Genomic DNA, 57,671 nt, shown 5'->3' with positions numbered 1-57,671 from the left:
CTCCTGCTGCACCTGCGCACCCGCCTGTTGGAGTCGCCCGGCCAGGAGGTGGTGGTCGAGCTCGACGACGTCGTCGACCACCTGCACGCGTTCCGGCGCCGCAGCGGCAGCGGGGCGTCCGGGTACGGCACCGGCTTCGACGTGGGGATCGCGACCGCGTGGGACCGGCTCGTCGAGGCCGGGATCCTGCGCGCCGTCGGCCCGGGCCGGCGCTGCGTGGTGGCGCCCGTGCTGCGCACCCTGTTCGGAGCCGACGAGATCCAGGCCGTCCAGGCCGAGTACGCACGACTCAGCAGGGAGGGCCTGTGAGCACGCAGAGCAGCACACGACCCGGGCAGTGGCGTCTCGCCCGCATCGAGGTGGTGAACTGGGGCACGTTCACGGGTCACCACCGCATCGACGTCGCGCGCAAGGGGTTCCTGCTGACCGGCCACTCCGGCTCGGGCAAGTCCTCCCTGGTCGACGCCGTGGCCGCGATCCTCACGCCACCGTCCGAACTCCGGTTCAACGCGGCGGCCGCCGCGGCCGTGGCGGGAGGCCGCGAGGACCGGTCGGTGACGAGCTACGTGCGCGGCGCCTGGCGGCACCGTACCGACGGCGCCACCGGCGAGGCCGTCGCCGAGACCCTGCGTCCGGCCACGACCTGGAGCGGGGTGCTGCTGCGCTACGAGGACGGCGCCGGCCAGGTCGTGACGCTCGTCCGGCTCATGCTCCTGCGCCGCACCGCCGCGCAGCCCGTGGACCTGTACGTGTACCAGCCCGGCGAGACCGAGCTCCTCGATCTGGAGCCCTTCGTCCGCACCGGGCTCGACGCGCCCGGGCTGCGCGGGCACCTGCCCGAGGCCACGGTGTCGGACCGGCACGCCGGTTTCGCCGCCGCGTTCAGCGAGCGCCTCGGCGTCGGTGACCCGAGCGCGCTCGTGCTGCTGCACCGCACCCAGTCGGCCAAGAACCTGGGCAGCCTGGACGACCTGTTCCGCGACTACATGCTCGACGAGCCGATCACGTTCGGTCTCGCCGAGGCGGCGGCGCAGCAGTTCGCCGAGGTGTCCCGGGCGCACGGCCGCATCGCGGACGCGCGGCGGCAGCTGGAGGCGCTGGACCGGCTCGCCCCGTTGTGCCGGGGGTTCGACGAGGGCGCCCGGTCCGCGGTCCGGGCCGCGACCCTGCACGGGTCGCTGGAGCCGTACCGGGACGCGCTCAAGCTGGAGCTCGCCTCGGCCGCGCTCGGGGAGGCGCAGCGCTACGAGGACGCGGCGGCGCACGACCGTGACGCGGCGGACGCCGAGGTGGAACAGGCCACGAGCGCCCACCGGCAGGCGGTGAGCGTGCTGCAGGTACGCGGTGGCCAGGCGTTGGCCACGCAGGGTGACCGGCTCCAGCGCGCGGGGGAGATCGCGGCGCTGAGGCGTACCCGGCGCGCCGAGCTCGCGGCGGACCTGGAGTCGGTGGGGCTGACCGTGCCGGAGTCGTTCGGCGAGTTCTCGGCATTGCGGGAGCTGGCCCGGTCGGAGCTGTCGACCGGCGAGGCGGCCGGTACCGCGACCGGGGCCATGCCGGTGCTCACGGGCGCGGCGGCGCAGATGCGCAAGGCACACGAGGCGCGTGCGGCGGTCGCCGCCGAGCATGCCAGGATCTCGGCGCAGGTGCAGGCGCTGCGGACCTCGGGGAGCAACCTGCCGGCCGATCTGCTGGCCGCCCGGCGCGCGGTGTGCGACGCGACCGGGATCAGTGAGTCGACGTTGCGGTTCGCGGCGGAGCTCCTGCGGATCCGGCCCGGTGAGGAGCGCTGGACGGGCGCGATCGAGCGCGTGCTGCGGCCGCTGGCCACCACGTTGCTGGTGCCGTCGGCGCACCGGGACGCCGTACGGGACGCCGTCGACGCGGCGGATCTCGGTACGCGCCTCGAGTACCGCGTGGTGGGGGTGCGCCAGGACGCGCCTCGTGCGGCGTCGGGCCCGGACTCCCTGGTCCACAAGGTCGAGGTGGCGGACGGGCCCGCGTCGGGGTGGCTGCAGCGTCACCTGTCGGACTACGACTACCTGTGCGTGACCGATGCCTCCGGGCTCGACGACGCCGACCGTGCCGTCACTCTCGCGGGTCAGGTGAAGCACGCGAGCGACCACGTGACGAAGGACGACACCGCGACCGATCCGGCCACCTGGGTGCTGGGTACGGACGTCACGGAGAAGCTGGACCACCTGCTGGGCAGGGCTCGCGAGGTGCAGGCCCGCCTCACCGCGGCGGAGGACGCCGTCGCCGCCGCGACGGCCGCCGAGCGGGAGCGGCTGCAGCGGGCGTTCGCCCTGCGGCAGGTGCAGCGGCGGGAGTGGCACGACGTCGACATCGAGTCGGCCGAGCAGGACCTCGCCGAGGCGCAGCGGACGTTCGACTCGCTCCTGACCGGGACGCAGGACCTCGCGGCGGCGGAGCACGACGTGACGGGCGCGGAGCGGCGGCTGTCCGCGGCCCGCACGGCCGCGTCGGTGGCGGCGGACGTGCTCGCGGAGGCGCGGGCGGCGCGGCGGTCGATCGAGCGGGTGGTGGACGAGCTGCGCGGGACGGTGGCGGGCACGATCCCCCAGGAGCATCGCGCCGAGCTGGAGCGGCGGTACGCGGAGGTCCGGGAGACGGTCACGCACGACGTGGTCGACGAGGTGTCGCTCGTGGTGTCGCGGGCGCTCGACGGCGAGCGCGAGGCCGGGCTGCGCAGCTCGGGGGCCGCCGAGCGCCAGATCACGGAGCTGCTCGGTGAGTTCCGGCGGACCTGGCCCGCCCTGACGCGGGACATCGGCGCCGGTGTCGGGGACCGGGGGCGTTACCTCGCGCTCGCGGAGGAGATCCGCACCCGTCGGCTGCCCGCGCTGGAGGACGAGCTCGAGCAGATGCTGTCCGGCGGGGCGCAGCGTGCCCTGGACCGGCTCGCGGCGGAGATCCGCCAGGCACCGTCGGTGATCCGCGAGCGGATCGTCCCGGTGAACGAGTCGCTGCGCCGGTCGGAGTACGCGCCCGGACGGTATCTGGAGATCCGCGTCAAGGAGCAGCAGCCGGCGGCGGTACGTGAGTTCCTGGACGTGCTGGACGGCCTGGCGGCGGACCGGGGCACCGCGATGCCACGGCTGGAGCGCCTCATGCGGCGGCTGGCGTCGGCGGACCCGGCCGACCGGGCGTGGCGGGCGCTGTGCCTGGACACCCGGCGGCACGTCCGGTTCACGGGCGTGGAGCTCGACGGGGCGGGCCTGACGCTGGACGTCCACGAGTCGTCGGCCGGGCTGTCCGGTGGCCAGCGTCAGAAGCTCGTGGTGTTCTGCCTGGCCGCCGCCCTGCGCTACCGCCTCTCGACCCTGGAGGACGGGACGACGCCGGCCTACGGCTCGGTCATCCTGGACGAGGCGTTCGACAAGGCCGACACCGAGTTCACCCGCACCGCGATGGACACCTTCCGGGACTTCGGGTTCCACATGATTCTCGCGACGCCGCTCAAGCTGCTGCAGACACTCGAGGAGTACGTCGGCGGCGTCGGCCTGGCGACCTGCCCGGACGGCCGGGAGTCGCGCGTGGACGTGGTCGCCCTCGACCCGACCCCGGTGGTGGAGCCCACGCCGGCGGCCTAGAGGTCGCGGGCGTCCTTCAGGCCCCGTTCGTAGGCCTCGCGGGAGCCCTCGCGGAACAGGTCGTCGGTGCTGGGGCGCACGAGCGACCGCGCGCCCGGGCCGTCGTCGTCGGACACGTACCGGGCCAGGCCGCGCACGACCGCGACCGCGCGGCCCGTCGCCTTGCCCCGGACGAGCTCGGTGGCGGAGGCGACCTCGTCGGCGACGGCGGTGACCGTGACGTTCAGGGGCCGGCCGTGGCTGTCCGTGCCGCCGCGCAGGTCGTCGGTGGGGGTGATACCGGCGGCACCGATCGCGATGTCGACGAGGGCGTCGCGCCAGGGCCGGCCGGCGGTGTCGGTCACGACGACGCCCAGGCGCGTCAGCCCGAGCCGTTCTCGCAGCGCCGCGCGCAGGCGGCGCGCGGAGGCGTCGGGGTCGCGCGGCAGGAGCAGCACCGTGCCCTCGGGTGTGTTCGACGCGTCCACGCCCGCGGCCGCCATCACCAGGCCGAGGCCGTTCTCCACGATCCGCAGCGGGGGGCCGTCCGGGCGCTCGCGCACCGCGACGACGCGAACCGTCTCGTCCGTGATCGCCTGTTCCCGGTCCGCGGCGGCGACGGCGCGCCCCTCCGCCTTGGACACGATCTTCGAGGTCACGGCGACGACGTCGCCGTCGGCAGGACGGTCCTCGGGGTCCTGCGCGGCGAGCAGGTCCCCGATGGCGGCGCCGAGGTCGGTTCCGGGCGTGATCTCGGGCAGCCCGTCGGGCGCCCACACGGTGAGGCGGTGCATGGCGGCATTGTCTCCCGGCGGGCACGCCGTCGGGCCAGGCAGGCACGCCGGCGGCCCGGCGGGCTAAGCGGTCAGGTGCGGGAGCACGTCGGATGCGTAGGCGTCGATCCAGGCGCGCGGGTCCGGACCGGCGTCGTGCACGTAGACGCGGTCGAAGCCCAGGTCGAGCAGGCGTTGCAGGTGGGCGCGGTGTTCCCCGAGGTCGTCCGAGACGAGGACCCGGCCCGCGAAGTCGTCCGGCCGGAGCAGTCGGGCCACGGCGGCGACGTCGTGCGGGGACCGCAGGTCCGACCGGGGCAGACGCGCCGCACCGATCGGCGGATTGGCCAGGAGCTGCTCCTGTGCCCGCGTGGCGTCCGGTGCCCAGGAGACCGGGACCTGGACCACTTTCGGCATCGCGTCGGGGTCCTTGCCGGCTTCTCGCGCGCCCGCGCCGAACCGGTCGAGCAGCACCTCGAGCCGCTCCGGTGGCGCGGCCATCGTGATGAGGCCGTCCGCCTGGCGGCCGGCGCGGCGCGCGGTGACCGGGCCGCCCGTGGCGACGAGAACCTGCGGCGCGGTCTCGGGCGCGGTCCACAGCCGCGTCGCCTCGAGCCGGAAGTGCTGTCCGGCGAAGCGGACGTCCCGGCCGGCCGGTGCCGCGAACAGCTTCCTGATCAGGTCGACGGCCTCGAACAGCCGCGCGATGCGGCCCGGCGCCTCGGGCCAGTAGTCGCCGGTGACGTGCTCGTCGACGGCGTCGCCACTCGCCACGCCCAGCCAGTGGCGCCCGGGGTTCATGGCGGCCAGCGTCGCCGACGCCTGCGCGAGCACGGCGGGATGCATCCGGCTCCCGGGCACGGCGACCGGGCCGAGGTCTCCCTCGGTCCGCTCGCCGAGCGCGCCGAGCACGTTCCACACGAATCCCGCCTGCCCCTGGCGGGCCGTCCACGGCTGGTACCGGTCGGTCGCCATCACGCCGCCGAAGCCACGCTCCTGCGCGTAGACCGCCAGCTCCACCGCGTCCCGCGGATGCAGCGCCTCGAGCATCGCCGCCAGACCGATCGTCGCCACGACGCCGACCCTATAGGGATCCCGCGGACGTCACGGGGTCGCACGGGCGTCGGCCGACGGTCAGGCGTCGGCCGACGGCGAGAAGCGGCGCCGGCGGACCGTCCGGCGGGCGACCGGCCACTGCTCCGGTGCCGGGTTCCGGCGGGCCGCGCGAGACGCGAGCGGACGTCTCAGGATCCCGCGCGGGACGGGGCGCGCTGCCGGACCCACACCGCGGCCTCCGCGGGGTCCGCCCCGGAGGCCTCGACGTAGGCGCGAGCGGCGTTCCTCGTCCGGCCGGCGGCGAGGAGCTCGTCGATCTCGGCGAGCGCCGTCGCCGGGACGACGGCCGTGGCGGGGTCGGGGACACCGAGACGGTCGAGCAGGACGTCGAGCCGGCGTTCCAGCCTGCGCAGGCTCCTCGCCGACGGCCCGAGGTTGCCGGTGACGTTGACGACCAGGAGGGTGAACAGGACGATCAGGATCATGGTGAGGAGCAGGTCCATACCACCACGCTAGCGCCACGATCCCTCGACCCGGAGACTTTCCCGGTCCCGGCCGTGACCCGGGGCGCGCCGGCGGGCCCCGTCCTCGCGGGGCGCGCGAGGGTATGGGGAGAGGTCCCCACCACGCATACCTCCACGAGCCACGACAGGGAAGCGTTCGCGCTGGTAGCGTCCCGGGACTGAGGGCCGGGACGGGCCGGCTCGACGGCCGGTGGCCCGGCCCGATGGCTGGTGAACGCGACAAGGAGACGGATGCGGTCCATGTTCCAGGTACGACGGACCGGCGCGACCCTGCTCGCCGTCGGCGTGCTGTCCTCCTGCACGGCCGGGGCCGACGGCAACCCTCCGGAACCGGCGCCCCCGGTCGACACCGCGAGGACGGAGTACTCGGCCGCGTACGACGACGTGGTCGCCGCGCTCACGCGGGACGTCCCCCAGGTCGAGTGGGTGCCCAAGGACCGCTTCCCTCACCTCACGGAACAGCCCGACGGCCGGTGCGTCCTCGCTCTCGCGGAGAGTCTGGGCGAGGGCGACCTGTACGAGCCCAGCGGCGGACTCGCCGATCTCGCGGCGCTGCTCGACCCGGTCCTGGACGAGCACGGTTTCGACCCGCTGTCCGAGGTGGTCTACCCCGACGACGGAGGGGACGTGTACGTCACGGCCACCGACGAGGCCGGATGGGAACTCACGGTCTCGGCCTACCCGCCGGTCGTCGGCATCTCGGGACCGGTCGACACCGACCGGTGCGACGAGAGCGCCCTCGACGAGGGCTGAGCGGCCGCGCCGGCGGCCGCCTCCGGGCCTCACCGCGCGGCGCGCGGAGCAGGCCGGGGATCTCTTCCAGGCTGTGGATATCCGGGCGCCGGGACGTGCGGGATCTGGGACACTTGACCCATGAGTACTCCGATCCCCGCCGGGCACACGGACCCGGCCACGACCCCCACGAACGCCACGACAACACCCGCCGCTCAGGTAGCCGGTGCCGACGTCGTCCGCGCGGTGGTCAAGGGAGTACCGGACCGGGTGAGCGCCGACGGCCTGGAGGAGAAGCTCGACGCCCGTTGGAGCGCCGAGGGCACGTTCGCGTTCGACCGCAGCAGGACCCGTGAGCAGATCTACTCGATCGACACGCCGCCGCCGACCGCCTCCGGCTCCCTGCACGTGGGGCACGTGTTCTCCTACACCCACACCGACCTCGTCGCCCGGTACAAGCGCATGCGCGGGTACGAGGTCTTCTACCCCATGGGCTGGGACGACAACGGCCTGCCCACCGAGCGCCGCGTGCAGAACTACTACGGCGTGCGGTGCGACCCGTCGCTCCCCTACGTGGAGAACTTCGAGCCGCCGCACGAGGGCACGGACGGCAAGAACGTGAAGCCGGCCGATCAGGTGCCGGTCAGCCGCCGCAACTTCATCGAGCTGTGCGAGCGCCTCACCACGGAGGACGAGCAGAAGTTCGAGGAGCTGTGGCGCCGCCTGGGCCTGTCGGTGGACTGGTCGCAGACCTACCAGACCATCGGCGCGGACTCGATCGCCACGGCGCAGCGGGCGTTCGTGCGCAACCTCGCTCGCGGTGAGGCCTACCAGGCCGAGGCCCCCGGGCTGTGGGACGTGACGTTCCAGACGGCGGTCGCACAGGCGGAGCTGGAGGCGCGGGACTACCCGGGGCACTACCACAAGGTGGCGTTCGGGCGGCCCGGCGGCGAGAAGGTGTTCATCGAGACCACGCGGCCGGAGCTGATCCCGGCCGTGGTGGCGCTCATCGCCCACCCGGACGACGAGCGCTACCAGCACCTTTTCGGTACCACCGTCACCTCGCCGCTGTTCGGCGTGGAGGTCCCGGTGCTGGCACACCACGCGGCCGAACCCGACAAGGGCGCGGGCATCGCGATGTGCTGCACGTTCGGCGACCTCACGGACGTGCAGTGGTGGCGTGAGCTGCAGCTGCCGACGCGCTCGATCGTGCAGCGCGACGGCCGGATCACCCGGGAGGTGCCCGAGTGGATCGAGGGCGGTGCCGGCGAGGCCCTGTTCGGTGAGATCTCCGGCATGACGACGTTCAGCGCCCGTAAGGCGATCGTCGACGCGCTGCGCGCCTCCGGTGACCTCGCGGGCGAGCCCGTGGCGACCCAGCGCAAGGCGAACTTCTACGAGAAGGGCGACAAGCCGCTGGAGATCGTGACGTCGCGCCAGTGGTACATCCGCAACGGCGGCCGCGACGGCGACCTGCGTGACGAGCTGCTGGCCCGGGGCAAGGAGCTCGACTTCCATCCCGACCACATGCGCGTGCGCTACGAGAACTGGGTGGGCGGCCTCAACGGCGACTGGCTGATCAGCCGTCAGCGGTTCTTCGGCGTGCCCATCCCGCTGTGGTACCCGGTGCTGGCCTCGGGCGAGGTGGACCACGAGAACCCGATCGTCCCGTCCGAGGACCGGCTTCCGGTGGACCCGACGTCGCAGGCACCCGAAGGCTTCACCGAGGACCGGCGCGGCGTCCCCGGAGGATTCGTGGGCGACGCCGACGTGATGGACACCTGGGCGACGTCGTCGCTCTCCCCGCAGATCGTGGGCGGATGGGAGCGCGACGAGGACCTGTGGCAGCGTGTGTTCCCGATGGACCTGCGCCCGCAGGGCCAGGACATCATCCGCACCTGGCTGTTCTCCAGCGTGGTGCGCGCGCACCTGGAGAACGGCACGCTGCCGTGGAAGAACGCGGCGATCAGCGGCTGGATCCTCGACCCGGACCGTAAGAAGATGTCCAAGTCCAAGGGCAACGTGGTGACGCCCATGGACCTGCTCGTGGAGCACGGCTCGGACGCGGTGCGCTACTGGGCCGCCTCCGCCCGTCTGGGCGCGGACGCCGCGTTCGAGGTGGGCCAGATGAAGATCGGCCGCCGCCTCGCCATCAAGGTCCTCAACGCGTCGAAGTTCGCGTTGTCGTTCGGGCTGGACCCGGAGACCGGCGAGGGCGAGGTCCTGCTGGACCCGGCCGCCGTGACGGTGGACCTGGACCGCGCGATGCTCTCCGGTCTGGCCGCGGTGACCGAGCAGGCGACGGCCGCCTTCGAGGCGTACGACCACACCAGAGCGCTCGAGGTGACGGAGACGTTCTTCTGGACGTTCTGCGACGACTACCTGGAGCTCGTGAAGGACCGCGCCTACGGCGACGGAGCGGGCAGCACGTCCGGCTCGACGGAGACCATGTCGGCGCGGACGGCGCTGGCGATCGCGCTCGACACGCAGCTGCGCCTGCTGGCGCCGTATCTGCCGTTCGCCACGGAGGAGGTGTGGTCCTGGTGGCGCGCCGGCTCCGTGCATCGCGCGCCATGGCCCACGGCGGAACCGTTGCGGGCGGCCGGCGGCGGTGTCGACGCCACGCACCTGACGGCAGCCGGGAACGCACTGGCCGCGATCCGTAAGGTGAAGTCCGAGGCGAAGACGTCGATGCGGGCCCCGGTCCTGGCGGCCACCCTGGCGGTGCCCGCCGCGGACCTGCCCGCGGTCCAGCTGGCCATCGGGGACGTGCAGGCCGCGGGCCGCGTGACCGGGAACCTGACGCTGGTCGAGGCCAGCGAGGGTCAGGGCGATCCGAACGTCCAGGGCGGCATGGTGACGTCCGGCGTCGAACTCGGCGAGCCGGAGCCACGCAAGAAGGGCTGAGGCCGGACCAGGGCCGGGCCCGGCCGCGTCACCTCGGCGTGACGCGGCCGGAGCCGTCAGTTGAGCATCAGGACGACCGCGTCGCCGGCATCGGCGGCGGCGGTGAAGAACCGGCCGAGATCCTCGTAGGCGTTGGCCAGGGCGTCGAGCCGTTCCTCCGGCGGATGCTCGGTCGGGTCCGGGCAGCCGTCGCAGACGGCGGCGTCGTACAGCGGCGCCAGTTCCGCGAACGGTGTTCCCGTCAGGAATGCGGCCGCCGTGGCCACGTCGGACGACGGGAGCAGCCGGGCGTTGCCGATCGCTCCGGCGACGCCCAGTGGCTTGCCGCCCTGAACCACGTCGACCGACAGTCCTCCGTGCTCCCGCAGCAGCCCGTGCAGCCCGCCCCAGGTCAGGCCGATGGTGAAGTACTGCGCCTCGCCGGGCGGGACGTCGCGTTCCACCCAGTCGTCCGCGAGTGTCTCGACATGCGATGCCACCCAGTCGTCGTTGCCTGCGGCCCTGGCCTCGTCGTCCGCGCCGAGTCGTGCGTATTCGCACTGCACCCCGCTCAGCGCCGCGGTGAGGCTCGGCCGGTACCCCTCGTGATTCCCCATGGCCGGGCACGCTAGCGACTCACGCCACACGGCGGGTCGGGCATAACGAACAGACCAACCGCAAGGGCCCTGAACGCCAGCACCCTTCACAAACGCTTCACATTCAAGGGCGTGCGAGAAGCACGTTCACAGAAGGCACACCGGACCAACCGGTCATCGCCTGTGGACGACACGAACGGCGCTCAGCCCCGGGCGCGTTCACCCCGGAGCCGGACGTCGTCCCCCGACATCGTGGCGGCGAACTCGTGCGGCGTGTACCCGTCGTGCCAGCGCAGCGTCGCCGCCACACCGTCGACCAGCCCGCCCGCTCCTGCGCCGACCGAGCCCTCGGGCGCGAAGGTCAGCCCCGCGTCCTGCGCGATCGCGGCCCGCACCAGCGCCACCGCGGCCGGCAGCTCCTCGAGCCCGTCGTGCGGCGCACCGAGGGCCTCCAGGTCGGAGCGGTCCGACGCGATGTGCGCGGGCTCCGGTCCGATCCACAGGGTTCGCCCGTTCAGCTGGCCGTTGCCCGCCCCGTACTCCTCCGCGAGCACGAGCTCGGCCACCTGCGCGCGGCGCAGCACCGCGACGACGTCGTCGACCGAGGACACCGCGCCCTCGTCCCGCCCGAGACCCTGCCGTAGGTCCGCGAGCACGCGCTCCCGCCGCCGTTCGCGGTAGCTGTCCAACGCCTCCGCGACCCGGTCGGCGAAGGCGCCGCCGTTCGCGACGCCGTTGGCCGCCGCAGCGCCGCCGACGGTCGCCGGCCCGCCCCGCACGCCGCCGGGGATCTCGACGCAGATCTCCGCCAGGGGGCGGGTGACGGCCTCCCGCACGCCGGGCACCATGCGCACGTCGCCCGTGAGCACCACGAGTTCCGGCGCCGACTCGGCCGCGCGACGCTCCAGCTCGGCCGCGATCGCCGCCGCGTTCCGCTCCCAGGAGTCCTCCGCGCGCGACTCGATCGTGGCGCGCTTGGTCCCGGTGGACCCTGTCTTCGCGATCTCGTCGTCCGGGGCCGTGAACTGTTCGTAGACCCGTCCGCCGACGCCGGTGCGGGTGAAGTCGGCGCCCTTCCGGTCGATCACCACCACGAGCAGCTCCACGGACTCGTCCGCGGCGCGCACCGCCTGCAGGAGCTCGGGAACGTTCGACCACGAGGCCACGTCCGCCGTCGGAGCCTCGTGCAGGACGCGGTCCACCAGCACGCCGGTGTCGTCCGCGATGACGACCCTGCCGTGCAGGCCCGGCTCCCACGTCGGCCGGCGGGCCGCCTCCTCCATGCTGTCCAGCACGCCCTCCGGGGCGCCCTGCGCGGCCAGCGACTTGCGCGCGGCCCGCCACCGGTTCGCGACATCGCGGTCGGCGACGGCCTTGTCGGACGGGGTGGCGTCCAGGTAGACGGTGGCGAACGGTCCGGGGTGTCCGAGGAGCGGCTTGAGCCAGTCGATCTTCATTCCGGCCTCCTGTCCGAGGGTCATCCTCACAATCCATCCAGCGTCCGCCGAATCACGCGCGGGCGCCACCCCTGGGCCAGGTTTTTCCTTGACGATCTCGTGACGATTGCCAGCCGGTTCCTCGGACGGCACGCGACCGACGGTCAGAAGGCATCCCTTCAAGCGTACGTATCGAGTTCCGGCATGGTCTCGCCCGCGTGCTCCCGGGCGATCAGCTCGTGTCGTCTGATGACCTCGCTGACGATGAACTGCCGGAACTGCACGGCGAAGTCGGGATCGAGCCCGGACGCCTCCGCGATGGCCGTGAGCCGCTCGATCTGCTGTGCGTCGCGTGACGGGTCGGCGGGCGGCATGTTGCCGATGGCCTTCAGCTCCCCCACCTGACGGGTCAGCTTGAACCGTTCCGCCAGCAGGTGCACCAGAGCGGCGTCGATGTTGTCGATGCTCGCCCGCAGGCGCAGGATCTCCGAGGGCATCGCCGAGGCGGCAGGGTCCGAGGTCATGGGGACGAGGCTAACCCGGTGGGAGCCCCGGGGCGCCCTCGTGCCGACCATCGGACGCCGCGCGGATCATGCGCGGAAACCTGAGCGGGGCCGGAGCCGACGTTGACAGAAGCGCGAGTTCTGTCACGTTGGATCCCGGGAGTACAGTCTCTCTCGCACTTCCGCACTGGAGCCCGGTGCCCGGGAAGTGAGTCCCACCCCTTGACACACCGCGGAGCTCACCACCATGACAGTCGTCTCCACGCCGGCCCTCGTTGACGTGCCGGAGGGCACCAGCATCAACACGATCCTGCGGGACCGTGTCGCCCGGGCCGGCGGAGAGACCCTGATCGAGCGCCGCGACACCCCGCAGGGGCCGTGGATCCCGGTCACCGCCGCCGAGTTCGAGGCGGAGGTCCTGGCGGTGGCACGTGGGCTGATCGCCCACGGCGTCGGACCGGGAGACCGCGTGGGCATCATGTCCCGCACGCGCTACGAATGGACGCTGCTCGACTTCGCGATCTGGGCGGCCGGGGCGGTTCCCGTGCCCGTGTACGAGACGTCGTCCGCCGAGCAGGTGCAGTGGATCTGCTCCGACGCCGGAGTCAGGCTCGTCTTCGCGGAGTCCGCCGCGCACGCCGAGACGATCGGGCGGACCCGGCACGCGCTGCCGGCCCTGGAGGACGTGCTCGTGATCGACGCCGGTGCGGTGGCGGCCCTGCGCGGTGCCGGCTCCCACCTGCCGCTGATGGCCGTCACGGAGAGACGTGACGCGGTCCGCCGGGACGACGTCGCCACCATCATCTACACCTCGGGTTCCACCGGTCGCCCCAAGGGCGTCGAGCTGACCCACGGCAACTTCGCGCACCTGACGATGAACGCCGCCGTCGCGATTCCCGAGATGCTCGACACGCCTGGGTCGCGCACCCTCCTGTTCCTCCCCCTAGCGCACGTCTTCGCGCGCTTCGTGGAGGTGGCCGTGTTCGCCGGGAACTCGGTGCTCGGTCACGCACCGGACATCAAGAACCTCGTCGCCGACCTCGGCACGTTCGCGCCCACCTACCTGCTCGCGGTCCCGCGTGTCTTCGAGAAGGTCTTCAACTCTGCGGAGGCGAAGGCGTCGGGCTCAGGACCGCGGCGCCGTGTCTTCGCCTGGGCCGCCGACGTCGCCGTCCGGTACTCCCGCGCGCTCGACACGGACGCAGGTCCCGGAAGCAGGCTGCGTCTGGCGCACCGGGTCGCCGGCAGGCTCGTCCACGGCCGGCTCCGTGCCGCCATGGGCGGGAACCTGCGGTGGGCGGTGTCCGGCGGGGCACCGCTCGGGGAACGTCTCGGCCACTTCTTCCGCGGCATCGGCGTCACGATCCTCGAGGGGTACGGGCTCACCGAGACCGCGGCGCCCACGTCGGTGAACCTGCCGAGGCACACGAAGATCGGGACCGTCGGCCCGGCGCTGCCGGGCACGTCCATCGCCATCGCCGACGACGGCGAGGTCCTCCTGCACGGGCCCCACGTCTTCCGCGGCTACCACAACCAGCCGCAGCTCACGGCAGAGGCCCTGGCCGGCGGCTGGTTCCGCACCGGGGACCTCGGGTCGATCGACGAGGACGGGTTCCTGCGCATCACCGGCCGCAAGAAGGAGATCATCGTCACCGCCGGTGGCAAGAACGTCGCGCCGGCGGTCCTCGAGGACCGGCTGCGTGCCCACCCGATCGTGAGCCAGGTCGTCGTCGTCGGTGATCAGCGTCCGTTCATCGGGGCCCTGGTGACGCTGGACGCCGAGATGCTGCCGGGCTGGTGCGCCAGCCACGGGCTGCCGAACCTGACCGTCACCGAGGCCCGGGTGCACCCCACGGTGCTCGAGGCGCTGGACGCCGCCGTACGGCAGGCGAACGAGGCCGTGTCCCAGGCCGAGTCCATCCGCAAGGTCAGCGTGCTCGACTTCGACTTCACCGAGCAGAACGGGTACCTCACGCCGTCGATCAAGGTGAAGCGGGCGAAGGTCGTCCACGACTTCGCCCACCTCGTGGACGAGCTCTACGCGGCGAAGCCCTCGGCGGCCGCCCCGGCCTGAGCCCCCGCCGTCGCGCGGGCGCCGCGCCTCAGGCCGACTTCTCGCGCGGCTGGCGGCCCCGGACCGCGGTGCGACGCGGGACGACGGTCGGGTTGACGTTCTCCAGGACCACGTCGCGGGTGATGACCACGCGTTCGACGTCGTCGCGGCTGGGGACGTCGAACATGACCTGCTGCAGGACTTCCTCCATGATGGCGCGCAAGCCGCGTGCGCCCGTGCCGCGCAGCAGGGCCTGGTCCGCGATCGCCTGGACCGCGCCGTCCTCGAACTCCAGCTCGACCCCGTCGATCTGGAACATGCGCTTGTACTGCTTCACGAGCGCGTTGCGCGGCTCGGTGAGGATCCGCACCAGCGCGTCGCGGTCGAGCGGAGACACCGACGCGACCACCGGCAGGCGCCCGATGAACTCGGGGATCAGGCCGTACTTCTGCAGGTCCTCGGGACGGACCTCGGCGAACAGGTCGTCGTCCGCGCCCGTCTCCATCGGCGCGGCGAACCCGATGCCCCGCTTGCGGGCGCGGGAGGCCACGATGTCATCGAGACCGGCGAACGCACCGGCGACGATGAACAGCACGTTCGTGGTGTCGATCTGGATGAACTCCTGGTGCGGGTGCTTGCGCCCGCCCTGCGGCGGAACCGATGCGCTCGTGCCCTCGATGATCTTCAGGAGCGCCTGCTGCACCCCTTCCCCGGACACGTCACGGGTGATCGAGGGGTTTTCCGCCTTGCGGGCCACCTTGTCGACCTCGTCGATGTAGATGATCCCCGTCTCGGCCTTCTTCACGTCGAAGTCCGCGGCCTGGATGAGTTTGAGCAGGATGTTCTCGACGTCCTCGCCGACGTAGCCCGCCTCGGTGAGTGCCGTGGCGTCCGCGATCGCGAACGGGACGTTGAGCATCTTCGCGAGGGTCTGGGCGAGGTAGGTCTTGCCCGTCCCCGTGGGGCCGATCAGCAGGATGTTCGACTTGGCGATCTCGACCTGGTCCGTGTCCTCCGGGCTGCCCGGCGCCTTGGGGCCGCTGCTCGCCTGGATCCGCTTGTAATGGTTGTAGACCGCGACGGCCAGGGCCCGCTTGGCGGACTCCTGGCCGATGATGTACTGCTCGAGGAACTCGAAGATCTCGCGCGGCTTGGGCAGCTCGGTGAGCCCGACCTCAGCCGCTTCGTTCATCTCCTCGTCGATGATCTCGTTGCAGAGTTCGATGCACTCGTTGCAGATATAGACGCCGGGGCCCGCGATCAGCTTGATGACCTGCTTCTGGGACTTGCCGCAGAAGTTGCACTTCAGCAGCTCAGCGCCGTCACCGATACGCGCCACGTATTCGTCTCCTCGCTCCTGCGCTCTTCCGAGCGGTCCGGGCTCTGGTCGGGCGATTCTGTCTCTTCGGGAAAGCTTCCAGATCTCCAGGCGGGGCCGGCGGCCCCTCGTCGGTCACCTTCCATTGCACACCACCGGGGGCCCGGTTGTCAGCCGGTCTCACGGCGGGTCGTCCAGGTGAGATTCTCGCCAGCACTGGCAAGATTGCCATGATTTCAACCGCGTGTCTCGTTTTTCCGGCTACCGCCCCGTCCGCCGGGGCAGCGGGCCCTGACCGGCACCCGCTACCCCGGACGTCAGCGCGCCGCCACGCCGGGCCGCTCAGGAAGCGGGGATGACCTGCACCTTGCGCGACTCCAGGACCTGGTCCACCAGGCCGTAGTCCTTCGCCTCGGCGGCCGTGAGGATCTTGTCGCGCTCGATGTCGTCGCGCACCTCCTCCTGCGGCTTGTTGGCGTGCCGGGCGAGTGCCTGCTCGAGCCACTCGCGCATCCGGATGAGCTCGTTGGCGTGGATCTCGATGTCGGACGCCTGGGCGTAGCCGCCGCCCTCCATCGCGGGCTGGTGGATGAGCACGCGGGCGTTCGGGAGTGCCAGACGCTTGCCCGGCTGGCCGGCCGCGAGCAGCACGGCCGCCGCGGAGGCGGCCTGTCCCAGGCACACGGTCTGGATCTGCGGCTTGACGTACTGCATCGTGTCGTACAGCGCGGTCATCGCGGTGAACGAGCCGCCGGGGCTGTTGATGTACAGGATGATGTCGCGGTCCGGGTCCTGGGACTCCAGGACGAGCAACTGTGCCATGACGTCGTCGGCGGACGCGTCGTCCACCTGGACACCCATGAAGATGATGCGGTCCTCGAACAGCTTGGTGTACGGGTCCTGGCGCTTGAATCCATAGGCGGTACGTTCCTCGAACTGCGGCAGCACGTACCGGCTCGACGGCGCGCCGTACGGCAGTCCGATACCGCCGGGCCGTGCTGCGGACGCACCGGCAAGGCGCTCGGCCGCTGCCAGGAACTGGGCTTCAGGGCTCACTGTGGTCTCCTCGATCGTCGAAGTGTGCGGGCGTCGTCAGGACGCGGTGTTCATGCCGCCGCCGCCGGCCAGGGCCGCGTGCTCGACGACGTGGTCGATGAAGCCGTACTCCAGCGCCTCGGGCGCCGTGAACCACTTGTCCCGGTCGCTGTCCTTGACGACCTTCTCCACCGAGTGGCCGGTCTGCTCGGCCGTGAGCCCCGCGAGCACCCGCTTCATGTGCATGATCAGCTCGGCGTTGATCCGCACGTCGGTGGCCGTTCCGCCGATGCCGCCGGAGGGCTGGTGCATCATCACCCGTGCGTGCGGGGTCGCGTAGCGCTTGCCCTTCGCTCCCGAGCTGAGCAGGAACTGGCCCATCGAGGCCGCCATACCCATCGCCACGGTCGCCACGTCGGGCTGGACGAACTGCATCGTGTCGTAGATCGCCATGCCGGCCGTGATCGAACCGCCGGGGCTGTTGATGTAGAGCCAGATGTCCTTGGTCGGGTCCTCGGCCGCGAGAAGCATCATCTGGGCGCAGATCGCGTTGGCGTTCTCGTCACGCACCTCCGAGCCGAGCCAGATGATGCGTTCCTTCAGGAGCCGGTTGTAGATCGAGTCGTTGAGGCCGAAGTTCGACCCCTCCGACCGCGCCACCGGCCCAGCGTCTGTCCGCAGATCGTTCACGTCCCACTCCTCAGTGTCCGGTAGGTTCCTGCGCAAGCATGTCGATCGACCCTAACGCGCCCGCAGCCGCCGGAACTCCCTAGTAAGGCCCCGTTTCGCCGACAGCGCACGGCCGCTGCCCTGGGCGTAAATCGAGCGGTCGCGCACCGCCCCGCACCACCCGCACGGGCGTTGCTCCCGGGCGCGCCGGCACCGGGACACCCCGCACCCGGTCGTTCGTCAGGTGCTGCCTTCGCGGCCCCGGACGACGACGGCGCCCAGGGCACCCTCCGTTCGGAAGGCCACCCCGGGCGCCGTCGTCGTCCGCGAACCGGTGGCCGGCGCGTCAGGCCTTGGCCGGCTCGGCCGGGCCCTCGGTGCCCTCCGCCTCGCCCGCGGCCTGGGCCTCGGCCATGGCCTGCTCCAGCGCCGACTGCTGCTCGTCGATCTCGTCGGAGCCGATGAACTCGCTCAGGTCGACGGCGGCTCCGTTCGAGTCCTTGACCTCGATCTGGCGCAGCGCCACGGCGAGCGCCTTGGAGCGCGCCACCTCACCGACCATCGCCGGGATCTGGCCACCCTGCTCCAGCGTCTGGATGAACTCCGACGGCTCCATGCCGTACTGGCGCGACATGCTGACCAGGTACTCGACCAGCTCGCCCTGGCCGACCTTGACCTCGAGCTTCTCGGCGAGCGTGTCCAGCAGGATCTGGTTGCGCAGCGCCTTCTTCGCGTCCTCGGTGACCTCGGCGCGGTGCTCGTCGTCCTCCAGGCGGCTCTCCTGCTCGAGGTGGCGGTGCACCTCGGCCTCGACCACGCCGGACGGCACGGGCACCTCGACGGCCTCGAGCAGCTTCTCCAGGAGGGCGTCGCGTGCGGCGACGGCCTGGTCGGAGCCCTTGCCCTGGGCGGCCTGCGTCCGCAGGTCCTCCTTGAGCTCGTCGAGCGTGTCGAACTCGGAGGCGAGCTGCGCGAAGTCGTCGTCCGCCTCGGGCAGGTCGCGCTGCTTCACGCTGGTGGCCGTGACGGTGACGTCCGCCTCCTCACCCTCGTGGTCGCCGCCGGCGAGCGGCGCGCGGAACGTCGTCGTCTCCTCGGCGGACAGGCCGGTCAGGGCCTCGTCCAGGCCCTCCAGCATGTTGCCGGAGCCGATCTGGTAGGAGACGCCGGAAACGGAGTCGACCTCCTCGTCGCCGATCTTGGCCGTCAGGTCGATGACGACGTAGTCACCCTCGGCGGCCGGACGGTCGACGCCGACCAGCGTGCCGAAACGCTCGCGCAGGGCGTCGAGACGCTCGGTGACGTCCTCGTCGGTGACCTCGGCCGGGTCCACGGTCAGGTCGATCGTGCTCAGCTCGGGCAGGTCCAGCTCCGGCCGGACCTCGACGTCGGCCGTGAACTTCAGCTGCCCCTCGCCGGCCTTGGCCGGGATCTCGGTGACGTCCACGGCGGGCTGCGCGAGCGGGCGCAGCTCGTTCTCGGTGAGCGCCTGGCGGTAGAAGTCGTTGAGGCCGTCGTTCACGGCGTGCTCCACGACGGCGCCCCAGCCGACCCGCTGGTCGATGATGCGCGGGGGGACCTTGCCCTTGCGGAAGCCGGGGATGTTCACCTGCTCCGCGATGTGCTTGTAGGCGTGGTCGATGCTCGGCTTGAGCTCGTCGTAGTCCACCTCGACAGTCAGCTTGACCTTGGTGGGGTCCAGGGTCTCGACGGCGCTCTTCACTTCGTTGGTCTCCAGATGATCGGGGGTGCGCTCACCCGGTACCTGGGGCGTGAGGAACTCACGACGGCAGGAGCCACCTGGCGGGCGCGGGGATGCAGGATCGTGCGACAGATGCACGGCAATCCCGATCATCTTACGCCCCACCGCGTCTCCTGCCGAATGCGCCGGACAACACGCCGGCCGGTGCCCCCGGCAGCGCTCCCGACACCACCCCGAGCGGTCCGCCGACGACGCCGGACCGCGGTTTGCACACTCCCCCGGCGCGGCACACCATGCGCACATGGACGAGCTGAACCGGGCGATCGTCGAACGCCTGCTGCGCGACGGACGGGCCACGTACCAGGAGGTCGGGAACGCCGTGGGGCTGTCGGCCCCGGCGGTGAAACGGCGCGTGGACCTCATGCTGGCACGCGGGGAGATCGCCGGGTTCACCGTGCACGTCACGCCCGCCGCGATGGGCTGGACCTTGGAGGGCTACGTCGAGATCTTCTGCGACGGCATCGTCGCCCCGGCCGTGCTGCGGCGCGACCTGTCGCCGATCCCGGAGGTGGTCCGGGTGGCGACGGTCACGGGCGACGCCGACGCCATGGTGCACGTGGTCGCCGCCGACATGGCCGGCATCGAGCGCACCGTGGAACGGATCCGTTCGGCCGCCCACGTCGTCAAGACCCGCACCTCGATCGTGATGTCCCGCGTCGTGGACCGCCCGGAGGCATGAGCGGGGCCGGTCACCGTGTGGTCGGCCTCACCCGTCCGAGACGGTGAACCGCGCCGTCGCGATGCTGCCGTAGCCGTCGTCCACCAGCAGGTGCACGTCGTACTCGCCCGGCGGCAACGGCCACGTCGTGCCCTGTGCGGACCCGTCGACCACGCGGGTCCCGCTCGACTCGCCCGAGACGTACAGCCAGCGGTAGGAGGGGATGGAGCCCGGGGCCGTCCCGGCGGGGTACACGCCGACCCAGTCGCGCTCGCCGCCGGGGCCGCCGTCGAACGTCACCTCGATCGGGTCGCCGGGCGCGTACGACTCGCGGTCCGTCGCGACCGTCGCCGGCGCCGGCTCCTCGACGTCCGGCAGCGGCGCGGCCTCGACCTCGAACGTCGTGGCCACCGCGCGGTGGTCCGACGGCCACGGGCTCACCTCGACGTCGCTGTGCGGCGCGCCGAAGTCGCCCGGCAGCGGCGACGCCGAGGCCGGCTCGCCGACCACGACGCTCTCCTCCGTCTCGGTCGCCCCGGCCGCGTACACGAAGTCGATGCGGTCGTGCACCTCGTCGCCGGTGACGGTGCCTGCCGGGTACCCCGGGGTCCAGGTGTAGCCGGGCGACGCGACCGGGTCGGGGTTCGCCTCGCGGTAGGTGTCACGGAACCCGAGCTCGTCCAGGCGCGAGGACACCGGCCACTCCAGCGCCCGGTCGAACGTCCGCGGCGTGGCCGCCGCCGTCGTCGCGGTCCAGTCCAGGTGCGACGGCACGTTGAAGTCGCCCGTGAGGAACACCGGGAACCCGGACCCCGCGAGCGCTCCCAGGGACTCGAACCGGCCCGCCATCTGCTCCATGTGGATGCCGTTCTCGTTCGCCAGCACGTGCGCGGTCGACGCGCCGTCACGCAGGTCGTACGGGCCGTACGGATAAGCCTGCAGGTGGACGTTGCTCATGGCGACGCCGTGGTCCGGCGCCGTCTCCACGAACACGTGATCCGCGCCCGACCCCGGCCGCAGCGGGTACCGGCTGATGATCTGCAGGGGCTCGTTCACGTGGTCCCAGCCGAGCGCGTCGGCGATCCGGCGCAGGTTCCCGCCCGACTCCTGCACGCCGACGACGTCCGCCCCCGCCGCCTCGATCGCCGCCGGGACCTGGTCGAGGTCCACCCGGGTGCCGCCGACCCAGATGTTGAACGTCATGACCGTCAGCTCGGTCGCCGCGTCCGGGCCGGCCTCCCGCGCGGTGAGGAACGCGTCGAGGCCCACCAGGTCGTCGGTGTTGACGTGGTCTACCCCGGCGTCGGCGAGCTCGGTCCACACGGCCTCGCGCGCCGCCCCCGGCCGGTCCGGGGTGGCCCAGAACCGGACCCGGTAGCCGGCGGTGTGCGCCTCGGCGACGAAGTCGTGCAGGCGCTCGCGCTCCGCCGCAGGCATCGGGCCCTCGCCCTGCCAGTCGAACAGGTTGTTCCAGTTGTCGCTGACCAGCGGCATCACGCTCGCCGGAAGCCCCGAGCCCAGGTCGCCGGACCGCCCGTCGTAGAACGCGAACCGCACCCGCTGCGAGCGCATCGTCTCCAGCGGCCGGTTCCCGCTGATCACCGCGGTCACCGGGCCCGGCCGCACGTGGCCGCGCACCGAGCGGGCCATGATCCTGCGGTGCTCGGCGAGCTCCTCGTGGATCGCGGCGTAGGTGGCCTCGCCGTCGGACTTGATGTCGATCAGCAGCTGGAGGCTGCCGTCCCACCCGGGGTACACGCTCGGGCCGCCGTGGCGGGCGTTCTGGCGCACCAGGTCGCGCAACGGGTCCAGGTAGAGGCTCTGCAGGGTGCGGGCCGGGTCGACGTCCTCCCGGTCGTGGGCGACGAGCAGCTCGCCGTCGACCAGCCACACGTCCGCCTCCACGCTGGTGAAACCGTGGGCCAGTGCGTCGTACAGGGGACGCTCGTGCTCGTAGTCGTTGTGGGCGTGCGCCGCGTCGAGCGGGTCGCCGAGGACGACGTCGCCGCCACGCGGCCCGCCTCCCTCCGGCACCGCCGACGACGGCGCCGCCACCCCCGCGAACAGGGTCGCGACCGCGAAGGCCGCGCCGACGATGGTCCTACCGCGCATGGCATCTCCCTTGACCGGACGAACGGGGTCAGCCCATGCAAGCGCCGGGCCCTGACGACGGGATGAACACACGACGGCCGGAAGACGACGACGAACGGAACCCCACCGCGCCCGCTCGGCGACGCCGACGTGCCGCGACCCCATGACCCCGGCCTCGGCTGCGGGCCGGACGCCGAAGGCGTCGCGCGGTGCACGCGGACCGACGACGTCGACCGCCCGTGGCCGGGCGATCAACAACCCCCGCCGCACGATCAACAACGGCGGGCGTGCCGCGCTCAGGCTCGGAGCATGCCAACACAGAGCACCACCTCGACCGGCGCATCCGCGCGGACCGCCCCGCCGGGCGCCCCGGCCGCTCCCCGGCCGATCACCCCGGCCGGCACGAACTGGACCCCGCTCGTCGCGCTCTCCTCCGGGATAGCGATCCTGGTCGCGAGCGAGTTCCTGCCCGCCGGCGTCCTGCCGGCGCTCGCGGCCGACATCGGCGTCAGTGAGGGCACTGCCGGCCTGGCCGTGGCCGCGACGGCGATCGCGGGGGCCCTCACGGCGCCGAGCATCGCGGTGGTGCTCCCCCGCACCGACCGGCGCACAGTGCTTCTCGGGCTGCTCGCGGCGGCGGCCGTGTCGAACCTCGCCGTGGCCGTCGCACCGAGCTTCGCGGTGCTGCTGGCGGGCCGGCTCCTGCTCGGCGCCGCCATCGCCGGGTACTGGTCCTTCGCGTTCGGTGCCGGCACGCACGCCGTTCCCGGCAAGGAACGCGTGGTGTCGGCGGCGATCTCGTTCGGCGTCAGCATCGCGACGGTGCTCGGCGTACCGCTCGGCTCTCTCGTGGGCGACGCCGTCGGCTGGCGAGCGGCGTTCGGGGGTGCCGCCGTCCTCTGCGGCCTCAGCGCCCTCGCGCTCGCCACCGCCATGCCGTCCGTCCCCGCCCACCCGGCGGCGGGCCTGCGGATGCTGCGCGAGGCCCTCCGCAACCGGCGGCTCATGGCGGGTATCGCCTGCGTCGTCCTCGTCGCGTTCGGCAACTTCGCGGCGTACCCGTTCATCCGTGTCGCGATCGAGCGCGTCGCGCCGGGCACTGCGACCTGGATGCTGCTGGCGTGGGGTGCGGGCGCAGTCGCCGGGACGGTCGTGGCGGGCATGCTCGCGCGCCGGCTGCGGCCACTGGCGGCGGCCGCACCGATCGCGCTCGGCGGTGCCCTGGTGCTCACGGCGATCGCCGGGTCCGTGCCGGTGCTGGCGGTCGCGGTGGTCCTGTGGGGCTTCGCCTTCAACATGGTGCCCGTGGTGACCCAGCTCTGGGGAGCGCGGGTCGAACCCGCCCGGGCGGAGTCGGCCATGGCGCTCACCGTCACCGCCTTCCAGGTGGCGATCACCGTAGGCGCCGCCCTCGGCGGGGCCCTACTGGACGGGTACGGGGTCCGGCCGCTGCTGGTGGTCGGCGCGGGTGCCGCGGTGGCGGCGGGGCTCGGCTGGGCGTTCCTGCGGATTCCTCGCGCCTGAGGTCCTGGCGGGCGGACGGCCGGGCGGGGCGGCGACCGGCGTCGTGCCGCCCTGCCGGGCCGTACCCGACGGCGCCGCAGGGTCCACCGCGGTGACCGACGGCGTCCGGGCGCCCGCTACGGTCCCCGGCGCCGTGCGCCATGCGAGCGGTGAGAGGCCGTGGTCCGCGGCGAACGCCCGGCTGAACGCGGCCACCGAGCCGTACCCGACCTCGAACGCGACCCTCGTCACCGGCAGGCACTGCTCGGTGAGCAGCGTGCGCGCCCGGTTCATCCGTACCTCACGCAGCATCCGCATCGGGCTGTGCCCGGTCGCGCGGCGGAACCGCTCGGTCAGCGCGGAGCGTGACAGGTGCACCAGGCCCGCCATCCGGTCGAGCGTCCAGCGCTCGCCCGGCTCGGCCGCGAGGGCGGCGACCACCTCGGCGACCTCGGTGTCGCCGGCCGCGGCGCGCGTCTCCCCGGTGCGGTCACCGGAACCGGCCACGCGCCCGTCCATCCCCTCCGCCTGGTGCCAGACCGACGAGACCGCCGCGCCGATCAGCCGTGCGTAGGCGTCGGCGAACAGGTCGGCCTTGCACTGCACGGTGAGGGGGCAGGCCGTCACGAGCGCGACGATGCCGCCGTGCTCACCGGCGAAGCCGCGCAGGACCAGCGGGCCGGGAAGCGGAGTGGTGGGACCGGTGCGCCGCAGGTCCCCGTGGACCAGGTCGGTCTCGACGTCGGCGGTGACGCGGTGTGCTGTTCGGGCTTCCACCAGGACCGCGTCACCGGGCAGCACCGTGCGCCGGTCGTGCGCCGTCTCGAGCGTCACGGCTCCGGACACGACCAGGGCCCAGAGCGCCCCCGGCCGGGCCAGGACCGCCTCGGAGGGCATCTGCTCGCGCCGCAGCGCCGTCATCTCCCATTCCACAAGAACCGGAGCCACGACGACCTGCCGGCTATTCCCGGCCCGAGCCGTTCCGGACGGCTGGATCACCGAGTGGTCGGTCCGTTGTCGGTGCGGTCGGTCGCTTGAGGGACCGACCGCACCGACGTCGGACCGACCGCTCGACAACGGACCGACCGCTCGACGTCGGACCGACCACGTTCCCGGACGACGGGCGCGGTCACGGGGGCCGAGGGCGTCTACCGCCGGCCCGGACGTGACCGGGAGCCCGCCGTCACGGCGAGGCATCCTCGGCCGCGGCTGCCGCGAGGGCGGCCTGGAACGCCGCGACGTCGCCTCCACCTTCCTGGACCTCGCGGTTGAACCTGGTCGTCGCGTCCGTGATCGCCGTGAGGTGGTCGACCGGGATGGCGGCACCGTGCGCCATGGAGGAGACGATCGTGTCCTCCTGGAAGGACTTGATCGCCATCTTCTGGTACTCGGTGAACTCGTTCTCGTCGATGTCCGAGCGGGCCGGGATGGCTCCCTTGACCTTGTTGAACCTGATCTGGGCCTCCTTGGAGGCGATGGTCTCGAGCCATGCCTTCGCGCTGTCCTCGTCGAGGATGCCCGTGGACAGGGTGAACGAGTCGGCCAGGAAGTCGAACGTGCCCGCGCTGCCCGGGGACGGCACCGCGAGGTAGTCCTGACCGAACTCCTGGTTCGAGTTGTCGAACCCGCTGACGGCCCAGTCGCCCATGACGTTGAAGGCGGCCTCGCCGTCGATCACCCGCTGGATCGCCAGGTCCCAGTCGAGGTCCATCCGATTGGCGTTGGTGTATCCCAGGATCGTCCGGAAGTCCTCGAGCGCGGCGGTCACCTCGGGGCCGTTCCAGTCGGTGGTCCCGTCCCAGAGGCCGCTGTAGGCCTCGGCGCCGAGGCTCCCGAGCAGCACGGTCTCGAAGAGGTGGACCTGCGTCCAGGTGGTGCCGAGCGCGAGCGGGGCCTCGACCCCCGCCTGCCGCAGCTTCTCCAGGTCCGCGATGAAGGCGTCGACGCTGCCGTACCGGCCCGACGGGTCGATATCGTTTTCCCGAAGCACGGACGGGTTCACCCACATCACGTTCGCCCGGTGGATGTTCGACGGGATCGAGTAGATCTTGCCGTCCTCGGTGGCGAGGAGGTCGATGAGCCCCTCGGGGAAGACGTCCGTCAGGCCGTACTCCTCGTAGAGGCCCGAGACGTCCTGGATGTAGCCCTCGTCGATGTAGTCCTGCAGCTCCGCGCCCGCGTGGGCGACGAAGGTGTCCGGCGGGTCCTGGTTCTCCAGCCGCGACTGCAGGTGCTCCTTGGCCGCTCCCCCGCCGCCGCCCGTCACGCCGTCGTCGACGAAATCGATTTCCGGATGTTGCTTCTCGAAGACCTCCACCAGCGTGTTCAGTCCTTCGTTCTCGGAGCCGGTGGACCACCAGGTGTAGACGGCCACGTCCTGGTGGGTGTCGATGGACGGAGCCGGGTCTCCCGTCCCGGCGGCGCATCCGGCCGAGGCCATACCGCACAGGGCGGTGGCCGCGAGTAGTGCTGCGGTCGTTCTGCGAGTGTGGTGCATCGTGTGTCCTGAGATTCCTTCGTCATCGAGGGGCCAGGGCATCACCGGCCCGGACCGCGATGTCCGGGCACAGGACGCTGATCGCACGAGGGTAGCGGATCCGTCCGGACGGAGAACACGGGCGCGCGGGTCCCGGACCGCCGACGGCGCACCGCGCCCACCCCGCCGCCAGGGGGCGTCCACCGCGGCCCAGCCCGTCAGCGCCCGAGGGCCGCGGCGCTCGTGCAGCGGCGGGCGTACTCGCCCGGCGCGACGCCGATCGCGCGCGCGAAGTCACCGGTGAAGTGAGCCTGGTCGTAGTAGCCGACGACGGCCGCCACCTCCGCCAGGTCCCGCCCGGGATCGCGTCCCAGCAGTTCGGCGGCGAGATGGAGCCTGTGCCGCCGCAGCACCCACTTGGGGCTGACGCCCACCCAGCCCGCGAACAGGCGCTGCAGGGTGCGCGGGGTGGTGCCGGCCTCGCCGGCCAGGGATGCCACCGTGGCACCTGGCGCGGCATCGGTGATCGCCGCGAAGACCTCCCGCAGTGCGCCCAGCGCGGCGGTGGACCGTGGTGTGCGGTGGCGGCCGGCGACGGCGCGGAGCAGCGGTGTGATCGCTCCGGCGGCGGCTTCCGCCCGGCCCGACGACGCCTCGCGGAGCGACTCACGGACGGCGTGCGCCATGACGTCCGGGGGTCCGACCTGTCGCACGTCGCCGCGGTGGCCCGGGCCGGAGAGCCCCAGCAGCGCCCGGAAGCCGCCGGGGCGCAGCTTGGTGCCGACGACCCGGCCGGTACCGGTGAGGGCGCGCTCGAAGAGACCGGCGGGCATCGCATGGGCGAGGATGCCGTCGTCCTCGGCGACGACGTTGCCGACCGGGTGCGGCACGACCGTCTGGGTGAAGGTGAGCCCCGGTGGCAGGTCCCACGTGATGACCCAGTGCCAGTCGACGAGGTCGGCGAGATCGGGAACCGGCGCGACGCGCGTGAGACGGAACCGGGCCCGGGCCTCCGCGGGATTCACGATGCCGAGCGTGGGCCCGGCCCCGAGGACATCACCGGGGGATGTCGCCGGTTCGAACGTGTGTCGCATTCTTCCAAGACTGGCACACCCGGGCACCGACAGCATCGGCGCCATGAGGAACTCAGCCCTGCACCCCAACATCTGCGTGTCCGACGCCCGCGCGGCCATCGCCTTCTACGAGGCGGCGCTGGGCGCCGAGACGCTCGACGTGATCACCACCGGCGACGTCGTGATCCACTCCGACCTCGTCCTGCGGTCCGCGGCGGGAGAGTCCACGTTCACGGTCGCCGCCGCGTTCCCGCCGGACTCCGTCGCACCCGGGCCCGGCGAGCCGACGCACGTCAGCTTCACGGTGCCCGTCCCGGACGCCGACGCCGCTCACGCCCGCGCGGTCGGTGCCGGTGCGACCAGCCTCGTCGAGCCGGCCGACTGGTTCGAGGGATTCCGGCAGGCCGCCGTGCGCTGTCCGTTCGGCCACCGCTGGTACTTCGTCACGGTGGACGACGCCGTGACTGCCGACGACGTGCAGCGCGCGAGCGACGCCTGGGTGGCGGAGCGCGGCTGAGGGCACCGGGATCCCCCGGTGCCGGTGAGAGGATTCTCATCCGTATCGGCGGGTTCTTGCCACTCCCGGCTGCGAGGATGAGCCGGTGGACACGGCACTCGATCTCCTGACCGGTGGCGCCGCGGCGGATCTCCTGGAGGCCGCGGTGGCGACCACCGGCGGGGAGCTCGTGGACTGGCGGGTTCGCCAGGTGGACCATCGTCCGGGATCGGCCACCACGGTGGCATACCGCGCGTCCGTGCGCCGGAACGGCGTGACGCGTTCCGAGACCCTGGGCGCGAGCGTCGGCCGCAGCCGCGACGGTGCGAGACCCGGTGTGGTCACGCTGTCCGACGGCGACACGACCGTCGCCGTCTGGCAGTTCCCCGGCGACCCGGCCCTGCCGGCCCTGCCACGCGCGTTCGACCCGGCGGCGGTCGAGGAGCTCCTGGCCGGCATGGGAGTCGCGCCGGACGGCCGGACCGGCCCGGAACTCACGATCCGGGCCTACCGCCCGACCCGCCGCGCGGTGGTCGAGGCCAGGTCGGCCTCGGCCCGGGTGTTCCTCAAGGTGCTGCGCCCCCGCAAGGTGGCCGACCTGCACGCGCGGCACGCGCTGCTGTTCGGGGCCGGTCTACCCGTTCCGCGGCCTCTCGGCTGGTCCGACGACGGGTTGCTGGTGCTGTCGCCGCTGCACGGCACCGAGATGCGAACCGCCGCCCGCGACGGAAGTCCGCTCCCCTCCCCCCATGACGTGCTGCGTCTGCTCGACCAGCTGCCGGCCGGCGTGTGCGAGCTGCCGCGCCGGCCCGCCTGGAGCGAGTCGGCCGGGCACTACGCGGCGGTGATCGGTGCGACCCTCCCCGACGAGGCGGGCCGCGCCGCCGATCTCGCCGGGACGATCCGGGAGCGCCTGGCGGAGCGCGGTACGGGGACGGACCCGACCCACGGAGACCTCTACGAGGCGCAGATCATGCTCACGCAGGGCCGGGTCACCGGGCTTCTCGACGTCGACTCCGCAGGACCGGGCCATCGCGCCGACGACCTCGCCTGCCTGGTCGCTCATCTGGACGTGCTGTCCCTCGTGAGCCGTGCCGATCCGGCGAGCGCCGCCCGGGCCGCGCGAATGCGCCGGCTCGCGGACGAGTACGCCGCGGGGTTCGTGGCCGCGCCGGCGGACCGGGGGGCCGATCCGCGCGACCTCTCCGCGCGGGTCGCGGGGGTGCTGCTCTCCTTGGCCACCGGGCCGTACCGCGTCCAGGAGCGGGAATGGCAGGCGGCCACGACGCGCCGTCTGGACGCCGTCGCCGGCTGGCTGGACGGAACCCGGTTCGCCGGATCCCGCGCAGGCCGGGCATGAGCCTGCGCCGGCCCTCGGTACGGGCCAAGGTCGTCTCGGTGGTCGTGGCGGTGACCGCGCTCGGCCTGCTCGGCGCGGGCCTGCTCACCCACGCCATCCAGACCCAGCAGATCGTCGACGACATCTCCGAGGACTTCGACCAGGAGTACGCCGAGCTCCGGCAGCTGGCCGACACCGGCGTGGACCCGGTCACCGGCGAGGAGTTCCACGGCGCCGGGCGGCTGATGAGCGTGGCCATGGAGCGCAACGTGCCGGGCACCAACGAGGCGTTCGTCAGCTACCTCGACGGCGCTTACCAGCAGTCGAACCCGCCCGCACTGGGCCGGGTGGTGGCCGGCCACCCGGCGGTCCGGGAGGCCGTGGCGGGTCTGACACCCGAGTCGGAGCGGACGTACCAGCGCGAGATCGACACGGAGGTGGGCCGCGTGTGGTTCGTCGTCGTGCCGGTGACCGTGGCGGACCGCGGTGAGGTGGGCGCCTACGTCATGGCGGCCGCCCTCGACCGGGCGCTGGCGCCCGAGACGGACGTCATGCGCACCTACGCCGTCGTCTGTTCCGTGGCGCTGGTGCTGCTCGGGCTGTTCGCGTGGTTCGTGGTGAGCCGCCTGCTCCGGCCCCTGCGGCAGCTCGGCGCCACGGCCACCCGCGTGACGGAGACCGACCTGTCCGAGCGGGCCGCCGTCGCCACCGACGACGACCTCGGCGACCTCGCGGCCGCCTTCAACACCATGCTCGACCGCCTGTCGACGGCCATCGAGACGCAGCGGCAGTTCCTGGACGACGCCGGGCACGAGCTCCGCACCCCGCTGACGGTACTGCGGGGCCACCTGGAGGTCCTCGATCCCGACGACCCCGGTGACGTGCGCGAGACCCGCGACCTCCTGCTCGACGAGACCTCCCGGATGGGGCAGATCGTGGAGGAGCTCGTGCTGCTCGCCAGGTCGGAGCGGTCCGACTTCGTGAATGCCGCGCCCCTCGATCTCGGCCGGTTCACGGACGACGTGCACGACAAGGCCCTCGCCCTGGGCGCGCGGCGCTGGGTGGTCGATGCCCGGTCCGACGCCGAGGTGGTCGCGGACGCGCACCGGCTCACCCAGGCCGCCCTGCAGCTGGCGGACAACGCCGTGAAGTTCACCGGCCCCGCGGACGAGGTCGGGATCGGCACGGAGGTGGTCGACGGTCCGGCCGGGCCGTACGCCCGGCTCTGGGTGCGGGACACCGGCCCGGGCGTACCGCCGGAGGAGGCGGACCGCATCTTCGACCGGTTCGCGCGGGGCAGCACGACGGGAGGGATACCCGGTTCCGGCCTGGGGCTCGCGATCGTGCGCGCCATCGCGCAGGGCCACGGCGGTGACGTGGCGGTGGAACCGTCGCCCGGCGGCGGAGCGCGCTTCGTGGTCACGTGGCCCGCCACCGGTGGCGGGCAGGCGTCCGCGGGCCGGGGAGCCATGGACACGCCGACCGAGGAGGCAGGGTGAACCAGATCCTGATCGCGGAGGACGAGGACCGCATCGCGCAGTTCGTGCGCAAGGGCCTCAAGGCGCACGGATTCCAGCCCACGGTGGTGTCCGACGGCGCCTCCGCGCTGGCGCACGCCATGTCGGGCGGCTACGACCTCATGGTGCTGGACATCGGACTTCCCGTCGTGGACGGGTTCACCGTCCTGCAGCGACTGCGCGACGTCGGCTCCACGCTGCCGGTCGTCATCCTCACGGCACGGGACTCCCTCTCCGACCGGGTGGCCGGTCTGGAGGGTGGCGCCGACGACTACATGTCGAAGCCGTTCGGCTTCGAGGAGCTGCTCCTCCGGATCCGCCTGCGGCTGCGTCCCGCGACCACGGACTCCGCGCTCGCCGACCGGCTGGAGCACGGCGGCGTCGGGCTCGACCTGCGCGCCCGTACCGTGAGCGTCGACGGGCGGGAGACCGAGCTGTCGGCACGGGAGTTCGCTCTGGCCGAGGTGTTCCTGCGCCATCCCGGGCAGGTCATGTCCCGTGAACAGCTCCTGTCGCGGGTCTGGGGGTACGACTTCGACCCCGGCTCGAACGTGGTCGACGTGTACGTGCGGTACCTGCGCAAGAAGCTGGGCGCGGACCGGATCGAGACCGTTCGCGGGGCGGGCTACCGCTTTCGGGGCTGAGGAGCGGCCGATCATGGGAACCGTCTCATCCTGCTCTCCCGATCACCTCATCCTGACGGCACAGACTCGTGGCAAGCGGCACCCGGCCGGGTGCCAGGACAGGAGGACGCTCGCATGAACCGCTCGACCATCAAGAAGCGCTGGGCCGTCGTCGGGACGGCCGCCGTGATGGGCATCGTCGGCACGGGTACGGCCGTGGCCCTGAACGATCCGGCACCCCGCGCCGAGTCCGCCGCCGCTGTGGCGCTGTCCGGAGGGACGCCGTCCGACGACGGCGCCGGCGCCGCGCCGGCCGACGATTCGCCGGAGTCCGCGGACTCCCCGAACGAGTCCGCGCGCGACACGGCCGGCTCCGCGCAGTCGGCCGACTCCCCGGGTGACGCGAACTATGACCCCTCGCCGGAGTCGGCCGACTCCCCCAACGAGTCCGCGCGCGACACGGCCGGCTCCGCGCGGTCGGCCGACTCGCCGGACGACGCGAACTACGACGACACCGCCGACGACCGCGACAACTCGCCCGACGACCGGGACGACTCGCCGAACGACACGGCGAACGACCGGGACGACTCGCCGAACGACCGGGACGACGACTGAGTTCTCGGTCCTCCGGGGCGGGCTCGGGTGCCCGTCCGGCCACCGGCCGGGCGGGCACCTCTCTCGTCCCGGATCGGTCGGGGCCCGCGGTTCCCACCCGGGGAACCGCCCGACGCTCAGCCGGTCACGGGCCAGAGAAGGGCTGCGATGAGGAAGATCGTGAGACCGAGGGTGGTCTCCAGCACGGTCCACGTCTTGAGCGTTGTTCTGACGTCCATGCCGAAGAATCGGCTGACGAGCCAGAATCCGGAGTCGTTGACGTGGGACAGAACGGTGGCACCGGCGGCGACCGCGAAGACCAGCAGTGCGATCCGCACGTCGCTGAGCCCCTCGGCCGACACCTGGGCGGAGATCAGACCGGCCGTCGTGGTCAGGGCGACCGTGGCGGAGCCCTGCGCGACGCGGAGCACCGTCGCGATGACGAACGCCTGCAGGATGAGCGGCAGCCCCAGGCCGGACAACGCGTCCGTGAGAGCCGTGCCGATCCCGCTGGCCCGCAGCACCCCGCCGAACATGCCGCCGGCCCCGGTGATGAGGATGATCGAGCAGATCGGTCCGAGCGACTCGTCCAGAAGACGTGTCGCCTGACCCGCCGAGAACCGTCCCGGTGACAGCACCACGAGCGCGACCAGCACGGTGATCAGCAGAGCGACCGGGGTCTGACCGATCAGTGTCAGGCTGTTCGCCCAGACCGCGTCCTCGGCGACGGCTCCCGTGGTGACCAGCGTGCTGATCACGGTGTTGAGGGAGATCAGCACCAGGGGCAGGAGCAGGATGAGCAGGACGGTGCCGAAGCGTGGCGGGGCCTGGGTCGCGGTCCCCGTCGTCGCCCCGCTCGTCCCGCCCGGAACGGCCGCGGCGTCGTCGTCCCGGCCACCGTTCATCCGGCCGAACACCGCGTCGGGGATGTCGACGACATGTCGCGCGCTCAGGAAGCGGGACACGTGGTAGACGCCGAGGAACCAGGCGAGGACCGCCACCGGGGCGCCCACCAGGAGCGTGATGCCGACGCTCCCGTTCATCAGGTCGGCCGCGGCGACCGGCCCGGGATGCGGTGGCACGACGGCATGCATGACGGCGAACGCCCCCGCGGTCGGCAGACCGTAGCGCAGGATGCCGCCCCCGAACCGGCGGGCGACGGTGAAAATGATCGGCAGGAACACCACGAGGCCTGCGTCGAAGAAGATCGGGAAGCCGAAGATGAGCGCGGCGACGCCGAGGGCGAGCGGCGCCCGCCGTTCCCCGAACCGCGCGATGAGGGTGTCGGCGAGAACCTGTGCGCCGCCCGTCGTCTCCAGCAGTCTGCCGACCATGACGCCGAACCCGACCAGCAGGGCCACCGCGCCCAGAGTCCCGCTGAAGCCGGTGACGAGTGCCTCGGGAACGTCCGCGACCGGTATCCCGGCGGCGACCGCGGTGAGCAGGCTGACGAGCACCAGGGCGACGAAGGCATGCAGTTTGACCCGGATGATCAGGAACAGGAGCAGAGCGACCGCCGCGGCGGCGATCAGGAGCAGGGTGCCGGCTCCGTAGACGGGCTCGATCTCGGTCACAACCGCCTCCTCGCGGTCAGTCCTTCAGGATCCCGTCGACGCTAGCAGGGTGAATCCGAAAAATCGTATCGACACGCCCGGCCCGGCCGAGCGCCCGGGAAGCCTTTGCCGGACGACGTCCCACCCCGGCCGGGCTTCCCCGCGGCGGCCCGCGAGAACGCACGTCAACGCCCCGCACGGAGCGGGTGAAATCGGCGCAAACAGCTTTTTCGCGTCCACCGCGCTGTGCGATCATGCGACATCGGGACGGCCACCCGGTGCCCGTTCGTCCGCTCGATCGGGGAGTCAGAGAATGCTGCAAGGCCTGGGCATGTCCGGTACCGCCGAGTCGGTCTATCTCCAGATGCTGAGGGACCGCGACGCGGGGCCCGACCGGATCGCCGAGGCACTCGGGCTCGACGAGGCCAGGGTGCGCGACGCGTTGGACGAGTTGTCCCGCCTGATGCTCGTCGAGGAGTCATGGGCGGGCGACGACGGACTCCGCCCGGTCAGCCCCGAGGTGGGGCTCGCCGCGCTCCTCGCCCGCGAACAGGCCGAGATCGCCCGGCGCAACCAGGAGATCGAGGAGGGCCGGGTCGCTCTCGCCCGCCTCGTCTCCGAGTTGCAGAACGTGCGCAAGGGACCCGACGTCGAGCTGCTCGAGACCGCGGAGGAGGCGAGGGACCGCCTGGCCACGCTCATCGGGAGGTGCACGCACGAACTGTGTACCTTCGTACCGACCCGGGCGACGTCGTCACGCGCGCTGGAGTCGAGCCGCACGCTGAGCCGGACCCTGCTGGAGCGGGGCGTCCGGATGCGCACCGTCTACCTGGAGAGCATCCGCAACGACCAGGCGACCTGGGATCACGCGACCTGGCTCCGCAACAACGGCGCCGAGGTCCGCCTGGCCGCCACCGTCCCGGTCCGGCTGCAGATCATCGACCAGGACCACGCGATGGTTCCGTTGAACGACACCGAGTCCGGTTCCGGGGCGGTCGTCATGACGTCCCCGGGGATCGTGGCCGCCCTGATGGCCCTGTTCACGCAGGCCTGGCGTACGGCCACCCCGCTCGGCGCGGACCGTCGGCGCGACGAGGACGGACTGTCCGTCCAGGAGCACGAGCTGCTGCGGCTGTGGGCCAAGGGAGCGACCGACGAGGCCGCCGGCCGGCGGCTCGGCGTCTCCCTGCGGACGGTGCGACGCCTGAGCAGCGCCCTCATGGAGCGCCTGGACGCCAGCAGCCGCTTTCAGGCCGGCGCGCGAGCTCTGGACTGCGGCTGGCTGCAGCCGGCCGACCTCAGCTGAGCACGTCAGGACCCCACACCCGAACGGTGCCCAGCGTCCAGCCGGACAGTTCGAGCGCGTCGGCGGCGTCGAGGACCAGACGGCACGCCGTCGCCGCGGCCTGGTCCCGCGGGACCAGGAGAAAGACCACCACACCGAAGCCCGTGGGCAGCGGGCCGGCATAGACGTGCACCAGCTCGTCCCGGGGTGCGGCGGCGGCCTGAACCGCCTCGACGACCCTCGCCGACGCGATCCGGGCCCCGTTCCGCGGCGCCTCGACGGTGATCTTGACGATGCGCATCGTTCAGGGACGGGCCGCCGGCGGCGCGGTGGCGTCCCACCGGGGGCCGGACTCCCACTGCGGGTCCGACGCCGACGGCGAGGCCACCTCCCACTGCGGGTCCGCGGTGGCGGTCACCGCTCCCTGGCCGGCGGCGAGCAGGACGGCGGTGAGGACGACGGCGGCGCCACGCCGGGCGGCATTGTGCTGCACGATGATTCTCCGTTCGACGGGTTTTTCTGGTGTCCTCATCCTTTCCCGGCACGGACCGACCGACAAGGAAATCCGGCTGTCACGGACGTGCCGGGGAAATTCCTGCCGTGACAACCAGAAATGGCAGGGTCGTGCCACCGTATTCGGTGGCACGACCCTGCCGGTCCCCGTTGTCGCTCAGGATCACATGTTCACTCGGATCCCGAAATCACCACCGTACACATTGGTCACGTGCACACTGTCCGAGGTGCGGGGCCACGATGACTCGACCATCTGCCCGTTGCCCAGATAGATCGCGACGTGGTACGTACTCGAGTAGCCGCCCCACATGATGAGGTCGCCGCGGCGCAGGTTGCTCATCGACACCACGGTCCCCTTGCCGACCTGGGCGCCGGTGTACGTCCCGATGTCGATACCGGCGCCCTGCCAGAACGCGTACTGCGTCAGGCCGGAGCAGTCGTAGCCGTACCGGCTCCGGTCGTCGTAGCCGCTCGGGCTGCAGCAGATGCCGTAGGTCGGCCCGTACTTGTTGCCGCCGCCCCACGAGTAGGTGTAGCCCTGGCCGACCTGCGACAGAGCGGCCGCGATGACCCGCTCGACCTTCTCGTCGTAGTCGCCGCTGGTGTCTCCACCACCGCCGCCACCACCGCCACCGCCGGAGACGGGGCACTCGGAGCCGGAGATGAACTTGTGGGAGGCGTTGTTGTTGTACAGCGTGCCGTTGAGCTGCCCCTTGAAGCCCGGGGCCAGAGCCTGTGAGGACCCGCCGTAGTAGCTGTTGTAGAAGACGCAGACCGTCTTGCCCGAGCGGTTCCACACCGAGGCCGCGTTGTTCTTGATGCACTCGCCCTGGCCGTTGCCCGAGCCCTTGAAGTCGTAGCACGACGGCTGGGTGGTGCCGTAGTCCCCGACCGAATCGGTGAAGTCCGAGATCGAGCCGGCGTTGCCGCTGTTGTAGTAGTAGCAGAGCTCGCCGCTCTCGCAGGTGCCGCTGCGCGACCCGCTGCCCGCCCCCGCCGTACCGACGAACTCGTGCGACGCGTTGTTGTTGTAGACCGTGCTGTTGAGCTGCCCCTTGTACCCCGGCGCGACGTCCTGGTACGAGCCCTCGTAGTAGCTGTTGAAGTAGACGCGGACCGTCTGGTCGGACCGGTTCCACACGGACGCCGCGTTGTTCTTGATGCACTCGCCCTGGCCGTTGCCCGAGCCCTTGAAGTCGTAGCAGGTGGGCTGTGCCGTGCCGTAGTTACCGGCGGACTCGGTGAAGTCGGAGATCGATCCCGCGTTGCCGCTGTTGTAGTAGTAGCAGAACTCACCGTCCTCGCAGGTGCCGCTCCGTGCCCCCGTGTCGGTGCCCGCGGTACCGACGAACTGGTGCGACGCGTTGTTGTTGTACAACTCCGCGCTGAGCTGCCCCTTGTAGCCGGGCCCGATGTTCTGGTAGACGCCTCCGTGCCCGGTGTTGAAGTACACCCGCACCGTCTCGCCCGAGCGGTTCCACACCGAGGCCGCGTTGTTCTTGATGCACTCGCCCTGGCCGTTGCCCGAGCCCTTGAAGTCGTAGCACGACGGCTGGGTGGTGCCGTAGTCGCCGACCGAGGCGGTGAAGTCCGAGACGGACCCCGCGTTGTTGCTGTTGTAGTAGTAACAGAACTCGCCGCTGTCGCAGACCCCGTCACGTGCCGCGGCGGACGCAGGCGCCGCCACGCCGACCGCGATCCCCAGGATCGAGGCCACCAACGAGATCACCGCGAGAAGCGCGGACGCTCTTCTCATCAATATTCCCCTTCCATCGGGGTGCCAGGCACCCCGACCATTTCTCCCCCGGTTCGGGTCTCGAACCGGACAGAGAGATGCTCACAATTCCTGGAAGGCGCGGGAAGTGGGAGAAAAGTGCCACGAATTCTCGACGAGGGCGCCGGACAGACGGCGAGATCACGGCAGCATGCTGCAAGGAACTCCGCTGTCACCAAAGCGCCATGGTGCTTCGCCGGTCAGCCCGTCACGGCTCCACGAGCCCGGACCGGATCGCGTACCGCGTCATCTCGGTCCGGTCCCGCATCCCGAGCTTGGTGAGGATGTTGGCACGATGCCGCTCCACGGTCTTGTGGCTGATGACGAGCTCGGCGGCGATCTGGCGAGAGGTGCGGCCCTCGGCGATGAGCTTGATCACCTCCTCCTCGCGGGGCGTGAGCAGGGGTCGGGGCACGTCGTCGCCACGCCGCATCCGCTCGAGGAAGTCCCCGACGAGGGTGCTGGTCACACCGGCGTACAGGAACGGCTCGCCACGCATCGCGGCCCGGCAAGCCTCCACCAGATCGTCGTCGGCAGCCGACTTGAGCACGTAGCCACTGGCGCCCGCCTTGAGCGCGGCGAAGAAGTACTGCTCGTTGTCGTGCATGGAAAGCATGAGCGTGCGCACCTCAGGGACCCGGCGGGAGATCTCCCGAGCCGCCTGGAGCCCCGTCATCCGCGGCATCGAGACGTCGAGCACCGCCAGGTCGGGGCGCGCCGAGCAGCACAGCTCGACCGCCTCGGCACCGTCGGCCGCCTCGGCCACGACCCGGAGGTCGTCCTCGGCGTCCAGGATCCGGCGGACACCACCACGTACGAGCGTGTGGTCGTCGGCGAGGAGAACCCGTACCGTCATGGCGATGCCTCTCCCTGCCCGGGCGCCGGCAGCGGGAGCCTGAGCAGGACCTCCGTGCCCGCGCCCGGACCGCCGTCCTGGCGCGGGCGGACGTCCAGTTCACCGCCGATCATCCGCGCGCGCTCCAGCATCCCCTGGATCCCGGCGCCCATCGCGCCGCGGGGAATGCCGACGCCGTCGTCCACGACCCGCAGCAGCAGGCCGCCGTCCGACACACTGAGGCCGAGATCGACCGTCGCGGCCCCGGCGTGGCGCATGACGTTCGTCAGGGCCTCCTGCGCGACCCGGTAGATCACCAGTTCCGTCTCGGAGGAGAGGCCGGGGACCGCAGAGGGCAGGCTCCGCCGGACGCGCGGTCCGTTCCGCGCCGACGTGGCCCGGGCAAGGCCGGCCAACGCGCTGACGAGACCGAGGTCCGTGAGGTCGCCGGGACGCAGCCGCTGGGAGATCCGGCGCACCTCCTCCAGGCTCGTACGGGTCGTACCGCGTAGTTCGTCCAGCTGGGAACGTACTGCCTCGGGCGCGGCGTCCATGGCATGCCGAAGGCCCAGCAGGACCGCGGTCAGGCTCTGGCCCACCTCGTCGTGCAGTTCCTGGGCGATGCGCTGACGTTCCGCCTCCTGCGCCTGCAGCGCCCGCGTGGTACTCGTCGAGCGCTCCACCTCCAGCCGCTCGAGCATCGCGTTGAACCCGCGGACCAGGGGCCGCGCGGGCCCCGACCCCTCCTCGTCCAGGCGCAGGCCGGGATGGCGCAGATCGATCTTCTCCGTCACGGCCGTCAGCCGGTCCAGCGGCCGCAGCACCGTACGCAGCAGAGCGCCGTTGACCAGCACTATCGCTGTCAGCCCGCACAGGAGCACCACCAGCTCCGACAGCAGCGGCCGAGCCGAGACCGTGGCGGGCGACAACGCGAGAACCAGTGTGCCCACCAGGAACACCGCACCGTTGATCAGGCTGACCCGCCAGAACAGCGGCATCGACATGCGCGCCATGCCATCCACCCTCCCAGATCGTCATCCCTGAAAGATGAGGGACAGACCCCATTGTCCGGCCCCGTCCCGGCCGGAAAGCATGGTGCATGGACCTGGCAGCACTTCTCGTCGCCGGCGTACTCGTCCTCGTGGCACTGGTCATGCGCCATGCCATGACCCGAGCAGGGCTGGGCGACCGGCCTCCTCGGGACCGCCGCGCCCACCGGCGCCGGCAGGGCGGGGCATCGGCGGCTCGCGGCTGGTACCGATGACCGAAGGAGTCCCCCGGCGGCAGGCATCCGCGTGCCGACCGGCTCACCAAGGAGAACCAGCCGTTTGCCGAGCCATCCGCCACACCGGGTCCCGCATCCGTCACGATCCCGTCTTGCGGATATAGTGGCCGCATCGCCCAGCCGCCCGCGCTCACGCGGCAGACGCCCCGTACCTGGTCGAGCTCCGGCCCGACCCCGTGGCACGATGTCCCGCCGACGAGCCTGACAGGACGGAGCGGACGTGCTTTCGGTACTTCTCGCGCACACGCTCGTCGCCCTGGCCGCGCCCACCCTCGTCGCCCGCCTCGGACGACGGGCTTTCTGGGTACTCGCCCTCGGGCCCGCGACGGCGGCCGCGTACGCCCTGTCGCAGACGGGAAACGTCCTCGCCGGCCGCACCCCGGCCGAGCACCTTCCGTGGATCCCGGCACTGGGTGTCGCCATCGACCTCCGGCTCGACCCGTTGTCCTGGATGATGCTTCTGGTGGTCGGCGCGGTCGGCACCCTCGTGCTGCTCTACTGCAGCGCCTACTTCGCCCGGGACGCACACGGTCTCGGCCGGTTCGGTGGGTTCCTCGTCGCGTTCGCAGGCTCCATGGCCGGCCTGGTCGTCGCCGACGACATGCTCGTCCTACTGGTTTTCTGGGAGCTCACCGCGGTGTTCTCCTACCTGCTGATCGGCCATTACATGGACCGCGCCTCGTCACGACGCGCGGCCATGCAGGCGCTCGTCGTGACCACCGCCGGCGGGCTCGCGATGCTGGTCGGCATCGTGGTGCTCGGTGTGGCCGCCGGCACCTGGAGCGTCTCCGCGGTCGTCGCCGCACCGCCGTCCGGACCCACCGCGACCATCGCCGTGGTGTGCCTCCTGGCCGGCGCGGCCACCAAGTCCGCCCTGGTACCGACCCACTTCTGGCTGCCTGCCGCGATGGCGGCGCCGACGCCGGTGTCGGCCTACCTGCACGCCGCGGCCATGGTGAAGGCCGGCGTCTATCTGGTGGCGCGGTTCGCACCGGCGTTCTCCGACCTGACGACGTGGCGCGTCCTCGTGCTCGTCCTCGGAGGCGGCACGCTGCTGCTCGGCGGCTACCGTGCGTTGCGTCAGCACGACCTGAAACTCGTCCTCGCGTTCGGCACGGTCTCCCAGCTCGGGCTCCTCACACTGCTGCTCGGCTACGGAACCCGCGCGACCGCCCTCGCCGGCCTCGCCCTCCTGGGTGCGCACGTCATGTTCAAGGCGTCCCTGTTCCTGGTCGTCGGCATCATCGACGCGGCGACCGGCACCCGCGACCTCCGCCGGCTCTCCGGCGTGGGCCGCAGACTGCCCCTGACCGCACTGGCCGCCGCGCTCGCCACGGCCTCGATGATCGGCCTGCCGCCCTTCGCGGGCTATGTCGCGAAGGAGGCGGCGCTGGAGGCCTGGGCGCATGACGGGGACGTCCTGGCCTCGGTCATGATCGGTGTCGTCGGCGTCGGGTCGGCCCTCACGGTGGCCTACGGCCTGCGCTTCCTGTGGGGCGCCTTCAAGCCCCGCCTCGCGTCGTCACCGGGGCAGCAGGCGCCGGGGCAGCAGGCGCCGGGACCCGCCGCGCCACGCCGCTCGGAAGACCCGGAGGAACCGGCCCGCCCCCAGCCGTTCTGGATGGCCGCTCCCCCGTTCGTCCTCGCCGTGCTCGGCCTCGCCGTCGCGCTCGCACCCGCGGTCGGTGAGCGGCTCCTCGCGCCCTATGCCGACACCTACCCCGTCGGGGAGCCAGGGCACCTCACCCTCTGGGGAGGGTTCACCCCGGTCCTCGCGGTCACCGTCGCCGTCCTGCTCGCCGGCTTCCTGGCCTTCCGGTACGGCGACCGTGTCGAGCGACTGCAGGGCGCGCTCCGGTCCCCGGCCGGCGCGGACGTGGTCTACCGGCGGCTCACCCGCCGCCTGGAGCGGTTCGCGGGCGCCGTCACCGCCGGCACGCAGCGCGGATCCCTGCCCTTCTACCTGGGCGTGATCCTCGTCGCCCTGGCCGTGGGTCCCGGACTCGCCCTCGTCTGGGGGCTCCTCGACCGGCCTGCGCACACCGCCCACGCCGCGACCGCTCGCGCCGACACGAGTGAGGTACTCGAGTTCGGTCCCTTCGCCGTGGTGCCGTGGGACCGTCCGGCGCAGTTCGTCGTCGTGATCGTCGTCGCCGTGGCCGCCGTCCTGACGGCCAACGCACGACGGCGGCTGAAGGCGGTGATCCTCGTCGGGGTGGCGGGATACGGCAACGCCGCCCTGTTCGTGCTGCACGGCGCTCCCGACCTCGCCCTGACGCAGGTACTGAGCGAGACGCTGATCCTGATCGTCATGATCCTGGTGCTGCGCCGCCTTCCGCCCTACTTCTCCGATCGACCGCTGGCCGCCAGCCGGTGGGTGCGGCTCGCCATCGGCGTGGCCACCGGTCTCGTCGTCATGGTCTTCGTCGCGTCCGCGCCCCTGGCTCGAACGCACGTACCCGTGTCGGTCGACTTCCCCGAGGAGGCCGAGGCGTTCGGAGGCGGGCACAACGTCGTCAACGTCACGCTCGTCGACATTCGCGCCTGGGACACGGTCGGCGAGATCTCGGTGCTCCTCGTCGCCGCCACGGGAGTCGCGTCGCTCGTCTTCCTGCGCCAGCGCCGCAGCGACGTGCCGCGGCTCGACCGGGCAGTCACCCTGCAGAGCGCCGAGCGGCCCGAGGGCTCCGCCACCCCGTCGGCGCCGCAGCGCGACTGGCTGCTCGCCGGACCCACGCTCGATCCCGGCCAGCGGTCCATGCTGTTCGAGGTGCTCACGAGGATCATGTTTCATCCCATGATCCTGTTCGCGTTGTTCCTGCTGTTCAGCGGACACAACGCGCCGGGTGGCGGCTTCGCGGCCGGTCTCGTGGCGGGCCTCGCCCTCACCATCCGGTATCTGGCCGGCGGGCGCTACGAGCTCGGAGAGGCCGCTCCCGTGCACCCCGGACTGGTGCTCGGCACCGGACTGTTCCTCTCGGCCGGCGTCGGTCTCGCCGCGCTGCTGGCCGGCCAGGCGGCCCTGGAGAGCACGATCGTGGACCTTCATCTCCCCGTTCTGGGTGACGTGCACCTGGTCACCAGCCTCTTCTTCGACATCGGCGTCTTCCTTGTCGTCATCGGGCTGGTCATCAGCATCCTGCGCAGCTTCGGCGCGGAACTCGACCGTCAGGCCGAGACCGGGTCCCGCCCTCCCGGGTCGGACCGGCACACCGGCGCCCTCACCGGAGGTGATCGCGCGTGACCGTCCTCGACACCGTGCCGTCGGCCGCTCTGCTCCTCGCCGTCGGAGTACTGTTCGCGGCGGGCGTCTACCTGCTCCTCGAACGGTCGCTGACCCGTGTGCTGCTCGGCTTCGTGCTGGTGGGCAACGGCGTGAACCTGGCGATCCTCGTCGCGGGCGGCCGCGCCGGAACGCCGCCGATCACCCGGGCTGACGCCGGCGCCGAGCCGATGAGTGACCCGCTGGCCCAGGCGATGATCCTGACCTCCATCGTGATCACGCTCGCCCTCGTCGCGTTCGTGCTGGCGATGGCGTACCGCTCGTGGCAACTGCACGGGCACGACGAAGTCCAGGACGACCTGGAGGACACGCGCATCGCGCAGCTCGCCGACCGCGACGCGCCGTCGTACGCCGACAGCGACGCGATCGATCCCCGCGTCACGCTGGACGAGGAGGCGGCGACCGTCCGCGACGAGGTCGCGCTCCCGGAGCCGGCCCCCGGACGGCGGCCCGGCACCGGCACCCGGGGTGGTGGGGACACGTGAACCTCTGGTCCGTGCAGACGCTCGTCCCCCTGCCCGTCCTGGTGCCGTTGTTCGCCGCCGGCCTGGCCCTGGCGCTCCACCGGCACGCGCGGGCCCAACGGGTCATCTCCGTGGTCGCGCTGTCGGTCGTGGTGGCAGCCGCCGCCGGCCTCGTCGTCGCCGCTCGCGAGGCACCGGTCGTGATCGACGTCGGCGGATGGGCCGCCCCGGTCGGCGTCAACCTGGTGGCCGATCCGCTCACCGCCCTCATGCTGCTGGTGAGTGGTGTCGTGCTGCTGTGCGTGCTGCTGTACTCGATGGCACAGGGCATCGCCGACGGCGACGGCCGGAAGGCACCAGCGGTCCAGGGCACGGAGGACATCCGCCGGATCCTCGAGGCGCAGGACCCCGACGCCGACGAGGCCCGGCGCCGCGACGTCCTGCCCGTGGCGATCTTCCACCCGACATTCCTCATCCTGGCGGCCGGGGTCGCCGACACCTTCCTCGCCGGCGACCTGTTCAACCTGTACGTGGGGTTCGAGATCCTGCTCGCTGCGTCCTACGTCCTGCTCACGCTCGGCGGCACCGTCGAACGCATCCGCGCCGGCAGCGTCTACGTGGTGGTCGCCCTGGTCAGCTCGCTCGTGTTCCTCCTGGCCGTCGGGCTGACGTATGCCGCCACGGGAACCGTGAACATGGCGCAGCTCGCCGAGCGTCTGCCCGACGTCGACCCCGGCATACGGCTGGGGATCCAGGCGCTGCTGCTGCTCGCCTTCGGGATCAAGGCGGCCATCTTCCCGCTGTCCGCGTGGCTCCCCGACTCCTACCCGACGGCTCCCGCCCCGGTGACCGCGGTGTTCGCGGGCCTGCTCACCAAGGTCGGCGTCTATGCGATCCTGCGCACGCAGACCCTCCTCTTCCCCCGGAACGAGATCCTCGAGGTGGTGCTGCTCGTCCTCGCGCTCGCCACGATGCTCGTCGGCATCCTCGGCGCGGTCGCGCAGGACGACGTGAAGCGGCTGCTGTCGTTCACGCTGGTGAGCCACATCGGATACATGATCTTCGGGGTGGCGCTCGCCACCACGGCCAGCACCGCGGCGGCCATCTTCTACGTCGTCCACCACATCACCGTGCAGACAGCGCTGTTCCTCGTCGTCGGACTCGTGGAACGCCGGACCGGCACGACGTCGCTCGAACGCCTGGGAGGTCTCGCGACCCTCGCGCCCGGTCTGGCGATCCTGTTCTTCGTTCCCGCGATGAACCTCGCGGGCGTCCCGCCGCTCTCCGGCTTCCTGGGCAAGGTGGGGCTCCTGGAGGCCGGTGTCCTGGACGGCTCCGCTCTGGCGTGGGTCCTGGTCACCGGTTCGGTGATCACGTCGTTGCTGACGCTCTACGCGGTGATCCGGGCGTGGAACAAGGCCTTCTGGCAGCCACGCCCCGACGAGCAGGAACTGCCCGAGGAGACCGGCCTGCCCTGGGGCATGGTGGGCCCGACCGCGGCGCTCGTCGCCGTCAGCGTGGCGCTCACGGCGGTGGCCGGCCCCCTGTACGACTACGCCGAGCACGCGGCACGCGTCGTCATGGGCGACGCCATCTACGTCGATGCGGTGTTCCCCGACGGAGCACCGCGCGGTACCGGCGAGTCGGACGAGGTCACCACCGAGGAGGGAGGCCCATGAAGCTGACGGAGCCCACCGGGACGCCGCAGCGCCGCCGCCGTGGCCGGTTCGTCACCCTGGTGCCCACCATGGGACTGGGCGCGCTGCTCTGGACACTGCTGTGGGGTGACCTCTCCTGGGCGAACGCACTCTCGGGCGCCGCGCTCGGCGCCCTCGTGGCCCTGGCCTTCCCGCTACCCGCGCTGCGGTCGGGCGCGACCGTCCGGCCGGGCCCCCTGGCCGTCCTGCTCGGCCGGTTCGTCAGGGACCTCGTGCTCGCGTCCTTCCAGGTCGCCTGGACCGCCGTACGGCCGGGCCCGACACCGCGCGGCGGGCTGGTGACGGTACCGCTGCGCACGACCTCGGAGCTCTTCGTGGCGACCACGGCGGGCTTGTCGTCGCTCGTGCCGGGGACGCTGGTCGTCGACCTGGACGTCTCGGGCCCCGCGCTGCGCGTCCACGTCCTCGATCTCGCCGGATCCGGCGGGCCCGACGCCGTGCGGGACACCACCCGGGCCCTGGAGGAGCGGCTGCTGCGCGCCTTCGCCTCCCGGTCGGAGCTCGTCCGTACCGGGCTGGCCGCCGGAACCGGAGCCCCGCCCGCCGGAACGGACAGGGAGGAACGCCCATGATGGTCGCCGTCGGCGTGGGGGCCACCGCCCTGCTCGCCGTGGGTGCGGTGCTCGCGGTCGTCCGGATGGAGCGGGGGCCGTCGATGCTGGACCGCACGGTGGCGTTCGACGTGCTCACCACGACGCTGGTGGGGGCCATCGCGGTGGAGGCGGCGCTGAGCCGACGCGTCGAGTCGGTCCCGATCCTCGTCGTGCTGTCCATGGTCGGCTTCATCGGGTCGGTCACCATCGCCCGTTTCGCCTCCGTCCCGCCGCCTCCGGCCACCCCGCCCGATCGCGAAGCGGGCGACCACGGCGGCGAGCGCTCCCCCCGGAAGGAGGAACCATGACGGGAGTGTGGTGGGATGCCGCGTCCGCCCTGTGTCTGCTGCTCGGCGCGTTCTTCTCCTTCTCGGCGGGCGTCGGCGTCCTGCGGTTCGACAACCTGTACTCGCGCATGCACGTCGTCGCCAAGCCACAGGTCCTGGGCCTGCTGCTGCTCCTGACCGGGCTCGCGCTCCGGCTGCAGGACCGCACGTCCGTGACGATGCTCATGCTGGTCGCCGTGTTCCAGCTGATGACCTCGCCCGTGGCCGCCCACATGGTCGGCCGGGCGGGCCTGCGCACCGGTGCCGCCGAGCCGGTCCCGGGAGCCCCTGACGAGGAGGCGCCCGGCACCGGCGGCGAGCGCTGAGCGCCCCTCCGACGGTCGGCCCGGCGGAGCCGGAGCCCGCGAGGCCGGCCCCGTGGGCCGCATCGCTCAGTTCGGCGCGACCCGAGGTGTGCCGAGCAGGAGCGTCCGCTTCGCTCCGGACGGCATCGTGACGTGCACGAGATGCGAGGAATCGGTCACCGGCTCCACCACCACCTGCGGGTCGCGGCCGAGGGCCGGGCCCGTGGCCGTGCCGGAGAGGCCCACGAGGACCGCGACGACGCTCACGTCCCCGGCACGACGCGGGGCGATCACCGTGGGAACGCACGTGAACGCCCCCAGCGCGTTACCACCGGCCACGTGCTCGGCGATGGGTTCGCCCGGCTGCCCCAGGACGGGTACCAGCGTGCTCACCACACCGTCTCGGCCGACCACCCGCAGCCGGCGGCCCTCCCGCTCGACACGGGGCGGAACGTCGTCGGCAACGGCCCAGCCCGAGTCGACGACCGGTAGGCCCTCACCGTCCTCGACCCGGTGGACCCGGAGCTCCCAGGGTCCCTCCAGGATGCTGACCGTCTCGATGCGTGCACCGGTGGCCTCGACCACGGTGTCGTCGTCGACCCAGGTGGGGACATGCCAGGAACCGGCGAGATCGTCACCGGTCACCGTCCGGTGGATACGTCCGCGCCGGGACCGCCGTCCCGCCGAGACGAGGCCGACATGGTTGTCCGGCACGACGGCCGCCGCGTCGCCCAGGACCGGTGCCGTCGCGGTGGAGTACGCGAACCGTGAGTAGAGCGCGTCGTCCCGGAGCCCGGCGCGGTGGTTGTCCGTGCCGTGGTTCGCCACCCGGACGATGCCGTCCTCCGCCGTGGACGAGACCACGAGCCCCGGTGCGCGCAGTGCGAGGGTGCGGTCCTCCCGGGCCGCGGGCAACGGCTCCTCGGTGGCCGTCCAGAACGGGTCGTCCGCGTCGATCAGAAGGCAGACGAACGCCTTGGAGAGCCAGAACGGCGACGCAGGGGCCGAGTAGCCCTGCACCATGGGCAGATACGGCCCGAACCAGCCCAGGCTCGGTACTCCGCCGGCGCCGATCGCGCCTCCCTCCAGGAAGTACCGGAGCATCGCGCTCGCGAGGTGTCTGGTGGCTCCGGGCGCCCGGCGTGGAGCGCCGTCGAGCACCCCCGCGAGCGGCGCCGCCGCGGCGGCCCACCGATAGGTGAGCGACCGGCCCAGAAACAGCGGGGCGCCGTTCCCCCCGACGAGGCGCTCGTACTCCTCGAGGAAGTCGGCCAGCCGAGCCCGGTGGGTCTCCCTGGACGCGGACGAGGCCCTCGCGATCGGCGACGCCACATCGAGCGTCTCGCACATGCGGTGCCACAGCACGGGGTAGAAGTGCATGGCCCAGCCGGCGTAGTGGTCGAACCGGTCACCCTCGCCGGCCCCGTCGCGGTACCACCCGTCACCGACGTAGAAGTCCTCGATCCGCGCGAGATCCGCGGCGACGACGTCGTACTGGTCGTCACTGAGCTGATGTCCGGTCGTCTCGACGAACGTCGCGACGACGACCCGGAACCAGTGCCAGTTGTTGTCGGGCACCTCCAGGCTGAAGGCACCGAGCAGCCAGTCGACGACAGCGTGCCGGTGACCGGGCGCGAGCCGGTCCCAGATCCACCGCCGCGTCTCGTGCAGGGCGAGTGCCACGGACGCGGACTCGACGAGCGCCTGCTTGCAGTCCGGCGAGATCCTCGGCCACGCCTCGGGATGCCGGGCATCGGTACCGGCGACGAGCCCGCGGGTATAGGCGTCGAGGAGCCCCGGAGGCGCCTCGCCCGTCCCCGACAACCGCCAGCCGAAGAGGAGGAACGTGCGGGCGTAGCCCTCCAGCGCGTCCGAGGCCGCTCCGTTCCAGGAGGGCCGGCCGTCCAGCGGGATCCCGGCACCGCCCTGCGTGGCATGGCGCGATGCCGACCGGAGCAGGCCGTCGGCCGCCGCGATCCAGTGCTCCCGGGTGAACCCGGTCAGCGGGCTCGTGTCGAAGTCCCCCGGAGGTGCGGATCCCCAGCTTCGGGGCCAGGTCTCTCGCACGGTCCGGGGCGCTTCGGCGGGAAGCCGGCTGGGCTCGGTCATGAGGCGATCGTGCCCGCCACCGGCCGGAGGAGTCCACCGTGGTGATCACTTGCGATCACTTTTCGATCGTGCGCGGGCCGCGAAACGGCTCGGACTCGGCGTCCAGCTCGCAGGAGCCTCCGAGGAAACGATCGATTACGATCGAAAGCGCCGTACGGTGGGCGTCTTCAGCCGCTGGTGCCGAAGGTGCTGCTGGGGGAAGGATCGCCATGAACGCCTCTGAACGGGACCTCGCCGCCCGCCGACGTGCGGCGATCCTGACGGAACTCGGACTGCACGGTTCCGTACGGGTACCGGAGATCGCCGCCCGGTTCGGTGTCTCGCTGGTCACGGCTCGTCGTGATGTCGCGGCCCTCGCGAAGCAGGGCAAACTCCAGCGTGTCCACGGGGGCGGGGTCCTGGTCCCCCACGAAGGAGACGACGGAACGCGCCGTGGCGTCATCGGCATGGTGATCCCCTCGGGGCACGGGTACTTCCAGGAGATCCTCGCCGGCGCACGTCACGGCGCCCGCGAGTCGGGCGTCCGGCTCGTGCTCGCCACGTCCTACTACGACGAGGCCGAGGAACTCCGGATCGTCGAACGTCTGCGCCGTGCGCGGGTGGACGCCCTGGTGATCGCCACGGCCAACCCCACCGACGAGCACCTGCCCTCCTGGTTCGACACGATGGAGAAACCCGTCGTGCTCGTGGAACGTCAGTGCGATGCGCGGTCCATCGACTACGTCCGGTCCGAGCACGAGGTCGGCGTGGAGGTCGCGTTGGACCACCTGGCACGGCAAGGGCACGCACGCGTCGCGCTCGCGGTGCGGGAGACGACGCCCACGTCGATCCGGCTGATCGACGGGTTCGAGACCGTGCTCGGCCGTCGCGAGGGAATCGACGCCCCGTTCCCACCCATCCGTTTCGCCTCGGCCGACGACGCGCCGGCGCAGCGGAACTCGGACCTCGAGTCGGTCCTGGACCGGTGCGAGTCCACGGGTACGACCGCCGTCATCGTCCACTCGGACCATGACGCCGTCGCGTTCCTCGGGCTCGCCCTCGATCGAGGGCTCCGGGTACCGGAGGACCTGTCGATCGTCGCCTACGACGACGTCATGGCGTCCCTCGGGTCGGTGGCGCTGACCGCCGTCGCTCCGCCCAAGTTCGACGTGGGCCGCCTGGCGGTCTCGATCGCGGCCCGTCGGGCCGGGAGCGGCAAGCGTGACGCGACACAGCGGATCCGCCTCATACCGCGGCTCGTCCGGAGGCGCTCCACCGCACCTCCTGCGGCCGCGGCTGCCTCCCGGCCCTCGTCGGCGTGATCGGTTTTGATCGTCTTCCGGCAGCGATCATGCCCCGCCGGTACCGCGGCGACATCATGACCGGATGAACGTGGACGACCAGGTGCTGCCGAACTCACGATCCGTTCCGTGGGCGATCTCCTTCGCCATGCGTCCAGAACTCAGGTCGCGCCTGTTCGACGAGGCGGCCGAGCACCGGCTGGCGGCGCTGGGCAGCGTACGCGCGGAGGTCATCGACGACTTCACCTCCCCGGCGGCACGGGAGGCCTTGCGGACCAGTGACGTCCTCGTCACCGGGTGGGGCTGCCCGGTGCTCGAACCGGATGTCATGGCGGGAAGCCGGCTCCAGGCCGTCGTGCATGCCGCCGGGACGGTGAAGAACCACGTGCCCGACGCCTTCTGGAGCTCGGGCATCGCGGTCAGCTCGGCCGCCGACGCCAACGCCGTCCCGGTCGCCGAGTACACGGTTGCCCAGGTCCTGCTGGCGAACAAGCAGGTCGGAGCCATTCAGGCCGCCTACCGCAGTGAGCGTGCCGGCGCGGACTGGTCCGCCCGCTTTCCCGAGGCGGGGAACTACCGACGCACCGTGGGCGTCGTGGGCGCGTCGAAGATCGGTCGCCGCGTGCTGGAACTCCTGACTGCCTTCGACCTGGACCTCCTGCTCCACGACCCCTACGTCGACGCGGACACGGCACGCCGGCTCGGAGCGCGTCAGGCCGGCCTGGACGAGGTCTTCCGCACGAGCGACATCGTCACACTGCACGCCCCGGACCTCCCGGAGACGCGGCACCTCGCCGACGCGCGCCGCCTTGCCCTCATGCGCCCCGGCGCCGTCCTGGTGAACACCGCGCGGGGCGGCCTCGTGGACACGGCGGCACTCACCGACGCGGTGCTGTCCGGCAGGGTCCGCGCCGTCCTGGACGTCACCGAACCGGAGGTCCTCCCCGTGGACTCTCCGCTGTACGACCACCCGGGGGTCGTCCTCACACCGCACGTGGCCGGATCGGTCGGGGGCGAGCTCCGCCGACTCGGCGACGCCGCGGTGAGCGAGGTCGAGTCCTGGGTCCGTACCGGGGCCTTCCGTGCCCCCGTACGGCCGGAGACTCTGTCCATCATGGCGTGAGACTCCGGACCCGGTCGCCCGTACCGGGCGACGACCACCCGTCGACGACGAACGGGTGGGAAATCCGATAGAGGGAGGACGACGTGGTCCGAACCAGACGGCGCGCAGTGGCGCCGCTCCTCGTGATGGTCCTGTTCGCCGGGTCCGCGCCCGCCATGGGTGCCGCCTCGGACGGCCAGGAGGAACTCCTCGTCAACGGCACGTTCGCCGCGGGGAGCGACTCGTGGTGGACGAACGCCGGGATGGCGCCGGACACCTCCGGTGGTGAACTGTGCGTGGACGTACCCGACGTCGCCGACCCGTGGGGTGCGATCCTCGGGCAGAACGACATCGCACTGCAGCCCGGATCGGAGTACGTGCTGACGTTCACGGCACGGGCGGACCGTCCCGCCACCATCCGCCCGATCGTGCAGCCCGCCGAATACGCGCCGGGCGATCCGTACCTCGCGACGGACGCGCGGCTCGGGGTCGCCCCGGTGACGGCGACCTATACGTTCGTCACGCCCGACGAGGAGCTCCCGGTCGCCAACCAGGTGCAGTTCCAGCTCGGCGGGGAGGGCGCCTACGAGGTCTGCTTCGACGACGTCAGCCTCGTCGGGCCGCCCTACGCCCACGTGCCGGACACGGGACCGTCGGTCAAGGTGAACCAGCTCGGCTACCTGCCCGACGGTCCGAAGAACGCGACGGTGGTCACCGCCGCGACGACAGCCCAGCCATGGGTCCTGAAGTCCGGTTCCGGGCAGGTGCTCGCCGGCGGTGACACGACGCCGCGCGGGAACGACCCGTCGTCAGGAGAGACCGTTCATACGGTCGACTTCTCCGCCTACACGCAGGAGGCGCACGACGTGCGGCTCACGGTGGGCGGCGAGACGAGCCACCCGTTCGACATCGATGCGCAGCTCTACCAGGGCCTGCGAGCGGACGCGATGCGGTTGTTCTACACGAACCGGTCCGGCACCGCGATCGACGGTTCGGTCGCCGGAAGCGAGTACGCCCGCCCCGCCGGCCATCTCGGTGTGCTGCCCAACCAGGGGGACGACGCCGTCCCGTGCCAGGAGCCCAAGGAGTGGATGGACGACTGGACCTGCGACTACCGGCTGGACGTGACCGGCGGATGGTACGACGCGGGCGACCACGGCAAGTACGTGGTCAACGGCGGGATCGCGACCTACCAGCTGCTGTCCGCCTACGAGCGGACGCTGTACGCCGGCGTCGTCGACCCGGACGCTCTCGGGGACTCGACACTGCATGTGCCCGAGCGCGGCAACGGTGTGCCCGACATCCTCGACGAAGCTCGGTGGAACCTCGAGTTCATGCTCAAGATGCAGGTTCCCGCGCGCGAGCCCCTCGCGGGCATGGTGCATCACAAGGTGCACGACGTGGAGTGGACGGGACTGCCCTTGCTTCCCTCGGACGACCCGAAGCCTCGCGCCCTCCACCGGCCGTCCACCGCCGCGACGCTCAACCTCGCCGCGGTGGCCGCCGTCGGAGCACGGCTGTGGGAGGAGACGGACCCGCAGTTCGCGCGCGAACTGCTTCGCGCGTCCCGCCGGGCATACGCCGCGGCGGAGGCGCATCCCGATCTGTTCGCGCCCGACGAGGACGGCGACGACGGAGGCGGCGCCTACGCCGACGACGAGGTGCGGGACGAGTTCTACTGGGCCGCGGCGGAGCTGTTTCTCACCACCGGCAAGGTCAGGTACGCGCGTGACCTGAAGGCGAACCCGCTCCACGAGGCCGACGTCTTCTCGGACGGCTTCTACTGGGGCTCCGTCGCGGCACTCGGCCGTATGGACCTGGCCACCGTGCCGTCCGGCCTGCCCGATCGCGACCGTGTCCGGCGTTCCGTGGTCGAGGGCGCCGACCGCCTCGTCGCTCTCCAGAGCGGGGAGGCGTTCGGGCAGACCTTCACCCCCGCCGACGGCCGGTACCCGTGGGGGTCGAACAGCTCGATGCTCAACAACCAGGTCGTCATCGCCACGGCGTTCGACCTGACGGGAGACCCCGCATACGCGGACTCGGTCCTCGAGGGGCTCGACTACCTCCTGGGTCGCAACGTCCTCGGCACGTCGTACGTCACCGGCTACGGCACCGACGACGCGCGGAACCAGCACAGCCGGTGGTACGCCCACAGCCTCGATCCGTCGCTCCCGAACCCGCCCACCGGGTCCGTGGCCGGCGGGCCGAACTCGAGCATCCAGGACCCGATCTCGAGCGCGTGGCTCGAGGGCTGCCTGCCCCAGTGGTGCTACGTCGACGACATCCGTGCGTGGGCCGTCAACGAGATCACGATCAACTGGAACTCGGCACTGGCGTGGGTGGCGTCCTTCGTGGCCGATGTGTCCGCGCAGCGCGCCGTGACGGAACGGCGCTGAGGACGCGGCACCGGCACGCCGCGCGACACGTGAGGTCGAGCCCCGCGTGACGACGGGCCGGTGGACCGTTCGCCGCCCCTGGGCCCGCGGCTTCGAGCCGCGGGCCCAGCGTCGTGCCCGGTGACCCGTCACCACCCGTCACCCCTTGACGGCGCCCTGCATGATGCCGGCGACGAGCTGGCGGCCGACGACGGCGAAGACGATCAGGAGGGGCAGGGTGACGAGGAAGACGCCGGCCATGATGAGGGAGTAGTCGTCGTGGTAGCCCGCGGTGAGGTTCTGGACGGCGATGGGCAGGGTGGGGTTCTGGGAGCCCAGGACGATGGAGGGCCAGAAGAACATGGTCCACTGCATGACGAAGACGAACAGGCCCAGCATGGACGCGGCCGGCAGGGCCGCGGGCATGGCGATGCTCCAGAAGGTGCGGATCATGGAGGCCCCGTCGACGCGGGCGGCCTCGATGAGCTCGTAGGGCAGGGCCGAGTCGAGGTACTGGGTCATCCAGAACACGCCGAACGCGGAGACCAGGGCGGGCACGATCACCGCCTGGATCTTTCCGATCCAGGACAGTTCGGACATGAGGATGTACATGGGGATGACGCCGAGCTGGGTGGGCACGGCCATGGTGGCGATGACGAACACCAGCAGGGCGTTGCGGCCGGGGTAGCGCAGTTTCGCGAAGGAGAACCCGGCCAGGGTCGAGGTCAGCACGGTGGCCAGGGACACGATCACGGCGATGACGGTGGAGTTGGCCAGCGCGAGCCAGAAGTTGATCTGGCTGGAGGACATGACGTTCGCGAACCGGTCGAGGATGCTCGTGTCCGGCCACAGCTGGGGCAGTGCCTGCTGGGAGATCGCGACCTGGTCGGAGGAGCCCAGCACCACGGTGTAGTACAGCGGGAACGCGGAGATCACCAGGACGACGGCCAGGATCGTGTAGGTCACCCAGCCCGGGCGGCGCGCCGCCGATCCTGCGCCGTGCTGCCTGCGTGCTCGCCTGCGGGCGGCCGCCTGGGCGGCCCGCGGGCCCGCGCTCTGGGCGGTGACTGCGACCGAGCTCATGAGTCCCTCCGGTCAGTGGTCGGGGTCGATGCGGCACCGGACATGCCGCTGGTGGTGGACGCGCTGGACGCGCCCGTGGTGGATGGGTCGGGTGCGCCCGCGGCACGGGCCTCGGCCCGTAGTCTGCGGGTCACGGCGCGTTCCACCTTCGGCGCGCGGGAACCCGAGGACGCGATGCGCCCGGAGGCCAGGAAGTTGACGAACCCGATGGCCAGGATCAGTACGAACAGGATCCACGCCACCGCGGCCGCCCGCCCGAAGTCACGCTGGTTGCCCCAGGCGACGTCGTACAGGTACAGCACCGTGGTCATCCACTGCCGGTCGGCTCCGCCGAGCCCACCGTTGTCGAACAGGCGCGGCTCGTCGAAGATCTGCAGTCCCCCGATGCTCGCGGTGATCACCACGAAGATGATCGTGGAACGGATCTGCGGCACCGTGACCGAGAAGAACTGGCGCACCCGCCCCGCGCCGTCGATCGTCGCGGCCTCGTACAGGTCACGCGGCACCGCCTGCATCGCCGCCAGGAAGATCAGCGTGTTGTACCCGGTCCACCGGTAGTTCACCATCGCCGCGATCGCGACGTGGCTGGCGAACCGGTCCTGGTGCCAGCCCACCGGGTCGATCCCGACCAGCCCGAGGACCTCGTTGATCAGACCGTACTGATCGGCGAACAGCCGCCCGAAGATCAACGACACCGCGATCGGTGCCACCACGTACGGCACCAGCACGCCCATCCGCCAGAACGTGGCGTTGCGCAGATTCTGATCCAGCAACGCCGCCAGTGTGATCGCCATGACCACCTGCGGCACCGCCGACAGGACGAAGATCGACAACGTGTTGACCAGTGACTTCCAGAACGTCGCCTGACCCAGCACCTCGGCATAGTTCTGCCAGCCGACGAACTCCCCCTGGCCGCCCAGCAGGTTCCAGTCGTAGACCGACACCACGGCCGTGTACGCGAGCGGGAACAGCCCGGTCAGCGCGAACAGGACGAAGAACGGCGAGATGTACAGGTACGGCGAGACCTTCACGTCCCACCGGCTCAAGGCTTGCGAGAAACCGAGCCTGCGCGGCGCCCGAGGCGCCGGCGAGGAAGAGCCCGCGACGGGCTCCGCGGTCGTCAGAGCGGACATGTCAACTTCCTGGTTGCGCGAACAAGAGCGAACTGCACGGAACGGAACCGGCCCGTATCCGTGCCGGGCGGACCGCCGCACGCCGTGCACGACGTCGCGGCGGCCGCCACTGCGAAGGGGTCGGCCACGTGGCTACAGGCCGAGCGCGTCGAACGCTGCCAGGGTCTTCTCCCACGACGTGACCGGGTCTTCGCCGGTCGTCTCCACCCGTTCGATGCCCTGCTGCACCGTCTGGTGGATCGCGAAGTAGTTCGGTCCCTTGAACGGGTTGCCGTCGATCGCCTGGGCACGGTTGGAGAAGATCCGACCGGCCGGAGCGTCGTTCATGAACTCGTTCACGTACGACTGCACCTGCTCCGAGGCCTGCGCCTCCACCTGCGACGGGAAGTTTCCCGCCTCCTCGAAGGCCGCCGTCTGCTGCTCCGGCGCGGTCAGCCACGCCGCCAGCTCCCTGGCCGCCTCGGTGTGCTCGCCCGCAGCCGGGACGGTCAGGAACGAACCGCCCCAGTTGCCGCCCCCACCCGGGAAGACATCGGCGATGTTCCAGCCGTCGACGCCACCGGAGTTCTGCTCGATCGTGCCGGTCATCCACGCGGGACACAGCATCGTCGCGAAGGCGTCCTTCTGAAAGGCGGTGGCCCAGTCATCGCTCCACTGCACGAGGTCCGCCGACAACCCGGCCTCGTGCTGTTCGAGAACCGTGTCGTACAGCTCCTTGATCTCGGTGTTGTCGGCGAGCGGCTTGGGCGTCCCGTCCTCGTTCTCGTAGGCGTGCTCCACCTGGTTGACCAGGCCCTGATACGTGGCGACGCCCGAGTCGTACCAGGCGGCGTCGGAGTTCTCCACGAACTCCGCGCCCGCGGCGAAGTACTCCTCCCACGTCGCGTCCTCACCACCCAGCAGCTCCGCGACCGCCTCCGGCTCGGACGGAAGACCCGCGTCCTCCAGGAGGTCCTGCCGGTAGCAGATCGCCTCCGGACCGATGTCCGTCCCGTAACCGATCAGCTTCCCGTCAGCCGTCGTCGCCTGCTGCACCTTCCAGTCCACCCACCGGCCCTCCAGCTCCGGATCGGCCAGATCCGTGAACAGGTCGGGGTACTGAGCGAGCTCGCTGATCCAGTCCACCTCGATGGCCTCGATGTCGGCCAGACCCTCGCCACCCGCGGCGAGCTTCGTGGTCAGGTTGGTCCGCGCGTCGTCCGCGCTCGCCGCGTCGATCGGCTCGATGGTGATGTCGGGGTGCTCCTGCGTGTACCTCGCGAAGAGCTCATCGGTGTACCCGAAGTCGTTGAAGGTCGCGACGGTGAGGGTGATCGGACCGCTTTCACCAGAATCCCCCTGTGAAGTGCCACCACAGCCGGCGAGAACGAGCGTCGCGGCGGCCACGCCGGCCGCCGTGACAACGGTGCGACGGAAAGGTCGAATGAATCGCACGGGGACTCCTTTGTCTGTTTCGGAACCGGCGAAGCACGAAAACCATTCGCCGGGACGTCCGACCGGCCGGTCGAGGCCTACGGATCTACCGCAGATACTCAGGATCGCCGTGTGAGCCGTCAACCGAGTGAACGACGCCCCGGCCCGGCCCTCGGAGGTTTTCGGCCGTTTTCCAGGGCTGATGCGAACGCTCAGCCGCCGTGGACGGTGATCGGTTTTGATCGAGATCACCTCCCGCGCCTCACCACGAGTTCTCGGCCGGGGGCACCCGCGGAGCGCTCCCGAGCATGCGGGGCCCGCCGCTGGACGCGCGGGATCGCCCAGCTCGCGCAGCCGCCGATCAGAACCACGGGAAACCGGAAGGAGCGTTCTTGCCCCTCGAACACCCGGGCCCCGTCACGCTCGGACGTGAGAAGGTCGGTCCGGCTCCTCAACCGTCGGAGCTACCGAACGACCTGCTACTCCTACGGAGAGACCTATGACGACTGCGAGTGTGACCCGTACTTTCCCCGAGGATTTCGTCTGGGGGTCGGCGACGGCGTCTTATCAGATTGAGGGGGGCGTGAGCGAGGGTGGGCGTGGCTTGTCGATCTGGGACACGTTCTCGCATACGCCGGGTAAGACGTTGAATGGGGATACGGGGGATGTGGCTGATGATCATTTCCACCGGTGGCGGGAGGATGTGGGGCATATCGCGGACCTGGGTCTGGATGCCTACCGGTTCTCGATCGCGTGGCCCAGGGTGCAGCCGGGTGGGGGTGGTGAGTTCAATGCGGAGGGGATCGGGTTCTACTCCGATCTCCTTGATGCGCTGCTGGCTGTGGGTGTCAAGCCTGTGGTCACGCTGTACCACTGGGATCTTCCGCAGGAGTTGCAGGATGCCGGTGGCTGGACGAACCGTGCGACCGCGGAGGCGTTCGCGGTCTACGCCCGCCGTATGGCCGAGGAGTTCGGTGACCGGGTGGATGTCTGGACGACGTTGAACGAGCCCTGGTGCACGGCCCTGCTGGGCTACGGCTCGGGTGTCCACGCCCCGGGGATCAGCGACCCCGTGGCCGCTCTGACCGCGATCCACCACCTGAACCTGGCCCACGGGCTGGCCGTGCGGGAGATCCGTGACGTCCTGGGCGCGGACGCGAAGGTCTCGATCACGCTGAACCTCCACGTCGTGCGGCCCGACGACCCGGCCTCGGACCTCGACCTGGACGCCAAGCGCAAGGCCGACCAGATCGCCAACGACTCCTTCCTCGGCCCGCTGCTGGAGGGCGCCTATCCCGCGGGCCTGCTCGAGCGTACGGCCGAGCTCACCGACTGGTCGTTCGTGCACGACGGGGACCTGGACCTGACCCGGCAGCCGCTGACCGTGCTCGGGGTGAACTACTACTCGACCGCTCGCGTGCGGGCGTGGTCGGGCCAGGGGCAACGGCAGCAGGCCGACGGGCACAAGGACTCCGCGGGCAACCCGTGGATCGGGGCCGAGGACGTGGAGTTCCTGCCCCAGCCGGGCCCCTGGACCGCGATGGGCTGGAACATCGAACCCGCCGGCCTGACCGACCTGCTCATGGAACTGCACGAACGCTACCCGCACCTGCCACTGATGGTCACCGAGAACGGCGCCGCGTTCGACGACGAGGTCACCCTCACCGGCGGCGTCGCCCGCGTGCACGACCCTCGCCGGGTGCAGTACCTGCACGACCACATCGAAGCACTCGCCCAGGCCCGCGACAAAGGCGCGGACGTGCGCGGCTACTTCGCCTGGTCCCTGCTGGACAACTTCGAATGGGCCTACGGATACGACCGCCGCTTCGGCATCATCCGAGTCGACTACACCACCCAGGAACGCACCTGGAAAGACTCCGCCCACTGGTACCGCCGCCTCACAACCAGCCGGACACTCCCCGCCATCACCGAAATC

At 71.6% G+C, this 57,671-nt stretch carries 48 protein-coding genes (1 of these 48 running past the window's edge); 24 read left to right on the top strand and 24 right to left on the bottom strand.

Annotated elements, in window-relative coordinates; all coding sequences use genetic code 11:
• Together J0911_RS13060 and J0911_RS13055 are read left to right on the top strand one after the other, a co-directional pair.
• On the top strand, window positions 1–309 hold the 3' portion of the coding sequence (locus J0911_RS13060; protein ID WP_307865068.1) for a DUF4194 domain-containing protein. It extends 450 nt beyond the left edge of the window; the window shows 309 of its 759 coding nt (coding positions 451–759); its start codon lies beyond the left edge, outside the window; it ends in the stop codon at window positions 307–309.
• The gene (locus J0911_RS13055; RefSeq protein WP_207275899.1) at window positions 306–3,614 is read left to right on the top strand and encodes an ATP-binding protein; all 3,309 of its coding nucleotides are present in this window, start codon (window positions 306–308) and stop codon (window positions 3,612–3,614) included. Before J0911_RS13060 ends, J0911_RS13055 begins: the two co-directional genes overlap by 4 nt.
• Here the strand turns inward: J0911_RS13055 and cofE are convergent.
• From cofE to J0911_RS13040, 3 genes are all read right to left on the bottom strand, one after another.
• Complete coding sequence (cofE, locus tag J0911_RS13050; RefSeq protein ID WP_207275898.1) at window positions 3,611–4,387, bottom strand: coenzyme F420-0:L-glutamate ligase; 777 nt, start codon at window positions 4,385–4,387, stop codon at window positions 3,611–3,613. The genes J0911_RS13055 and cofE overlap by 4 nt on opposite strands.
• 63 nt (window positions 4,388–4,450) lie before the next feature.
• Window positions 4,451–5,440: a TIGR03557 family F420-dependent LLM class oxidoreductase gene (locus J0911_RS13045; protein WP_207275897.1), complete on the bottom strand. Its 990-nt coding sequence runs from the start codon at window positions 5,438–5,440 to the stop codon at window positions 4,451–4,453.
• Window positions 5,441–5,610: 170 nt separating this feature from the next.
• Window positions 5,611–5,925 carry a hypothetical protein gene (locus J0911_RS13040; protein WP_207275896.1) on the bottom strand — a complete coding sequence of 105 codons (315 nt, stop codon included), beginning with the start codon at window positions 5,923–5,925 and terminating at the stop codon, window positions 5,611–5,613.
• Window positions 5,926–6,177: 252 nt separating this feature from the next.
• Here J0911_RS13040 and J0911_RS13035 point away from each other — a divergent pair, with 252 nt between their 5' ends.
• Window positions 6,178–6,699 carry a hypothetical protein gene (locus J0911_RS13035; protein WP_207275895.1) on the top strand — a complete coding sequence of 174 codons (522 nt, stop codon included), beginning with the start codon at window positions 6,178–6,180 and terminating at the stop codon, window positions 6,697–6,699.
• Between the two features lie 120 nt (window positions 6,700–6,819).
• Window positions 6,820–9,585 carry a valine--tRNA ligase gene (valS, locus tag J0911_RS13030; RefSeq protein WP_207275894.1) on the top strand — a complete coding sequence of 922 codons (2,766 nt, stop codon included), beginning with the start codon at window positions 6,820–6,822 and terminating at the stop codon, window positions 9,583–9,585.
• A 56-nt stretch (window positions 9,586–9,641) separates the two neighbouring features.
• Here the strand turns inward: valS and J0911_RS13025 are convergent, their stop codons facing one another.
• The 3 genes from J0911_RS13025 to J0911_RS13015 all read right to left on the bottom strand — a co-directional run bounded on the left by J0911_RS13025 (window position 9,642) and on the right by J0911_RS13015 (window position 12,120).
• Window positions 9,642–10,181, bottom strand: coding sequence for a DUF1877 family protein (locus tag J0911_RS13025; RefSeq protein ID WP_207275893.1), 540 nt, complete (start codon window positions 10,179–10,181; stop codon window positions 9,642–9,644).
• A gap of 182 nt (window positions 10,182–10,363) precedes the next feature.
• Window positions 10,364–11,641, bottom strand: a complete 1,278-nt coding sequence (locus J0911_RS13020; protein ID WP_242636702.1) for a baeRF2 domain-containing protein — start codon at window positions 11,639–11,641, stop codon at window positions 10,364–10,366.
• Between the two features lie 134 nt (window positions 11,642–11,775).
• On the bottom strand, window positions 11,776–12,120 hold the full coding sequence (locus J0911_RS13015) for a chorismate mutase (RefSeq protein WP_242636701.1): 345 nt from the start codon (window positions 12,118–12,120) through the stop codon (window positions 11,776–11,778).
• A gap of 226 nt (window positions 12,121–12,346) precedes the next feature.
• Here J0911_RS13015 and J0911_RS13010 point away from each other — a divergent pair, with 226 nt between their 5' ends.
• The gene (locus J0911_RS13010) at window positions 12,347–14,173 is read left to right on the top strand and encodes an AMP-dependent synthetase/ligase (RefSeq protein ID WP_207275892.1); all 1,827 of its coding nucleotides are present in this window, start codon (window positions 12,347–12,349) and stop codon (window positions 14,171–14,173) included.
• A gap of 28 nt (window positions 14,174–14,201) precedes the next feature.
• Here the strand turns inward: J0911_RS13010 and clpX are convergent, their stop codons facing one another.
• From clpX to tig, 4 genes are all read right to left on the bottom strand, one after another.
• Complete coding sequence (gene clpX / locus J0911_RS13005) at window positions 14,202–15,491, bottom strand: ATP-dependent Clp protease ATP-binding subunit ClpX (RefSeq protein ID WP_207275891.1); 1,290 nt, start codon at window positions 15,489–15,491, stop codon at window positions 14,202–14,204.
• Between the two features lie 321 nt (window positions 15,492–15,812).
• Window positions 15,813–16,526 carry an ATP-dependent Clp protease proteolytic subunit gene (locus J0911_RS13000; RefSeq protein WP_207275890.1) on the bottom strand — a complete coding sequence of 238 codons (714 nt, stop codon included), beginning with the start codon at window positions 16,524–16,526 and terminating at the stop codon, window positions 15,813–15,815.
• 36 nt (window positions 16,527–16,562) lie between these two features.
• The gene (locus J0911_RS12995; protein WP_307865067.1) at window positions 16,563–17,195 is read right to left on the bottom strand and encodes an ATP-dependent Clp protease proteolytic subunit; all 633 of its coding nucleotides are present in this window, start codon (window positions 17,193–17,195) and stop codon (window positions 16,563–16,565) included.
• Window positions 17,196–17,520: 325 nt separating this feature from the next.
• Window positions 17,521–18,897, bottom strand: coding sequence for a trigger factor (tig, locus tag J0911_RS12990; RefSeq protein WP_207275984.1), 1,377 nt, complete (start codon window positions 18,895–18,897; stop codon window positions 17,521–17,523).
• 280 nt (window positions 18,898–19,177) lie between these two features.
• Between tig and J0911_RS12985 the strand changes: the two genes are divergently transcribed.
• Window positions 19,178–19,615, top strand: a complete 438-nt coding sequence (locus J0911_RS12985) for an Lrp/AsnC family transcriptional regulator (RefSeq protein ID WP_207275889.1) — start codon at window positions 19,178–19,180, stop codon at window positions 19,613–19,615.
• Window positions 19,616–19,642: 27 nt separating this feature from the next.
• On the opposite strand, the gene J0911_RS21160 is transcribed toward J0911_RS12985, so the two are convergent.
• Window positions 19,643–21,706: an endonuclease/exonuclease/phosphatase family protein gene (locus J0911_RS21160; RefSeq protein ID WP_207275888.1), complete on the bottom strand. Its 2,064-nt coding sequence runs from the start codon at window positions 21,704–21,706 to the stop codon at window positions 19,643–19,645.
• A gap of 288 nt (window positions 21,707–21,994) precedes the next feature.
• On the opposite strand from J0911_RS21160, the gene J0911_RS12975 reads away from it, so the two are divergent.
• Window positions 21,995–23,209 carry an MFS transporter gene (locus J0911_RS12975; protein WP_207275887.1) on the top strand — a complete coding sequence of 405 codons (1,215 nt, stop codon included), beginning with the start codon at window positions 21,995–21,997 and terminating at the stop codon, window positions 23,207–23,209.
• Here J0911_RS12975 and J0911_RS12970 read toward each other — a convergent pair.
• From J0911_RS12970 to J0911_RS12960, 3 genes are all read right to left on the bottom strand, one after another.
• Window positions 23,108–24,109 (bottom strand): AraC family transcriptional regulator, encoded by a 1,002-nt coding sequence (locus J0911_RS12970; RefSeq protein ID WP_207275886.1) that lies wholly within the window; start codon window positions 24,107–24,109, stop codon window positions 23,108–23,110. The genes J0911_RS12975 and J0911_RS12970 overlap by 102 nt on opposite strands.
• A gap of 262 nt (window positions 24,110–24,371) precedes the next feature.
• Complete coding sequence (locus tag J0911_RS12965) at window positions 24,372–25,685, bottom strand: ABC transporter substrate-binding protein (protein ID WP_242636699.1); 1,314 nt, start codon at window positions 25,683–25,685, stop codon at window positions 24,372–24,374.
• A gap of 197 nt (window positions 25,686–25,882) precedes the next feature.
• Complete coding sequence (locus J0911_RS12960) at window positions 25,883–26,758, bottom strand: AraC family transcriptional regulator (RefSeq protein WP_207275885.1); 876 nt, start codon at window positions 26,756–26,758, stop codon at window positions 25,883–25,885.
• Between the two features lie 43 nt (window positions 26,759–26,801).
• On the opposite strand from J0911_RS12960, the gene J0911_RS12955 reads away from it, so the two are divergent.
• From J0911_RS12955 to J0911_RS12935, 5 genes are all read left to right on the top strand, one after another.
• On the top strand, window positions 26,802–27,254 hold the full coding sequence (locus J0911_RS12955) for a VOC family protein (RefSeq protein ID WP_207275884.1): 453 nt from the start codon (window positions 26,802–26,804) through the stop codon (window positions 27,252–27,254).
• Window positions 27,255–27,339: 85 nt separating this feature from the next.
• Window positions 27,340–28,593, top strand: coding sequence for a phosphotransferase (locus J0911_RS12950; protein WP_207275883.1), 1,254 nt, complete (start codon window positions 27,340–27,342; stop codon window positions 28,591–28,593).
• Complete coding sequence (locus tag J0911_RS12945) at window positions 28,590–30,071, top strand: sensor histidine kinase (RefSeq protein ID WP_207275882.1); 1,482 nt, start codon at window positions 28,590–28,592, stop codon at window positions 30,069–30,071. Before J0911_RS12950 ends, J0911_RS12945 begins: the two co-directional genes overlap by 4 nt.
• A complete protein-coding gene (locus tag J0911_RS12940; RefSeq protein WP_207275881.1) occupies window positions 30,068–30,733 on the top strand; it encodes a response regulator transcription factor in 666 nt (221 codons plus the stop codon). The genes J0911_RS12945 and J0911_RS12940 overlap by 4 nt, the downstream gene beginning before the upstream one ends.
• Window positions 30,734–30,847: 114 nt before the next feature.
• A complete protein-coding gene (locus tag J0911_RS12935) occupies window positions 30,848–31,327 on the top strand; it encodes a hypothetical protein (protein WP_207275880.1) in 480 nt (159 codons plus the stop codon).
• A 116-nt stretch (window positions 31,328–31,443) separates the two neighbouring features.
• On the opposite strand, the gene J0911_RS12930 is transcribed toward J0911_RS12935, so the two are convergent.
• Window positions 31,444–32,880: a GntP family permease gene (locus J0911_RS12930; protein ID WP_207275879.1), complete on the bottom strand. Its 1,437-nt coding sequence runs from the start codon at window positions 32,878–32,880 to the stop codon at window positions 31,444–31,446.
• 292 nt (window positions 32,881–33,172) lie between these two features.
• Between J0911_RS12930 and J0911_RS12925 the strand changes: the two genes are divergently transcribed.
• Window positions 33,173–34,165 (top strand): helix-turn-helix transcriptional regulator, encoded by a 993-nt coding sequence (locus J0911_RS12925; protein WP_207275878.1) that lies wholly within the window; start codon window positions 33,173–33,175, stop codon window positions 34,163–34,165.
• On the opposite strand, the gene J0911_RS12920 is transcribed toward J0911_RS12925, so the two are convergent.
• The 5 genes from J0911_RS12920 to J0911_RS12890 all read right to left on the bottom strand — a co-directional run bounded on the left by J0911_RS12920 (window position 34,158) and on the right by J0911_RS12890 (window position 38,279).
• Window positions 34,158–34,445 (bottom strand): hypothetical protein, encoded by a 288-nt coding sequence (locus J0911_RS12920; protein ID WP_207275877.1) that lies wholly within the window; start codon window positions 34,443–34,445, stop codon window positions 34,158–34,160. The two genes, J0911_RS12925 and J0911_RS12920, sit on opposite strands and share 8 nt — an antisense overlap.
• A gap of 3 nt (window positions 34,446–34,448) precedes the next feature.
• Complete coding sequence (locus J0911_RS12915; RefSeq protein WP_207275876.1) at window positions 34,449–34,637, bottom strand: hypothetical protein; 189 nt, start codon at window positions 34,635–34,637, stop codon at window positions 34,449–34,451.
• A gap of 183 nt (window positions 34,638–34,820) precedes the next feature.
• Complete coding sequence (locus J0911_RS20460; RefSeq protein WP_242636698.1) at window positions 34,821–36,413, bottom strand: peptidase inhibitor family I36 protein; 1,593 nt, start codon at window positions 36,411–36,413, stop codon at window positions 34,821–34,823.
• A gap of 226 nt (window positions 36,414–36,639) precedes the next feature.
• Window positions 36,640–37,287 carry a response regulator gene (locus J0911_RS12895; RefSeq protein ID WP_207275875.1) on the bottom strand — a complete coding sequence of 216 codons (648 nt, stop codon included), beginning with the start codon at window positions 37,285–37,287 and terminating at the stop codon, window positions 36,640–36,642.
• The gene (locus tag J0911_RS12890) at window positions 37,284–38,279 is read right to left on the bottom strand and encodes a sensor histidine kinase (protein WP_207275874.1); all 996 of its coding nucleotides are present in this window, start codon (window positions 38,277–38,279) and stop codon (window positions 37,284–37,286) included. The genes J0911_RS12895 and J0911_RS12890 overlap by 4 nt, the downstream gene beginning before the upstream one ends.
• Before the next feature lie 86 nt (window positions 38,280–38,365).
• Here J0911_RS12890 and J0911_RS12885 point away from each other — a divergent pair, with 86 nt between their 5' ends.
• From J0911_RS12885 to mnhG, 7 genes are all read left to right on the top strand, one after another.
• Window positions 38,366–38,530, top strand: a complete 165-nt coding sequence (locus tag J0911_RS12885; protein ID WP_207275873.1) for a hypothetical protein — start codon at window positions 38,366–38,368, stop codon at window positions 38,528–38,530.
• A 241-nt stretch (window positions 38,531–38,771) separates the two neighbouring features.
• Window positions 38,772–41,795 (top strand): Na+/H+ antiporter subunit A, encoded by a 3,024-nt coding sequence (locus J0911_RS12880; protein ID WP_207275872.1) that lies wholly within the window; start codon window positions 38,772–38,774, stop codon window positions 41,793–41,795.
• Window positions 41,792–42,319 (top strand): Na(+)/H(+) antiporter subunit C, encoded by a 528-nt coding sequence (locus J0911_RS12875; RefSeq protein ID WP_207275871.1) that lies wholly within the window; start codon window positions 41,792–41,794, stop codon window positions 42,317–42,319. The genes J0911_RS12880 and J0911_RS12875 overlap by 4 nt, the downstream gene beginning before the upstream one ends.
• Window positions 42,316–43,977, top strand: coding sequence for a Na+/H+ antiporter subunit D (locus J0911_RS12870; protein WP_207275870.1), 1,662 nt, complete (start codon window positions 42,316–42,318; stop codon window positions 43,975–43,977). The genes J0911_RS12875 and J0911_RS12870 overlap by 4 nt, the downstream gene beginning before the upstream one ends.
• On the top strand, window positions 43,974–44,588 hold the full coding sequence (locus J0911_RS12865; RefSeq protein WP_207275869.1) for a Na+/H+ antiporter subunit E: 615 nt from the start codon (window positions 43,974–43,976) through the stop codon (window positions 44,586–44,588). Before J0911_RS12870 ends, J0911_RS12865 begins: the two co-directional genes overlap by 4 nt.
• Window positions 44,585–44,917 carry an MrpF/PhaF family protein gene (locus J0911_RS12860; RefSeq protein WP_242636697.1) on the top strand — a complete coding sequence of 111 codons (333 nt, stop codon included), beginning with the start codon at window positions 44,585–44,587 and terminating at the stop codon, window positions 44,915–44,917. Before J0911_RS12865 ends, J0911_RS12860 begins: the two co-directional genes overlap by 4 nt.
• Window positions 44,914–45,261, top strand: a complete 348-nt coding sequence (gene mnhG / locus J0911_RS12855; protein ID WP_207275868.1) for a monovalent cation/H(+) antiporter subunit G — start codon at window positions 44,914–44,916, stop codon at window positions 45,259–45,261. Before J0911_RS12860 ends, mnhG begins: the two co-directional genes overlap by 4 nt.
• A 66-nt stretch (window positions 45,262–45,327) precedes the next feature.
• Here the strand turns inward: mnhG and J0911_RS12850 are convergent, their stop codons facing one another.
• A complete protein-coding gene (locus J0911_RS12850) occupies window positions 45,328–47,349 on the bottom strand; it encodes a DUF2264 domain-containing protein (RefSeq protein WP_207275867.1) in 2,022 nt (673 codons plus the stop codon).
• Between the two features lie 209 nt (window positions 47,350–47,558).
• On the opposite strand from J0911_RS12850, the gene J0911_RS12845 reads away from it, so the two are divergent.
• The 3 genes from J0911_RS12845 (at window position 47,559) to J0911_RS12835 (ending at window position 52,127) form a co-directional block, all read left to right on the top strand.
• Window positions 47,559–48,650 (top strand): substrate-binding domain-containing protein, encoded by a 1,092-nt coding sequence (locus J0911_RS12845; protein WP_207275866.1) that lies wholly within the window; start codon window positions 47,559–47,561, stop codon window positions 48,648–48,650.
• A 64-nt stretch (window positions 48,651–48,714) separates the two neighbouring features.
• On the top strand, window positions 48,715–49,752 hold the full coding sequence (locus tag J0911_RS12840) for a hydroxyacid dehydrogenase (protein WP_207275865.1): 1,038 nt from the start codon (window positions 48,715–48,717) through the stop codon (window positions 49,750–49,752).
• An 83-nt stretch (window positions 49,753–49,835) separates the two neighbouring features.
• A complete protein-coding gene (locus tag J0911_RS12835) occupies window positions 49,836–52,127 on the top strand; it encodes a glycoside hydrolase family 9 protein (protein WP_307865066.1) in 2,292 nt (763 codons plus the stop codon).
• Window positions 52,128–52,265: 138 nt separating this feature from the next.
• Here the strand turns inward: J0911_RS12835 and J0911_RS12830 are convergent, their stop codons facing one another.
• The 3 genes from J0911_RS12830 to J0911_RS12820 all read right to left on the bottom strand — a co-directional run bounded on the left by J0911_RS12830 (window position 52,266) and on the right by J0911_RS12820 (window position 55,756).
• Entirely contained in the window at window positions 52,266–53,189 is a 924-nt protein-coding gene (locus J0911_RS12830) for a carbohydrate ABC transporter permease (protein ID WP_207275864.1), read from the bottom strand.
• Window positions 53,186–54,322 (bottom strand): carbohydrate ABC transporter permease, encoded by a 1,137-nt coding sequence (locus J0911_RS12825; RefSeq protein WP_207275863.1) that lies wholly within the window; start codon window positions 54,320–54,322, stop codon window positions 53,186–53,188. Before J0911_RS12825 ends, J0911_RS12830 begins: the two co-directional genes overlap by 4 nt.
• A gap of 132 nt (window positions 54,323–54,454) precedes the next feature.
• A complete protein-coding gene (locus J0911_RS12820; protein ID WP_207275862.1) occupies window positions 54,455–55,756 on the bottom strand; it encodes an ABC transporter substrate-binding protein in 1,302 nt (433 codons plus the stop codon).
• A gap of 478 nt (window positions 55,757–56,234) precedes the next feature.
• Between J0911_RS12820 and J0911_RS12815 the strand changes: the two genes are divergently transcribed.
• Window positions 56,235–57,671: GH1 family beta-glucosidase (locus tag J0911_RS12815; protein ID WP_207275861.1), on the top strand; the 1,437-nt coding region annotated here is incomplete at its 3' end.

The organism is Myceligenerans salitolerans, assembly GCF_017349295.1.
GTDB classification, from domain to species: domain Bacteria; phylum Actinomycetota; class Actinomycetes; order Actinomycetales; family Cellulomonadaceae; genus Myceligenerans; species Myceligenerans salitolerans.
This window is presented reverse-complemented; position numbering and strand designations above follow the sequence as displayed.

Excerpts from the sequence above, each read along its gene's own strand:
- cofE (WP_207275898.1), bottom strand. The coding sequence starts at position 4,387 with ATGCACCGCCTCACCGTGTGGGCGCCCGACGGGCTGCCCGAGATCACG.
- J0911_RS13040 (WP_207275896.1), bottom strand. The coding sequence starts at position 5,925 with ATGGACCTGCTCCTCACCATGATCCTGATCGTCCTGTTCACCCTCCTG.
- J0911_RS13035 (WP_207275895.1), top strand. The coding sequence starts at position 6,178 with ATGCGGTCCATGTTCCAGGTACGACGGACCGGCGCGACCCTGCTCGCC.
- valS (WP_207275894.1), top strand. The coding sequence starts at position 6,820 with ATGAGTACTCCGATCCCCGCCGGGCACACGGACCCGGCCACGACCCCC.
- J0911_RS13025 (WP_207275893.1), bottom strand. The coding sequence starts at position 10,181 with ATGGGGAATCACGAGGGGTACCGGCCGAGCCTCACCGCGGCGCTGAGC.
- J0911_RS13020 (WP_242636702.1), bottom strand. The coding sequence starts at position 11,641 with ATGACCCTCGGACAGGAGGCCGGAATGAAGATCGACTGGCTCAAGCCG.
- J0911_RS13015 (WP_242636701.1), bottom strand. The coding sequence starts at position 12,120 with ATGACCTCGGACCCTGCCGCCTCGGCGATGCCCTCGGAGATCCTGCGC.
- J0911_RS13010 (WP_207275892.1), top strand. The coding sequence starts at position 12,347 with ATGACAGTCGTCTCCACGCCGGCCCTCGTTGACGTGCCGGAGGGCACC.
- J0911_RS12985 (WP_207275889.1), top strand. The coding sequence starts at position 19,178 with ATGGACGAGCTGAACCGGGCGATCGTCGAACGCCTGCTGCGCGACGGA.
- J0911_RS21160 (WP_207275888.1), bottom strand. The coding sequence starts at position 21,706 with ATGCGCGGTAGGACCATCGTCGGCGCGGCCTTCGCGGTCGCGACCCTG.
- J0911_RS12975 (WP_207275887.1), top strand. The coding sequence starts at position 21,995 with ATGCCAACACAGAGCACCACCTCGACCGGCGCATCCGCGCGGACCGCC.
- J0911_RS12970 (WP_207275886.1), bottom strand. The coding sequence starts at position 24,109 with ATGACGGCGCTGCGGCGCGAGCAGATGCCCTCCGAGGCGGTCCTGGCC.
- J0911_RS12965 (WP_242636699.1), bottom strand. The coding sequence starts at position 25,685 with ATGCACCACACTCGCAGAACGACCGCAGCACTACTCGCGGCCACCGCC.
- J0911_RS12960 (WP_207275885.1), bottom strand. The coding sequence starts at position 26,758 with ATGCGACACACGTTCGAACCGGCGACATCCCCCGGTGATGTCCTCGGG.
- J0911_RS12955 (WP_207275884.1), top strand. The coding sequence starts at position 26,802 with ATGAGGAACTCAGCCCTGCACCCCAACATCTGCGTGTCCGACGCCCGC.
- J0911_RS12945 (WP_207275882.1), top strand. The coding sequence starts at position 28,590 with ATGAGCCTGCGCCGGCCCTCGGTACGGGCCAAGGTCGTCTCGGTGGTC.
- J0911_RS12935 (WP_207275880.1), top strand. The coding sequence starts at position 30,848 with ATGAACCGCTCGACCATCAAGAAGCGCTGGGCCGTCGTCGGGACGGCC.
- J0911_RS12925 (WP_207275878.1), top strand. The coding sequence starts at position 33,173 with ATGCTGCAAGGCCTGGGCATGTCCGGTACCGCCGAGTCGGTCTATCTC.
- J0911_RS12920 (WP_207275877.1), bottom strand. The coding sequence starts at position 34,445 with ATGCGCATCGTCAAGATCACCGTCGAGGCGCCGCGGAACGGGGCCCGG.
- J0911_RS20460 (WP_242636698.1), bottom strand. The coding sequence starts at position 36,413 with ATGAGAAGAGCGTCCGCGCTTCTCGCGGTGATCTCGTTGGTGGCCTCG.
- J0911_RS12895 (WP_207275875.1), bottom strand. The coding sequence starts at position 37,287 with ATGACGGTACGGGTTCTCCTCGCCGACGACCACACGCTCGTACGTGGT.
- J0911_RS12890 (WP_207275874.1), bottom strand. The coding sequence starts at position 38,279 with ATGGCGCGCATGTCGATGCCGCTGTTCTGGCGGGTCAGCCTGATCAAC.
- J0911_RS12885 (WP_207275873.1), top strand. The coding sequence starts at position 38,366 with ATGGACCTGGCAGCACTTCTCGTCGCCGGCGTACTCGTCCTCGTGGCA.
- J0911_RS12865 (WP_207275869.1), top strand. The coding sequence starts at position 43,974 with ATGAAGCTGACGGAGCCCACCGGGACGCCGCAGCGCCGCCGCCGTGGC.
- J0911_RS12860 (WP_242636697.1), top strand. The coding sequence starts at position 44,585 with ATGATGGTCGCCGTCGGCGTGGGGGCCACCGCCCTGCTCGCCGTGGGT.
- mnhG (WP_207275868.1), top strand. The coding sequence starts at position 44,914 with ATGACGGGAGTGTGGTGGGATGCCGCGTCCGCCCTGTGTCTGCTGCTC.
- J0911_RS12850 (WP_207275867.1), bottom strand. The coding sequence starts at position 47,349 with ATGACCGAGCCCAGCCGGCTTCCCGCCGAAGCGCCCCGGACCGTGCGA.
- J0911_RS12845 (WP_207275866.1), top strand. The coding sequence starts at position 47,559 with ATGAACGCCTCTGAACGGGACCTCGCCGCCCGCCGACGTGCGGCGATC.
- J0911_RS12840 (WP_207275865.1), top strand. The coding sequence starts at position 48,715 with ATGAACGTGGACGACCAGGTGCTGCCGAACTCACGATCCGTTCCGTGG.
- J0911_RS12830 (WP_207275864.1), bottom strand. The coding sequence starts at position 53,189 with ATGAGCTCGGTCGCAGTCACCGCCCAGAGCGCGGGCCCGCGGGCCGCC.
- J0911_RS12825 (WP_207275863.1), bottom strand. The coding sequence starts at position 54,322 with ATGTCCGCTCTGACGACCGCGGAGCCCGTCGCGGGCTCTTCCTCGCCG.